Origin of the sequence: Sphingobacterium allocomposti (assembly GCF_008124885.1) — a bacterium.
Lineage (GTDB): Bacteria > Bacteroidota > Bacteroidia > Sphingobacteriales > Sphingobacteriaceae > Sphingobacterium > Sphingobacterium allocomposti.
Window position 1 is genome coordinate 1 of sequence record NZ_VNHX01000003.1, and the last position, 57,671, is coordinate 57,671.

Sequence of the window (57,671 nt, forward strand, 5' to 3'; positions counted from 1 at the left end):
TCCTCTTTGAAGCGTTCAAAATCAAATTCCTCTTTTTCCATTTGCTGTGTCTAATATAAAAATTCTTTATTTGACACAGTTTACTTTACACCCTCTCTTTCTGCAGTCTTCTTTTAATCGCACCATACAGGAATTGAAATAATCTTTACAAATTTGACACAACCACATCCCCAATTCTTTTAATCGCACCATACAGGAATTGAAATTTCTGTAGTAGCTCTGTACGTGTAGTTGTTGATCCCCTTTTAATCGCACCATACAGGAATTGAAATTCTACTACCTGTCTAATTACATTAGATACCAATTCTTTTAATCGCACCATACAGGAATTGAAATCTACTTATAAGGGATATTTATAGCTAATTTCTATACACTTTTAATCGCACCATACAGGAATTGAAATTTGGATAACATCCAAATACTAGGCGTTGAGCAGATCCTTTTAATCGCACCATACAGGAATTGAAATATAAGATAACCACGGGTAAAAATCTTAATAAACTACTTTTAATCGCACCATACAGGAATTGAAATTCGGAGGAAACTCACGGTTGTTAAAAGTGTGATCCGCTTTTAATCGCACCATACAGGAATTGAAATTCTCGTCTGATGTGGCTAGGTCGTCTATATTAAACTTTTAATCGCACCATACAGGAATTGAAATAGTTTTGCAGATACGTCAAAGAACGTGTTAAGCGCTTTTAATCGCACCATACAGGAATTGAAATGTTTAGTCTGTTTCCTTTGCTCGGCTAATGCTTCCTCTTTTAATCGCACCATACAGGAATTGAAATTTGATAGTGACCTCGGCAAGAAAGGTTATTACATCCTTTTAATCGCACCATACAGGAATTGAAATGCAGCTCTAGAAGCAGCCCCCAAAGCCCTATTGCTCTTTTAATCGCACCATACAGGAATTGAAATCAGGAAACCTCTTTTACTCCTTCAGGCAACTCCACTCTTTTAATCGCACCATACAGGAATTGAAATTGGCATAAGCAAGAACATTTTCACGCCCTAATCTATCTTTTAATCGCACCATACAGGAATTGAAATATTTTTATCGTCGATAATTTTTTGAGAACCATTTTCTTTTAATCGCACCATACAGGAATTGAAATACGTTCAGGATGAGATGGCGAAGATTAAGGCTGAGCTTTTAATCGCACCATACAGGAATTGAAATTGTTTCGGTTAAAATACACCGATCGATACCGGCGTGCTTTTAATCGCACCATACAGGAATTGAAATATTTATAATAGTTGATCTTTTTTGTGGCGCCGGTGCTTTTAATCGCACCATACAGGAATTGAAATCCGTAAAGTATTTCCGATGTTACGTTGTCACGGAGACTTTTAATCGCACCATACAGGAATTGAAATAGCATCTCGGCAACCTTTGTCCTGTTAAAATCTTTGCTTTTAATCGCACCATACAGGCATTGAAATATAAGTGGCGGGCACCGACAGTCGCGCGGACGAAGACTTTTAATCGCACCATACAGGAGCCAATGAACAGCTCTAGCCAGCTGAGCTATTCCTTTCACATCCAAATAGATCAAATGCGTTTAAAAAACACCTAATTTTCACCCGTGCCCTATTTACCCCGCTGAAGCCACTAATTCCCTTTCTGTTCATCAAGTAAGCTTTCGAACGCATAGCTTCCTGAGCCTATCTGTTCCTGCTTTCCATCCGGCAGTATAACAGTTGCTGTCGTATTAACCGGAATCTGTACGCGCAGCCGGAAACGGTTGCCCTCGATCTCCCAGGATGACCCCAGTAATCCATAGCTCGTCATCAGCTCTGCTTTTGCGTGGTTCAGCTTCCCTCCCGGCTGAGGCCTGATGATGATTTTCTTATAGCCGGGAGTTGCTCCGTCGGGCGAGATTCCGGCGACACTCCGGTACATCCAGTCACCGATTGCTCCATAAGCATAGTGGTTAAATGAATTCATAGTTGCTGTTTGGAAGCTGCCATCCGGCTTGATGCCATCCCATCGTTCCCATATGGTCGTCGCCCCCATTTTCACCGGATACAACCAAGAGGGGTAGCTCTCCTGCAGGAGAAGATCATAGGCGACGTCCGTATAGCCAAACCGACTTAATACATGGCACAGATAGGGCGTGCCCAAAAAGCCTGTGGTCAGGTGGTTGCCATAGCTCCTGATGTTCTCGACGAGACGGCCGGCAGCCTGTTCCCGCAGGTGCTCCGGCAACATGTCAAAATTTAAAGCCAATACATAGGCCGTTTGCGTGCCCGACACGAGCCTTCCATTGGCGCTTAAATACTCTTTTACAAAAGCATCTTTAATGTCCTGCAACAAACGGGAATAGGCTTCGACGTCTTCCGTTTTGCCCAGTATTTTAGCGGTATTGATCAGTAGCTGGGTCGAATGGGCGTAAAAGGTCTGGGCAATCAGATATTTGTCTGTCACAGCTGCCCTGCCATCTGTGTCATCATCGGGACGATAAAACAGCCAGTCGCCGAAATGCCGCCCGCTATTCCATAGGTTGTTTTTGGATATCCCGTTGATATAGTCGACCCATTTTTTCATACTTCCGTACTGCTCTTCGAGTATCCGTTTATCACCGTAGGCCATATACATCTCCCACGGGACGATGGTCGATGCATCGGACCAACCGCTGGAACCGGCTTCCCAGTCGCCAATGACATTCGGGATCACATGAGGAATCTTACCATCGGCCTGCTGCTCAGCCTTTAGGTCTTTTAGCCATTTGGTAAAAAATCGGGACACATCCATATTGTAAGCAGCAGTCCGGTAAAAAACCTGCGCATCACCCGTCCACCCTAACCTTTCGTCTCTTTGCGGGCAATCTGTTGGCACATCCAGGAAATTACCTTTCTGCCCCCAGAAAATATTATGCTGCAGCTGGTTTAGCATCGGGTTGGACGTACTGAATGTTCCTGTTTGTCCCATTTCCGAATGGAGTACTATCGCCGTCAGGCCTGCCGTGTCCACGGGCCCTGGATACCCCTCGAGTTTTAGGTAACGGAACCCCTGAAAACTAAAATGTGGCTCAAAAACCTGCTCCGTTCCGTTTAGAATATACTTGTTTTGTGCCTTTGCGGTTCGTAGGTTTTCCGTATAGAAATTACCCGCTTTGTCCAAAACCTCGGCATGACTTAGCGTCACCGCCCTACCCGATGGCCCTTTCACCTTCATCCGTACCCAGCCTGTCAGGTTCTGACCGAAGTCGACAACCGTATCTCCGGCAGGGGTAATCATCAATTTCAGCGGTTTCAACCTTTCCTGCATGCGTACAGGAGGGCCTTCCATAGCCACCAGCTCCGACTTACCGTCAGGTAGGACAGCCACCGGCAGCCATGAAGCATCCTCTTGGTACCCGGTATTATCCCAACCCGTTTTTTCCAGTCTGGAATCATAAGTCTCCCCATGATAAATATCGGAACATAAGATAGGGCCGTAGCTGCTTTTCCAGCTATCGTCTGTTTGGATGACGTCTTTGCTACCGTCGGCATACGTCACCAGTAGCTGCATCAGCAGGGCACGGTTTTTCCCATAATAGCTCCGTTGATTTCCGAAGCCGATATGTCCCTTATACCAGCCATCGCCTAACGTCACGCCGATGACATTCTCGCCCATTTTCACCTGCTTACTGACGTCGTATACCTGGTATTGCAACCGTCCCTTATTGTAGCTGGTCCATCCCGGCGCAAAATAATCGTCGCCGATGCGGCCGCCATTCAGCGCTGCTTCGTACAAACCTTTTGCCGTGATATACACAAAGGCTTGCTTCACTTTCTTGTTGATTTTAAACTGTTTCCTTAATAGCGGGCTTCGCAGAGATGTGTCCTGCCCATGCACGGAAATCCATTGCGCCGTCCAATCTTCAGGCTTCAGTCCTATCTGAAACAGCTTCACAGTGCTCCACGGCGAGGTATTTCCGTGGTTGTCGGTTACCCGTACCTGCCAGTAGTAGCGCGTCGCAGACTTCAGCTCCGGACCGTCATACGGAATATGCACCGACTGATCGCTGTTCTGTTTATCTTTCCAGATCAGATCTTTTCCGGAGGCCAGCCTTTTCCCGTCTAAAGCGACGCGGATTTCGTAGGATGCCTGCACCGTGTTTTTGATGTTACTGTTCAGCTTCCAGCTAAATCGGGGCCGCGCAGTCTCCAGACTCAGCGGATCATCCTGATATTCCGTCCGGAGATCGTATAGGCTTATTTTTTGTGCAAAACCCGGCGTGTAAAAGATAGCGAGCAATGCGATCAACGCGCATATGCTCCACGGTTTAACTGGTTGGTTAGATGATCTTTGTGTCATATTCCAAATATATTTAGAATTTAACAAAAAACTCAAAATATGTTTGGCGCACAGGCTCGTGCACTGCACGACATAATTATTTATTTTTACTTTTAGCTGCCTTTACATAACTTAGAATCTAAAAGCGGCCAATTAACTCATACTTACGATGGAACCTGATGACAATTATATAGAAGTAAACCGGAACTCCTGGAACAGTCGTGTCGATACGCATTTGAAGTCTGACTTCTATAACCTTAATGGATTTCTTAAGGGAGAAACGTCTTTAAATCCAATCGAATTGGCTTTCTTAGGAGACATCAAAGGAAAGAGTATCTTACACCTGCAATGTCATTTCGGACAGGATTCCATTTCGCTGAGCCGGCTTGGAGCTGCCGTGACTGGCGTGGACTTCTCCGACAAAGCCATTGAACAGGCCAAAGCACTGGCTGAGGAAACCAACTCAGACGCAGAATTTATTTGCTGCGATGTCTACAGCCTTGATCAGCATCTTGACAGAAAGTTTGACATCGTCTTTACGAGTTACGGCACTATTGGCTGGCTGCCTGATTTAGAGAGGTGGGGAAAGTTGATCGCCTCTTTTCTTAAGCCAGGCGGCAGGTTTGTTTTCGCAGAATTCCACCCCGTCGTGTGGATGTTCGATGAAGACTTCGCCGGCATCGGATACAATTATTTTAAGGACGAACCGATCTTTGAAACGGAGCAGGGAACTTATGCAGATAAGAATGCAGACGTTTCGCTATCGCATATAAGCTGGAACCACAGCATGAGCGAGGTTATAAACAGCCTACTCAACAACTCCATGCAACTCCTCCATTTTCAGGAGTACGATTATTCGCCATACAACTGTTTTAATCATATGGTCGAGTTTGAACCGAAAAAATATCGGATAAAACATTTAGACAACAATATTCCGATGGTATATGCTATAGTGGCGGAAAAGGTTACAAGATAACATCCGTTACACACATGAGGATGTTTTCCAGCGTTTTCAAAGGTCATGGCAAGGTGTAATTTTTCAGAGGGATGAGGAAAAGATTGCTTCGTGGCCATACCACCTCCTCGCAATGAACGGAGTTCGCTGAGTTCAACCAATACCGGAACGAAAAAAAGTATGACAGACCGCTACTTATGCACCTGTTATTTACTAAATTAGCAGATAAAGCTCCAGATACTGCTTATAAACTTAATCAACATACGCATGAACGAAAAAATTCGCAGGGTCTTCGTTGTCTTCATCGCATTCCATTGTGGACTGATACATCTGCATGCACAGGATCGCGAGACAGCACGCCTGGACTCCTTACTTCAGTCTTTTATTGACAACAACAAAACCAGCGTTCTTACGGCCTATATCGCCAAAGGCGGCGATGTACTATATCACAAAGCGTTCGGGTATAAGGATCCCGAAAACAAGATACCGGCCCATGTTGACGACTACTATGTGCTGTTTTCACAAACAAAGGCTGTAACCACCGTGGCTTTCATGACCTTGGTCGACAAAGGATTGGTAGCAATAGACGATCCGGTCGCCAAATATTTTCCCGGCATACCGGATCAGGTAATCACAAAAGTGAACGACGATGGCACGTACGAAACGAGGCCTGTAAAGCAGCCGATGACCTTCGTGCACCTCATGGCGCATTCTTCGGGCCTCGGCGCGGGCCAGGTCGGTGCACTGCGCCGCAAGGAACGGTCCCCGCAGGGCACACCACCACAAACGGCCAATACGGGCTCCGGTGGCAAAGTTGCCGGTCAGCGGACAATGGGGGTCGAGGGAAGTACGCGCTACCTGAAAGATGAAATGGAAGCTCTGGCGAAATACCCATTGGGGTTTGATCCCGGCACCGACTACAATTACCACATCAGCACGAATATGCTGGCTTACCTGATCGAACGTATATCGGGCAAACCACTACGCGAATATGTTAAGGAGACAATTTTGACACCCCTGGGCATGGATGATACCGATTGGTATTATACAGCGGACAAACTCGAAAGGTTCGTGAAGCCTTACAATTATGTAAATGGCAAACTGGAGAAGGCAACCACGATGTACGCCGAGGGAACCATAAGCGCCGAACAGACATATTGTGAAGGCGCCATCGGCCTCAACGGACCTATAGCAGACTACGCAAAATTCTGTCAGATGTTGCTCAATAAGGGGGAATACAATGGTGTTCGGATATTAAAGCCGGAGACAGTCGAGGCCATGACAGCCATAAACCGCTTGCCTGAAGTAAATGCGGGTGGCAAAGGCTTCCAATTCGGACTCGGGTTTGAGCTCCATAATGAAGAGCGAAAGCCCGTACCTGCCGTTTCCAACAGCGCATTTTCATGGGGCGGCATGATGGGCACGGCTTATATTATTGATCCGGAAAATGATCTTATAGCATTGTTTTACCTCAACATGCTTAAAAAAGAAGAGCTCTATCCCCTGTTTCTGAAGGCAGCCTATGAGCTGATCGATGAGTAAGGCTATCACCGGCCGCGGATTTAAAACAATAATCGGCATTTTTGCAGACATGGAAAACAACATAGACACACGTAGATATCCCATCGGAAAATTCCAGAAACCGGAAATCATAACCACCCAGACGATTGCGCGGTGGATAGATAGCATCGAGAGCTTTCCGGCGAGGCTGAATAAAGAGGTAAATGGGCTAACGGACAGGGAACTCGCAAAACGGTACAGACCGGAGGGGTGGACAATAAGGCAGCTGGTGCATCATTGTGCGGACAGCCATATGAATAGTTTCATCCGGTTCAAACTGACGTTAACAGAAGAAACGCCGACCATAAAACCCTATCTAGAAGACCTTTGGACCGAGCTTCCCGATGCCAGCCATTTACCAATAGATAGTTCGCTCGATGTACTAAAGGGCCTGCACCGCCGATGGACAGCTTTATTGAAATCCCTCACGGAAGAAGACCTTAAACGGCAATTCATACATCCTGAAACCAACGAAAGAATTTCGCTGGAAACAAACATCGGTATATATGCGTGGCATGGCGACCACCATCTGGCCCATATCGTACATGCGAAAAGATCAGAAGAATTGGGCAGTGATATCGCCACCTGATGGTGGAGCGGTTTTTAGCTCCTGGACGGTTTGCGGAAGCACCCGTACTACGGGGCTGGCTGGAGCGACAAGCGCAAGCGGCACACCCCGTGGGCTCCTTTATAAATGCATCAGGATGTTGATCAGCTTCCCAAACGGATCCCTGACATAAAAGCGGCGTACACCCCACGGCTCATCCGCCGGCCCGTATTCGATGCTGTATCCGTATTCCTTCATTCGGGCATGCGCGGTGTCGAGATCGTCGACCTCAATGGACAAGTCGGGAACATCGGTTCCAGACCCTCCTTCCGTAGCAAACGCGATCTGTACGCGCATGTGCCCGGAACTGCCGTAGCTCGCTATCCAACCATGATCCATCAGGACGTCCAGACCTAGTACCTCGCCGTAAAACCGCTTGGCGGCATCGATCTGCGGGGTACTTACATTGGCGACTATCCGTTTGACTTTCATAAGGCTTCGTCCATTGATTATCACGTTACATTTACCCTAGATCAAAGGCCTGACGTCGGCTTTACTTCAGCCATCAGTACTTTGCATCCAATTTATCAAACTTACATAAATTGCCTTTGAGGTGCAATATTATTTCCGAAAGCAGCGACGCTTTCTGCTTTCGGAAATGGAGCGCGGTGCCCACTTCGGCGGTTACATAGCCAAGATGGCGGTTGCCGATGTGCTATTTAGGCGTAATGATGCCTTCTAAGGATTCCGTCATAGGATCAACATCGGGATTAGCATCGTTGATCGTCACTTCAGTGACAAATCTTTCTTTCGGCGTCCGGTATTTAGGCATCTTTACCAACCAATCGTTGGCTTCGTCTCTATAGCCCAACGGGAGAATTACTGCACTCGTATACCCAGTTCCCTCAAGGTTTAGAAGCTTGTCGAGCTTATCTTCTAAAAAGCCCTCCATTGGTGTTGCATCAACCTTCTGTTCTGCCGCGGCGGCCATAGCAATCCCCAACGAGATGTATGCCTGTTTAGCCGCATGGTGCGCCTGATACTCCCTGCCGTAATTTTCAAACCTATCCATAATCGTTTGCTTATACGTATCCATGGTGCTGTGCGGAAGATTTCTTTCGTCCATCATTTCATTAAATACAGCCGTTACCCTGTCGTTCGTATATCCATCCCACGATGCCCATATCAACAGGTGCGAGCAATCAACAATCTGGCTTTGGTTGTAAGCCACCCCTTTAATCTTTTCCAATAAGACCTTGTCTGTCACTACAATTATTTTATAAGGTTGCAGACCTGATGAAGACGGTGCCAGCCGTGCTGCCTCCAGTATATAGTCCACCTTTTCTTGGGGAACACTATTCCCATTCATCTTTTTTGTCGCATAACGCCACTGCAAATCTTTTAATATTGTCATAACTACTTTTTTATTTGTAAAGTTAAAAGCGATCGGTATACTTTTGTCACAAAGTGTCGAAAAATATAGTAACATTAGGGTAACCAACTTTCATATGGATAAAAAGGTAAACGTATTGTCTGGCGACTGCGCTAAAAAATTAAGGGCGATTGATGACACCATGTATATATTAAGCGGCAAATGGAAAATGCCTATTATCGCCCGTTTGTGCTATGGCTCCATGAGATATTCTGAACTGCTTAAAAGTATCGCGGGGATATCAGGCAAAATGCTTAGCCGGGAGCTCAAAGAACTGGAAACCAACAACCTTATCGAAAAGGAAGTCTGGAGGTCGGAATCCATGTCTGTAAGATACAGACTCTCCGAACATGGGCAGACTTTAAAAATATTAACGGACAGCATCGCCGACTGGGGCATTAATCACAGGATGCAGATCATGGAAAAGTGGTAGATAGAAAATTTCCCGATTTATTATTCCTATACGGACACTTGCCCCTCGCAGCAACGTCCACACCGGGCACCGCTGCGCAGGGCTGCTGCCACGTTCAGATCAATTAGCGTCGCAAGAGGCACTATTTTTTGGTCGCTTCTCTCCCCTCCTAGGGTTAACACAGGTAATGCCGGCATTACATTCCCATACTTCCTTTTATCCCTGACGAAGAAACAAGGTGTTCGTACTCTTTATTGTTGAAATAATTTGCTAATTTGTCTACATTATAAACCTTGTGGCGCCGTGCGCTTCGTAAATAGGAGAACCATGTGGGCTTTTGCGATTAAACAGAAAATGAAGGCATCGATACTGCTGTTCACGGTGCTTGGACTCGTGATGCTGATCAATATGCGTGAACAGCGGACGGTTAAACGTATCAATAAGGCGGTCACTTCCATTTACGAAGACCGCCTGGTCGTCGCACAATATATCCTTCGGCTGTCCAAGAAGATGGAAGGCATCATCACGGCCCTTGAAAAGAAGGACAGCAGGGTTACGGCATTGGTAAACACCCACCTTACCGAGGTGACCGCGCTGAATGCACTATACGAGGAAACAACGCTCACCGAAAAGGAAAAAACCAATTTCGAAACTTTCAAACGACTATGTCACACCATAGCCGCAAACAACGAAAGCGGCAACCATGCGGCCGCACTATCAGCCGCACAGCACGCCGGCGAGACCCTCCAGGACCTCTCGCTCATACAGGTGGAGGAAGGAAAGAAACAGCTGGACGAGGTGCTCAATATGACAAGCTTCTCGAACATACTGTCCTACCTGGAACTTGCCGTACTCATCGTCATCGCCGTTATCATTCAGATACTCGTCTTTGCTTCGAAAACGACGATAGGCATAAAAAAGCCCGGAAATGAACGGTTGAATTAACGTGAACGCCTCAAGGTTTGCAAACGGCATTTATCCGTTTTCAGCGCTTAGCTTAGAGCACATGATGTACTTTGCTCCGCGCTTAACGTGGAAAAAGCCTCCTATCGCCCTCCTGTCACGTCAATAAATATACCGGTGGAATAAGAAGATTGCTCCGACGCCAGCCAGAGAATAGCTTCTGCCACCTCACTTGCCAGTCCGCCTCTTTTTAGTGGAATCGAATCTTTTATCCGGTCGATCCTATCCGGTTCTCCTCCCGACGCGTGAATATCGGTATGGATAAATGCGGGGCGTACGGCGTTTACGCGGATACCCTCGCCTGCCAGCTCTTTGGCCAGCCCGATGGTCATCGCATCCACAGCTCCCTTCGATGCCGCATAATCAATATACTCGAAGGGCGCTCCGGTTCGCGACGCAATCGAAGAAACGTTAACGATGGTCCCGCCGGTTCCACCATATCTTGTCGCCATCCGCATGATAGCCTCCCTGCAGCAAAGAAAAGCGCTGAACGTATTGGCCTCAAATATCCGTTGTAGCCGTTGGCGGCTCATACCCTCCATACGGCATTGTTGCTCTAAGATTCCGGCGTTATTGATAAGGGACGTCAGGTGTCCAAACACGGCATCCACTTCCGCAAACAAACGCTTGACATCTCCTTCCTTGGAAACGTCTGCCTGAAAAGCTTCCGCCCGGCCGCCGTCGGCACGGATCCGCGCGACGACTCCTTCGGCAGCTGCTTTGTCGCTGCGATAATTAACAGCTACCGAAAATCCTCTTGCAGCCGCCAGCGAGGCCGTGGCGGCACCTATCCCGCGGCTTGCCCCAGTGATCAGCATGGTTTTCATCTTTATTACGTTTAGAAGTTATACGTCGTCCGTAAAATGTCGCCTGTCTTTGTCCTGCGAAAATTTGCGGCTATTGTAATCGACCGATCTGTTGCGGGCAATCGACAACGTCTGCCAATCTTCATTTTTCAGCATCTTCGCAATGAAGACGATTTGCCCGATGTGGTAAGGATAATGGGCCAGCTGCCTGTTTATCGCCTCCGTCACGGTATGCCCATCATTTCGGATATACACGATTCTTTCCAGATCCTCCGCGGTTAAGCTCTCCAAAGCATCCATCAGACAGCTCCAGCCCTTGGTCCATTGGTTCATTAACTGCTCTCTGTTTTCAAACCGGTCCATAAACTCTGCATCGCGGTTTCTCCAGGGCTTCTCTCCGTCGGTCGTGAGGAAATCCGTAAACCTCGATAACATGTTTCCGCTGATATGGCTTACCAGCATGGCGATACTGTTGCTTTCGCCGTTGTACTGCCAGAATAACTGTTCGTCCTGCAGCTGGGCCATTGCTTTTTCGCCAAGTGCCCTGTAGTACTTGAATTGCTTTACGACGCTGTTTAAATAGCTTTCCATATGGTTTGATTTTAACGATTGCTACGCTGCCCTTAGCGGTCAGCCTTTTCTCCTTCCGGGGATGTTTTCCGTTAGCTTGTCCATCACGTCCCTTATCGCATGCAGATGGTGGTCATCGTGTTCTGCAACGAAATACATCAAATCAGCCACGGTCATCGGATGGTTTAATCTCGGGTGATATAACCGGTATAAAAAATCATCGCCGTCGAAACCGCTCAACGTCCGGATCGTATGTTGCCGTTCCTGCTCGAAACCGGATAGGATATGCTCCAGTCGGCGTTGATTAAAAAGAGCTTTGTCGGTTGCCGCGTTGCTCAGATCCGCTGGCGACATTTCCGCTTTATTTTCCTTTATTTCCAGAAATCGCGTTTGCCAAAGGCGCTCTAAGATCCATAAGTGGCCGATATGCTCTTTGATCGACCATTTACCATCCGGCTTAAAATGCAGATGGTCTTCGGATAGTCCCTGCGTTATTTCCTTTACCTTCAAGGCAGCGTTTTCCATCCTGCTTAACAAGGCCGGAAAATCCTTCCTTCCTAGTCCGAAGTTAAATTGCCGGTCAAACCACTTCCGCACAGCCGGCTTTAATAACAGTTCCATTTTTGTATCGGCACGGCTGTATTCTTGCCCGTCCAGTACGACGTCCGTGAAGCCGAATCTGCGGTATATGGCTATGGCGGTCGTCAGTTTGGTATTTGTAAATAATACCAGTTTGTGCGCACCGCGCTTTTTTGCTTCGTCAATCGCGGTCCTGCAGAGCAGCTTCCCTGCCCCTAACCCTTGAAACCTTTCGTCCACCGCCATTTTGGCCATTTCGTAAACGCCCGTTCCCATGCATACCAATGCGACGGTACCGATGATCTGATTTTCATGCAAAACAAAAAATATCTGTCCTCCTTTGTTCAGAATAGCTTCTTCCGGGTCGGAAAGCAACGCTTCATCCATAGGCTCCACTTCGAAGTACTTCTCCACCCAGGCCCTGTTAAGTTGCTCGAATTGCTGTTGATATTGCGGAGCGTATTTTATTATCTTCATTTCTTATATAATTTAATAACCATACATCTTCTCTAAATTGATTCAGCGAAACTCTTTTCTGAATCAGAAAAAAACCAATCGGTCTTTTTTTAATCAAAAAAAAATTATGCCTTTAAACCGATGATCATTCTTTCCAAAAATGCCATTGCTATTTTCAATTCTTTTGTCCTACCCGTAACTTTCGCCTGCATAAAAGCACCTTCAATCATGGAAATCATGACGACGGCTATTTCTGTCGGATCGGTGTCTTCCTTTATTTCTTTCCTCACCATACCACGCTTTATCTGGTTTTCAATCGATGTCTTCCAGAACGCCAAGGCTTTTTCTGCGCGTTCTTTCAATTTCGGATGTGTGTCATCGGCTTCTGTCGACGTGTTGAGAATCGGACAGCCGGCTTGCAGGTACGGATACCTGAAATAGTTTTTATAGGTATGTGGATAAACCAGCAGTCGCTCAATAGAATTTTCGGTTGCCCGTATCCGCGCCTTCATATGTTCGTTTACTTTGCTGTGGTTGTAGTCGAAGGCCGCCAAAGCAACCTCATCCTTGTTCTCGAAGTTTCCATAGATGCAACCTTTTGAAAGACCCGTTGCACCCATAATATCGTTCATCGAAGTACCCGCATATCCCCTCGTATTGAATAAAGGAGCCGTTTTCTCAACAATAAACTGTCTGGTATTTTCTGACTTGGACATTTTCATAAACCCGATCCATGTTACGGTATAAAGATAAACAAAAATAAACCGATCGGTCTATTTAAAATAAAAAAAGATCGTGTAAAGTTCTACACGATCGTTAGTTAACATCTTACGTATTACAGTTGGATAAAATCCGCTGATTATTTTACGTTTTTTAGCGGAACCGTCTTCTCCAGCTTCACCGACTCCATCGTCGTCGAGTCGGTCAGCACACGGTTGAACCATTCGTCGGACCGGTTGGTGCCGGTACGCTCCATCAGGAAGCGCCCGAGCTCGATCACCTCGGCGTTCGCCATGCGCACCGAGCCGTGCGACTCGGCTTCTCCGAGCGACTCAAGATCGGTGGTGCCGTGTATGGTATACGGCATCTTGTAAATGATGCGGGCCCTACCCATCGGGTTTCCCGGTTCGCCGGGCCGCTTGTACGTTTCGTCCTTTGACCAGTCGCTCTCCGGTGGCGTCCAATCGGGGTTCCAGTCGATCTGGTGAATTTCAAAGTCGCCCTCCGGTGTTGGATATCCCTGTTTACCCACCGCGACGGCATACCGTTTTAGCGTGTCCTCTCCTTCGAGGACATAGAGCTGCCGCTGGGATATGCTGATCTGCAGCCGGACTTCAGGGCGTTCCGGCGGGGTTTCTGTTTTCTTGGCAGGAGTCCTTTCCCTGCATGAGCTGTAGATAAGTACGGTTAAAAACAAAAAAATAAAGCGTTTCATAGGCATCGTTGTGCTATCCATTGTTCTGTCCTAAGAGAGAACCAAATAATGCGACGATAGTTTTTTGATAGGCATTCTTTAAATTGCTTCGCGGCGTGCCGTCGCCTCGCAAGGACGAGGTTTTGACGCCCCATTACCTTCTTAGGATCGGCCTTTTAAAACCGACAGACAAACATCTACGATGTCGTCGAACATACGCTCACTGGCGTCAAACTTCATGGTTACCCGGAACCCGTTGAGGGAATTAAGAACAAAACGGCCCAACGCGCGCGCCGGAAACGCTGTCGTGAAAATGCCTTCGTCTTGCCCCTTCTGTATCGCGTTATACAGTGCCTCCTCCGTATCGCGCATAATCGCATTTGCGATTGTCCGCACATCGGAGTCTACCGTAGCCAGCTCTACCGCAGAATTTACCATGAAACACCCCGTCGGTTCGGCCGGTTCCACAGCCTCGGCTTTTACAGTTTTGAAGATAGATCTGACATACGCCTCGATATCATCTGCTGTCGTCAATCCCTTTATTACCGGATCTATCCGCTCCCGACGGTACAGTTCCAACGCCTTTAGAAAAAGTGAATGTTTATCGCCATACGTGTCGTACATACTCGACCGGCTGATACCCAGATTATCCACCAGATCCTGTGCGGACGTGGCGTTGTAACCCTTCTGCCAAAACAGCTCCATTGCCTTTTCTAAAATCAGATGCTCGTCGAATACTTTTGTCCTTGCCATATGCGTTGCAGGGGCACTATAATGCCCCTACAAAGATACACATAACGGAACAATCGTTCCAAATATAACCAAAAAAATTTAGAGGCGGACAGCGTTTACAGATGCCCCGCCATCGATCGTGAATTCGCCGCCGGAAATAAACGCTGCATCGTCAGAAGCCAAAAACGCCACCAGTTTTGCTACCTCCTCGGGCTGCCCATACCGTTTGAACGGGAATTTACTCTTAAGAAACGTGTGAATCTCTTCGTTTGCAAACTGCCCTTTGTAAATTGCAGGCGTTTCTGTCATGGCCGGTGCGACGGTGTTTACCCTGATCTTCCGGTCGGCAAGTTCTACCGCTGCTGTCTTGCTATACGCCGTAAGCGCAGCTTTCGTGGCGGAATAAACGGACGTTCCTGTCGCAAACGTAAATGCGCTGACCGAAGTCATGTGAATAATTGAACCCCCGTCGTTCATGATCGGAATAAACTTCTCCGTGGTAAAAACAGCACCTTTAAAGTTGATGGCAACCAACTCATCGAAACTGGCCTCGGTAAGCTGTCCTACCGGTTCCTGTAGCGCCACACCCGCATTTACGAACAAAACGTCAACCCTGCCGAAGGTGGATCGTACCTGCTCGACAAGCTTTTCTGTATCACTTATGCTTGCTGCATCAGCACGGATACCGAACACCTGGCCTCCCAACTCATGCACCGCCTGGTCAATAGCGGTCTGATTACGGCCAGTAATAATCACCTTTGCCCCTAGTGCCGCAAATTCTTTTGCGGCCGCATAGCCAATTCCTGAACTGCCGCCTGTTACGACGGCGACTTTGTCTTTAAGTTTACTCATTTTGTCTCTTTTGTTTTAACACTTCATCATTCTTCATAACGGAACGATCATTCCATAAAGTTATATAAAACGGAACGATCATTCCAAATTAAATATTAAATAATTGAAGTGGAGATTCGCGGCTTGACCAAACCAGCCGTAGCCCCTGTTGGGGTCGTGTGATTAATACACGGTTTTCTATTGAGATATAACCCCTATGGAGTCAATTGTCACCCTGGGCTTCGACGAGCCTGTACTGGCCTTGCCGAAGGGCCTGTACTGAGCTTGTCGAAGTACTCATCCACCCATGGTCACCCTGGGCTTCGACGAGCTCAGCCTGACATTGTCGAAGGGCCTGTACTGAGCCTGTCGAAGGGCCCTGTACTGAGCTTGCCGAAGTACTCAACCTGCCGAAGTACTCACCCATCCATGGTCACCCTGGGCTTCGACGAGCTCAGCCTGACATTGTCGAAGGATAAACAACGGAAGAGAAATTAGAAAATATTCCTGTTGATTCCTGATCAGCGAGGACGCAACCATTATAGCGCTCCTATGTCTTTAAGTACCCTTTTGGTAATATCGATTCTGCACTTCGGAAACTGGGGATTTTTATCCGCTCTGTCCTTAGCGAGTCTGGTTGCAAAAAAATAGACGTTATCGTCTTTCTCTACGTAACCGACCCACCATCCCACATCTATACCGTTTTGCCAGCCCCATCCCGTTTTCGCACGAAGGATATAGTCGTCGTTTTGCTCAACAACCATAACCCTTTTTAATATATCGATACTCCTCGCGGAGAACGGCGCCTTACCACTGTATACCTTAACGAGGAATTCTATCTGGTTACGCGATGAAATGGCCAAAGGGCCGAAATTCCAGAAGTCGGCCGCATCCGACACCTGCCGATTTCCGTAACCACAAGCCTTTAGGTATCTTTGGTATCTTTTCCGGCCTATTTTCTTTGACAGCTCCATGAATACCCAGCCCGCCGACACCTCGAAAGCCTCCTTAACCGTCATGTTTTTATAGGTAGAAGGACGGTAACCGTAAACAGCGGTATCTATCTTACCCCGCCACTTTACGATGTCAAGTTCATCTGCAATGACACCGGTTTCTAATGCAATCAGCAAATTGGCGATCTTAAATGTCGACGCAGGAACTTTCTGTACCGAAGATTCAACGCTGTCACTCATGATCCACTTTTGATTTTTATAGTCAAAAATAGTAATGCTGCCTTCAAAACCGCAATCGGTAAAATATTGCTTAAGATTGGCTTGACTGAAAGCACCTCCTACGAAAAGAAAGGTAAGGAAAAGAATGTACAGTGTTCTTGATAGCATCCGGCTGTCCTCCGTTTTTATTGGGCGGAGAAAATTACGCAATTTCCGACAAAAAAAACGGAAAAACGTTTAGCGACGTCGACGCCTGCTGTCCAACGGTGATAGGGGCCAGTTTTACCTGTCCGGTGGCACTGTTTACCGGAAAACTGCGGCGTTTGGCCGTTATGTCTTTTAAAATAGCCAACATTATTCGAAATTTACCGATATGCTTGAAATACGAAACCTAAAAGTATACTATTCTTCGCATCTCGCGCTGGAGGTCCCCTCCTGGGAGCCACCAGCCGGTATCTACTGGATCCATGGTAAAAACGGTTCCGGAAAGAGCACGTTCCTCAAATCGCTCGCGGGATTAATACCTTATCGCGGGGATATCTTGATGCGGGGATTTTCGTTGAGAAAAAATCCTGAAAAGTATCTCCGCCTGGTAAATTATTCCGCGACAGAGCCGGTATATCCTAACTTTCTGCTAGGCAGGGACCTCATTCATTTTTTCCTCTCGGCAAAAGAGGGAACCCAAGAACAGGTAGAGATGATGATCGACGGATTTCAGATGCGCGACTTCATCAACCACCAGCCTATATCCCAGTATTCAAGTGGTATGCTAAAGAAGCTGTCGTTGACGTTGGCGCTCATAGGACAATCGCAGCTGATACTGTTGGATGAACCCTTTGTAACCCTCGATCTTGATACCACGGCTTTTTTACAAGATCAGATATGGGTGCGGCGTCAGCAGGGAGCGACGATAGTGGTGGCGGCCCATACTGATCGCTTCCCCCTTGAAGCGACCATTGTCAATGTCGAATCGGGCAAGCTCAAATTTTGATGTTTTATGCGGAGCATTTTCATAAAGGTTTTCGCTAAGGGCTTTTTTAAAAAATATATCAAGGTGCTTCTTTTCGGCTTCGGTATAATCATCAGCTACTGCTTCTTTACACAGACCGCCGGCGCATTAAAGACAGGGACGTCCGATTATTGGAGCATGCTGCTACCTATAAAAGTACTGACGGACCCTATTTTAGCTGGCTTGTTTTGCTTTGTTGCCCTTCTTTATAGCGGCTTAGCTGCCCGCTATATCGTTAGAGAAATGGCGGCAGAACGAAACCTTTTTTTGCGCTACTCTTTTATAGGCATCCGGAAGACACTTCGCTGGAAAACATGGGTGGCCACCGTATTCATCATTCAACTGCCGCTCTATCTATACGCCCTGTATTCGCTGGCGGTCGGATATCACCATGCCGGACTCCGTTACGGCCTTTTTATCTTGACGTACCTCATCGCACTCCATGTTGGAATCGTGACATACGTAGACCGCACTCTAGCATACGGTACATCTTTTCGAAATACGAAAAGCACAACGCGGCTTGGCCCCCTCCCGCTGGGTCTTATCCCGCTCGTGAACCATGTCCATCATAACAAGATCAGTCTTATCCTCACGAAAGCCGTCGTATTGGTGGCCTTGCATCTCTTTGCCGATCCACTCCAGAAGCAAGACTTCCAGCTGCTGGTATTGCTAGCCCTCATACTCTCCTGCCTAAACATCATCCTTCTGTATCGGGATTTTGTGCTGCAAAGCCAGCAAATGGCCTTTGCCCTAAATCTTCCGTACAAGACATTTGCAAGATTTATCGAGCCTGTTCCGTACTACCTTATATTGATTTCTCCTGAAATAATTTACGCAACAGCCGCCGCAGGTATTCTCCCGGGATTAGGTGTATTCACGATATCGTATGTGGTTTTTCTTTTGCTTCTTAGAAGTGTGATTTTAAGCACCGGGAATCTGCCTTTACGGATAAGCAAAGTCTTGCTGTTCTGTTTTTTTACCGGTCTGCTGTTTATTCTTTATGCGGCGCATCTTATGCTCGTGGGACTTTCCCTTGCAGTAGCCATCCTGCTTTTCTACAGATTTTTTCAATACAGCAAACTAAGAGATAACCATGATTCTTGACAACGACGGGCAGGAGCTTGGCTTGATCGCAACAGTATGACACACAAATATTCCTTCGCCGGTTACCGCCCCTCCGTTTTCCAGAAAATTAATTTACCTTTGAAAGGCAGCTCAGGCGGTAGCCAACACATGACGTGCCCTGGTCGCAGCCATAATACGGAAATCGCCTCTTGACAGAATAAAAAACATAATTGCTGTCCCCATAACGGAAATCCGATCGTCATACGTTCAAACAATAAATAAAACGATGAAAGAATTTGCATTAATTTTCAGACTGACAGACATTTCTGATTTTCAACCTTCGCCTGAGCAGATGCAGGAAAGGATGAACTGGCTAGGAAGCATCGCCGCGCGAAATCAACTGGTAGACAAAGGCAACACGTTGCTGCCTGTCCCCGGAAGCGCCAAAACCGTAAAACCGGACAACGTGGTTACCGACGGACCTTATACCGAAATTAAGGAGTTTATCAGCGGTTATATCGTGATCAAAGCAGCCACCATTGAAGAGGCGGTCGTCATAGCGAAAGAAAACCCCATCTTCAAAATAGGCGGCAGTATTGAGGTAAGAGAGGTATTGAAACGTGACTAGCTTTGAAGAAAACGGAGACACATAACAAACTGTTACCGCATCTATTCCGACAGGAATATGCTAAAATGACGGCCGTGCTCTGCCGTCATTTTGGTTTACATCATATGGACATCGCCGAAGATATTGCAAGTGATACGTTCTTGAAAGCATCGGAGCATTGGGCGCTCAATGGGGTACCGGACAACCCGACAGCGTGGCTGTATACTGTCGCCCGCAATAAAGCAAAAGACTATTTCAAACGTACCGCCATCTTCGAGACGAAGGTCAGAAACGAAATAATACCCGAGAGTATTGAGAACGAAGGGGAATTCGACTATAACGGCCGGATAATAGCCGACAGTCAGCTGGCCATGATTTTCGCTGTCTGCAATCCCGCAAACCCCAGCGAAAGCCAGATTTGTCTAGCGCTTCAGATTCTTTGCGGCTTCAGCGTAGAAGAGATCGCCGACGCTTTCCTTACAAAAATAGAAACCATCAGAAAGCGCCTGCAACGTGGGCGCAAAAACCTGAGGAACAACAGCTTTCAGATTACTACGCTGAACGAAACCGACATCCGGTCGAGGCTGCCAATTGTTCTTCGAACCCTGTACCTTTTGTTTAACGAGGGATATTTCTCGAAAACCAGCAGCAAGCAGGTGCGGATCGAGCTTTGTTCGGAAGCCATGAGACTGACGTTGCTGCTCACCGAAAACACACTGACGAACACCCCTCAGGTGAATGCGCTATTGGCGTTGATGTGTTTTCAAAGCTCGAGACTGGACGCAAGAACGGACATACGTGGCGAAGCAATACTCTTTGATGAACAGGACAAAAGCCGTTGGGATCAATCGCTTATTCAGCGGGGAAACTACTATTTGGTAAACGCAACCGACAGGCAGGAAGTGTCCAAGTACCATCTGGAAGCAGGAATTGCCTATTGGCATACAGCTCCGGCAGACGACAGCAAGTGGACGCATATTCTGCAGCTGTACAATCAGCTTATCGTCGTTGAGTACTCCCCGATCACGGCGTTAAACCGCGTTTTCGCCTTTGCGAAGGTGCACGGAAAAGACAAAGCGATTGTGGAAGCGGAGAAGCTGGGTCTGGAACAAAACAGCTACTATCATGCACTCTTAGGTTATCTGTATGCCCAGACAGCTGCTGCCAAATCCATCGCCCACTACGAGCAGGCCATTCAGCTGACGAAGTCACCCACCGAAAAACGAACATGGCAAAAAGAGATCACACTGCTGCGACAGGATAAACGTTAACCGCTGCCGACCCAGCTCCGGAAGATCCCATAGTCTGGATCGCCATGCCGACCGCCCCGTACATCCGGCGAAAATATCTTATAATCAACAACTTTCCGTTTCAAAATATTTATTAATTTTATTTTTTATGTGCTAACTTAGCTCATCAAATAACTATTAAAACACTAACCAATGAAAACGTTAAAGAGAGTATTGGCCGTCATCGGAATCATAATAGCTATTCTGCTCATCGTCGCGCTTATTGTAAAAAAAGAGTATGCCGTCGAGAAAGAAATTGTTATTGACGCACCTAGACAGGAAGTGTTCAACTATGTCAAATACCTGAAAAATCAAGAAAACTACAGCAAATGGGCCAACACAGACCCGAACATGAAAAAGACCTATCGGGGCACGGACGGAACAGTAGGTTTTGTTTCTGCCTGGGAAAGTAAAAACAAAGAGGTAGGCGTAGGCGAGCAGGAAATTACGAAAATAACGGAGGGCGAAAGAATTGATTTCGAACTCCGCTTTTTTGAACCTTTTGAGGCTACCGAGCCCGCTTACATGATTACGGAGACATCGGGCGACAACCAGACTAAGGTAAAATGGGGCTTTAGCGGCCGTATGAACTATCCGATGAATATCATGCTCCTCTTTATGGATATGGAGAAGATGATCGGCGACGATCTGGAGAATGGTCTCACTAAATTGAAATCCATACTGGAGAGCGGCCCCGCTGCAGCCGACGGAAGCGTCGCCTTCCTCGAGCGCTATTTCAACAGCACGGCCGACGAATTACGCCAGGCGGTGGCAGGACTCAGCGAAGCACAGCTCGCCTTTAAACCGGCAGCCGACAAATGGTCGGTGGCTCAGTGTCTGGAGCACATCATCACATCGGAACAAATGCTGTTCGAAATGGGCCGGAAAGAAATGGAAAAGCCGGCACAGCCGAACCGCCGGTCTGAAATAAAAACCACTGATGCGCAGCTCGTCCAGATGATTACAGACCGTACCGAAAAACATCAGGCACCGAAGGAGCTGCAGCCTGCCGGAAAATACACAGATGCACAGCAGGCATTGGCCGACTTCAACAACGGAAGAAAGCCAATCCTTAGCTATCTGAAAGACGCCGATGCAGACGACATGCGCAACCACATCAGTGAATACCCGACGGGAAAGTCGGACGGCTATCAAAACTTTCTGTTTGTGGCAGCGCACACCGCCCGGCATATCGGACAGATAAAGGAAATCACGGCCGATCCTGCTTTTCCTAAAAACTAGAAGCTGAAAACCAGTGATAAAACTTCATCATGCAAAGGCCCATTTAACAGTAATGGGCCCTTGCGGATGGGGCACATGCAGGAATAAATCGTAAACAATAGCTGAAATGAAAACACCGGGACAAACCGTGGAGGAAATCCTATCCAACGTGCCTCCCGACCGGGCGCCGGCCTTTCAAAAGCTGCATGAGACCATCGTCGAAAACCTACCTTCAGGCTTTGAGGCGGCCATCAGTTACGGCATGCTGGGATACGTCGTACCACATAGCATCTACCCGCCGGGCTATCACTGCAAGCCGGCAGAGCCGCTACCTTTCGCATCCATCGCATCAGAGAAAAATTCGATTAACTTCTACCATATGGGTATATATGCTGATCCAGCGCTGTCGGACTGGTTTGTTGCTTCGTATCCCCAACACAGCAAACAAAAATTGGATATGGGCAAAAGCTGTATCCGGTTTAAGAAGACAGATGACATCCCATTTCAGCTTATTGGCGAACTGATGGGAAAACTATCGGTGGAACAATGGATAAACCTCTATGAGAGCAGGTTGAAAAAGTAACAGTGCGCCGCCCCATTCGCTTGCAAGAAGCTTCTCCTTCGCTGACAGTTCGCCCAAGGTTTCGTTTGGAAAGATGACGGAAAATGATGGTGTAAAAACCATGCCCGTGTCCATTCACGTGCACCACGGGCTTGTGGACGGCTATCACGTCGGACTTTTTATAGACAGGTATCAGGAGCTGATGGATGGCGAAAGGTGACTTTTTTTTTGGAGTCGCCGGCCCTACCGGCTGACTCCAAAAAATGAGGTCTAACACTGGACGCTACGTATGTTTGTCCGATTTAACGTTATCGGCCTTGTCACTGTTAGCCGGCTATTTTCAATGATGTTATCAACCCGTCGGCGATCTGGAGGTAAAACTTCAGTACGACCGGACTCCCTGGAAAGGTGCCCGACACTTCGGCGGTCAAAAGGCTTCCCCCTTCCGTCTCTTCGAAGCTGAGGGGCTTCATCACGGTGTTGTACTCGCTATTCGCTTTGCTGATCCATCGTTTGATCTCCTCGCGGCCGACATACGCATGCCCTTCATCGTGCACCAGCGCTGTCTCTGAAAAACAGGCTGCATAAGCGTCGGGATTAAAATGATACTGTGCGTCGATGAGGTCGGCTACTACTTTAGGTAATTTCATTGTTTTTTATATTTTAAATGTTCATCATATCTATCCTGTCAGCATTTCTACCGGCAACGATAGCTTTTCTAATCCGGCTTAGCCATGCTTCCGCCGGAATTCCGGCGGATGTCGGGATGTGGTACGCCAAGTCCTCCTGATTATACGGTTGGAATGGTTCCCCCATCAATTACAAACTCGGTTCCCGTCAGATAGCCGGCCCTCGGCGAGACAAGAAATCCCACCAATTCAGCCACCTCTTCAGGCTTTGCAAATCGCCCGAACGGCACCCCGCCCAATGCGTTCAATACGCTCTGCGTCGCTTCTTCGACGGAAATGCCCGAGCTTTCTGAGATTCGTTGCATCATCCGTTGCGCGGCGTCGGTCATGATACCGCCCGGCGATACCGTCAGTACCCGGACACCTTTGGATGAGACTTCTTTTGAAAGGCCTTTGCTGTAGTTGATGAGCCCCGCCTTGGCAGCAGCGTACGGAAGCGTCGAATCGTGCAGCGGCAGTTTCCCCTGGATAGAGGCGATGTGAATGATAACACCGCTTCCGTTCTTTATCATCTGCGGTAAAAACGCTCTATCCAACCGCACTGGAGCGAGCAGGTTGATCTGCAGCGTCTGCTCCCAGTCTACATCCGTTAATACGGCAAACCCTCCCGCTGGCGTTTCCGAACCGCCAAGGTTGTTTACCAGAATATCGACGCCACCAAACTTTCCAAACACCTCTTTGGCGACGCCGGCCGCACCTTCCGGTGCGCTTAGATCCGCCGCGACAAAGTATAGACCGTGGCCGGTGTCGTCAGGCGCATTCCGGGCAGTGACAATCACCTGTGCTCCAGCACGCTTTAAGCGCTCCGCGATGGCCTTCCCTGCTCCCTTTGTTCCGCCGGTTACCAGCGCGACCTTACCCGATAGCTCGTTTTGATAAACTGTATTTTCTATCATATGAATCGTTTTGGACAAATTTCCGAAGTATGTTATTTGCCCACAAGAACGGAAAAACGATTCCGATAGGGCTAAATTTCTCCCTATCCCGGCATAAAGCACATAAAATTATTGAATACCATCATGTACTATTGAATTACAATGGCAGTAACGTCACGTTGAGCTTTACTGTCGCTGAACATTGTTGAATGATAAACCTTTATGTCACGCTGAGCCTGTCGAAGAGCGACATCCCTGTCCTACGAGAATGTCAGGCTGAGCCCGTCGAAGCCTCCGGCTTTACGGACATGACAAACCTTTAATATCACGCTGAGCGCTATCGAAGAGCGACATCCCTGTCCTACGAGAATGTCAGGCTGAGCCCGTCGAAGCCTCCGGCTTTACGGACATGACAAACCTTTAATATCACGCTGAGCGCTATCGAAGAGCGAAATCCCTATCCTTCTATAATGTCAGGCTGACCTGTCGAAGAGCGACATCCCTACCCTTCTATAATGTCAGGCTGAGCCCGTCGAAGCCTCCGGCTTTACGGACAATAATAAGCTATAATGCACAGCGGGCTATCGACTAACGCACGGACTCTCCTAGCCCCTAAAATACAGATGGAAAAGCTCTTTCCAGTCGATTTCAGGACACTGAAAACATTTATCCCCTGAACATTGTCCTATGGAAGCAGTATGAACATAATTGATATTATACTTTTGCTCGTCGTCATCGTCTCGGTGTGGAACGGGGTGACGGGGGGATTCTTTGGATGCACGATCAGACTGATCTCCTGGCTTGGAGGTCTGCTAGCCACTTTTTTATTATATAGACATGTGGCCCATCTATTTGAAACCTATATCGCGGATAGCATATGGACCATGCCGCTGTCCTTCCTGTTTACACTACTTGTCGTAGGCTCGGTGCTATCTTTTTTGGCCAACAAGGTTCTGAACGCAATTCCGCCGGAGGCACATCGGCATCGCTTAAACCACTTTTTCGGATTTATACCGGGAGCGATATCGGGATTGTTATATGCGGCCATCCTGTCTACCCTGTTGCTTTTATTACCCTTTTCGGAGACGTTGACGGTAAAGACCAGGGAGAGTAAAATCGCGGAGCAGCTGACAAATGGGCTGGCAAGGGTCGAAAGGCCGTTTGCGCCGGCACTCGACGCCGTAAATCGCTCGATCAATAAAATGACTATAGCGCCGGAATCGTCAAAGAGCATAACCCTCCCCTTTTCGGTCGATAACGCTAAACCCCGTCCAGACCTGGAGCGGCAGATGCTCGATATGATAAACGAAGAACGTGCAAAAGAAAGTCTGCCACCGCTCACCTTAGACGAGGAGCTGACTCCCGTTGCGCGAGCACACTCCCAAGATATGTTTGCAAGGAGCTACTTTTCGCACATCTCCCCGGAGGGAAAGACGCCCTTCGACCGCATCCGCGCCGCTAACATTACGTTCGTTGCCGCGGGCGAGAACCTGGCACTTGCCCAGAGCCTCCCCTTAGCGCACGAAGGACTGATGAACTCGCCTGGCCACCGCGCAAATATCCTTCGGAAAGCGTTCGGCCGCGTGGGAATCGGCATCCTTGATGGAGGGTTATATGGTCTGATGGTCACGCAAAAGTTCCGTAACTAATGTCTTTAAATCTCATTGTTGCGAAAGCCAAAAAACAGAAGCGAGATTTGAGTAGTGAGATTTGAGTAGTTAGAAACTAGGGATGAAGTAACTTTCGGTTCATCCTAGGAGTTCGGGCCTTTACATCTTTACGAATCAACAACTCTACGGCTTATAGCCATCTGCCATTTGCTATCTGCCATAAGCCATAAGCCACCTGCCATTTGCCATCTGCCATAAGCCATCTGCCATAAGCCATTTGCCATAAGCCATCTGCCATAAGCCATCTGCCATAAGCCATCTGCCATAAGCCATTTGCCATTTGCCATAAGCCATCTGCCATGAAACACAGTGTACGGATGAGTTCGCGCCCCCACAAGCCGCAAACTCATCCGTGGCCCCTCGGCGATAGGACTATTTCCCCATTCTGGTTAAAATGGCCTCCATCTCCGCCATGACTTTGTTGATCTTGGCGATAGTGAGGTCAAACGGCTCAGACGTATTCATGTCTACTCCCGCATCCACCAACAGTTCGACCGGATATTTTGTGCTTCCTGCAGAGAGAAAATCCAAGTACCTCCGGCGATCCTCATCCGTCCCCCGAAGCACCTTTTCTGATAGTGCCGTCGAAGCGGTAAAAGAGGTAGCGTATTGGTAGACATAAAAGTTGTAATAAAAATGCGGAATATACGACCATTCCGATTTAATGTAGTCGTCGACTATACAGACATTTTTATCATGTCCGTAGTATCGTCTGGTCAGTTCAAGATACATCTGGTCAAAATCTTCGCCGGTCAGCGCTTCTCCCTTGGCAACCCTATCGTGGATCATCGATTCGAATTCAGCAAACTGGGTTTGCCGGAATAACGTCCCTTTGGCCCCCTCAAGGTAGTTGCCCAGGATGGCTAACCGCGTCTTATCATCCTTGATCTGCTGCAGCATGTAGTCGTTCAGCAGCTCTTCGTTTAACGTCGACGCCACCTCTGCAACGAAGATAGAATAGTCTGCATTGGCAAAATGCTGCTTTTTGTTGGTCAGGTAACTGTGCATGGTATGTCCGAGCTCGTGCGTCAGCGTGGACATGTCATTGTACTTTCCATTGTAGTTCATCAGTATATACGGATGGACATCGTACGCCGATCCGTTAGAATAGGCGCCCGACCTTTTACCTTCGTTTGGATACATGTCGATCCATCTTTCGTTAAACGCTTTCTTTGAAACGTTGATGTAATCTGTACCCAGAGGTTTCAAGGACTTCAGAATATTTTCGACCGCTTCTTCTACGGTATACGCCAGATCGACCTTTTCGACAAGCGGCGCGTACAGGTCGTAGTAATGCAACGTGTCTAGCCCCATCATGCGCTTCCGAAGGTTCAAATAGCGGTGGAATGTTTCGAGATTACCGTTTACGTTTTTGATGAGGTTATGGAAAACCGCTGTCGGGATATTGCCATCGTCGAGCGCCCGCTGTAACGTGCTTTCATATTTCCTGGCTTTTGTGGCAAACAAAGCGGCATTGATATTCCCATAAAGCTGGGCGCCAAATGTGCGTTGAAACTCGTTCAGCTTGCGGAAATACGTTTCGAAGACCTTACTTCGCACATTCCTGTCCTCGCTTGCCCTATACAACGCAAAATTAGCAGGGTTAAGCTTTATGCGCTCTCCGTTTAGGTCGATCTCTGCGTGCGGGAACTCCGCATTAGAAAACGTACTGAAGATATTCGCGGCATTGCCCGACATTAACGAGGAATAAGCCAATACCTTTTCAACCTCTTCGGAACCTCTATGTGCACGCTTGCGAAGCAGGTCCGTCAGATAGAATTTGTAAGTCGTCAGTTCTTTTTCCTGCGTAAAAAAGCGGTTGAGCTGCTCCTCCTGCAGCGTCAATAGCTCGGGTTCCATAAACGATGTTAAAGCTCCGTACTCCGCAAAAAGTTGTTGCATCTCCTGCTTCATACCGGCATATTTGGTGACCCGTGTATCCTGATCAGATTTCATCGACGCGTACGAGGACAGCCGTACCATATCCTTAATGAGCGTGCTGTTGAACGACAACGCCTCCAAAAGGGTGGCGGCCGACTGTGTCAGCTTGCCCTGATACCGGGTTACCTCTTGCATCTTCTGCTGAATTTTCTCTTTCTCTGCCCTCCAGGCCTCGTCAGTGGCATACAGGTCAGATAAGTTCCACTTGTATTTTTCGGGCAGTTCATCCCGTACTTTCATCTGGCTCACAGCAACGGTCGTCGAAAACAACATCGTCGCGATCATCAATTGTGTTTTTTTGCGCATATTTTTAAACAAAAACTTTAAAAAAAGACAAGTAGGTTTATCATGAGTAGTTTACGATGGATTGAATTGCAATCGGTAACGATTTGGTAATGGTGCTTAATGCATTCATCCTCACTAACTTTCCTTGTAAATCTAAAGACAAATATACATGAAGTTTTTTGGAGCTACACACAGACACATAAAAATAGTGTCAAGACCGCCCCGAATTTCCGTACTCGAAGTACAATCTTTATATTTCAGGAAAAAACTCTATGAAAGTATGCGGTCTCGACGTACACAAAGATACGATCTTTTGTGCCGTCCGCAATGGGAAGAAATGCGAAGAGGTTAAGGATTATTCCACACTTACCTGTTCGATCCGGCAAATGGGGGAACATCTGCAAGAGCAGGGAGTCCTTCGGGTGGCCATGGAGAGTACGGGCGTGTATTGGATTCCTGTATGGAACATCCTTGAAGACATGGGGTTCGAACTTCTGCTGGTCAATCCCTTTCTGATCAAGCAGATGCCGGGTCGTAAGAGCGATGTCAAGGATGCCCAATGGATAGCTCTTTTACTGCAAAAAGGAATGCTCAGGGGCAGTCTGGTGCCGAAAGCGGACATCAGGGAGTTACGTGTCTACGCACGCAAGTACCGTAAACTTCAGGGTCGCATGACTTCCGTTGTCCAGGAAATGGACAGGCTTCTTGTTATGTGCAATATCCGTTTGGGCAGTTATGTCAGTGATCTTAACGGAAAGAGTTTCCGGCGTGTCGTGCAAGCCATAGCTGATGGGCGTGATAGTCCGGAGGAACTCCTCTGCCATGTGCACCCACGTATCCGTAACCGGCATGCCGACACGATACGGAATGCGCTTGAAGGTCACATCTGCCCGCATCACAGATTCGCTCTCTCGCTGCTGGATGAAGAATACAGCTTGCTTGAATCGCAGGAAGAACGATGCCTGGCCATGATGGAACAGCTCTGTGCCGATCGCTATGCGGAGCAACTGGAGCTGCTCAAGAGTCACCCGGGCATAAACGACATTGCAGCAATGTCATTCATCGCAGAATCCGGCGGGGAGATGTCTGCCTTTGAGAACAGCGGGAAATTTTCCGGATGGACGGGGCTGCGCCCACGAAATGATGAAAGTGCCGGAAAATACAAGAGTACCGCTACAACCAAGGGCAACAAGTTCCTCAGAACTATACTTGTACAGATAGCATGGGCCGCCATCAGAACAAAAGGCAGCCATTATCAGGGAAAATATGCCCGGTTAGCGATGAGGAAATCCAAAAAGAAAGCACTGATTGCAATAGCCAGGAAGATCGGAACGGTTCTCTGGAACATGCTCGACAAAAAGCAGGAATATGACGCCGGCCTGATGCCTGTATACGACCCGGATAAAATAGCCGCTAAAATTGCTTACCATGACAGAGAACTGCTGAGGCTACAGAACTTGATATGACCCGACATAACGAAAAGTCCGTTTAACTTTGTGGTGGTTCAGAACCCCGCTAACAAATTGGACAAAGCTACGCCCTGAAAAGGGCTTAAGAACACAGACATGGGAATACCAAAAACCCGCAGGAGAAAATCGCACCAACCATGCGGATAGGTTGTTTTGATTTATTATTTATAGGAGAAAGATAAAAAAATGGGCAGATAATTTTAGTTTATCTGCCCATTTTTTACGTGGATAAATTTGAAAAGCACCATCAATTTTTATCGTCTAAGGATATTACCTCAATATCATTTAATTCAGGTGACCCGCCACGATGTGCACATCCAGCTGCTACATAGTATGTGTTATTTATTCGTACAACCTGCGTTCCGTGCCTACCTTTTGTTAAACGGTTTAATAGTTTCCACCCCTTTTCGGGATCGAAGTATTCTACTTCATTATGTGCTTTAATCTGTTTACTGCTCTCACCTCCAACCACAATAAAGCCATTCCCATAATTGATTGTTGCATTACCTGCACGCTGTGTAGGTAAGTCAAATTCTTTTGGTAAGGTCGTCCATTTCCCAGAATTAAAATCAAAAACATCGACTTCGCCATATGTAAGCTCGAAGCCTTTATTCTCTTTTATAAGCGATTTTCTCCCAGCCGTAGCGTAAAATTTATTATTCACAACAACTGCTTGAAAATGGTCACGAACTCTCGGCATATCGGGCAATACTGTCCATTTTCCTGTTTCAGGGTCATACTCATCAAAGTTATTTGAGTTATCACCCCAATGACCATCTTTGGCACCTCCGGCTAAATAAAATTTGCCATTATGAACTACTACTCCTGCCGCACCACGTCTTCTGCTTTCCGGTATTTCCGCCCCCTCCGTCCAAGTATCGTTTGCAGGATCATAGATATAAATGTTTGGAACTGGAATTTCATGGGGAAATTCTCCTGTAAATGCTCCTATCACGTATATCTTGTCCTGATAAGTCACCGCTTGAAAATGGTGTAATTCAATTGGAGTTGAACTTTTCTTTTCCCTGCTACCAGTAGTTGGGTCATAAACATTTACAGGTTTGAACTATATTCAGAATCTTTTTCATAAGGATTACATGATTTGGTGATTATAACAGAAATCGTCTACTCAATTCTTGAGCAGACGATACAACCAATAACCTTGTGTTATTTCACTCCATTTTTAAATGCCGTATAATTCTGTTCATTTTCAAAATAGGCTACCTCACCGCCGTCAGCAATCAGAACGATATAAGCTGTCGCTTTGTCTACTTTCTTCATCGTTTGAGGGTCTAGGGCATAGCGGACACTCTCATCCTGTGGAATACGCTTCTTGCACATTTCACAACATCCATAATAGGTTTTCCCATCAAAAGGAACTTCCAATTGTTGCTTGCCCATGTAGGCATCATTTACCATACAGACAAGGTTGCTTGGTACATGGTCGCCTTTTTTAGGTTCGTTACTTTTTACGTTGCTTGCAGGTGTAGCTGTAGTAACTTCATTAGTTGAAGTTCCTTCATTACTTTTGTTCTGGCTACATCCGATGAGAAGTACCGTGGCAAATGCCACGATACTTAAGAATTTGAACTGTACTTTCATTTTGTTTATTTTTTATTAGGATTATTTGGTTTGTTCGGAACTTCAGTAGCTTCCTGAATTTCTTCCGATCCCATTTTTAATATTTTGTCTCCCTGATTAAGTTCTCCAAAAACTTCTACCTGTTCCGGCATTACACGTCCCTTGCTCACCGGAACATTTTTGGTCTTTCCATTCTCTACACGTATCACATACACGCCCATTCCGCTTTCAACAACTGCGGTTTTGGGAACAAAAAATGTAGGTTCCGTATTTTGTAAAGGAATGGTCGTCTCAGCAACCATATACGGTTTCAGGATATTATTCTTATTGATAAAATCGGCTTCGATCTTTTCAGAACGGAGTTTCAAGTCAAGGCTTCCCGATTTTCTGCTGACCAGAGCAATATGCTTTTGCTGGGGCTGTGATCTCACGTGGAAACGGATCGTGTCACCTAATTTAAGGTAAGGCGTATTGGCTTCCGGAACGGAAAGATTTAGACGTAGTTTCTGATTGTTCTCCACCACCAACAAAGGCTCTTTGTTCATTGGTCCCACATAGGCACCCAGATCCACGTTTCTATCCGTGATTGTTCCGCTGAACGGAGCTTTGATCACCAGGTAATTATTGATATCCTTGATCTCATTATAGGCAGACCTTGCGGCATTCAACTGAGCCTCATCGGAAAGTTTACGGGCCTTGATCTGGTCAAGCGCATCTTTTGCAATAGCTCCCTGTGTTTCGTTGGCTTTCATTGTCCTGTCGTAAGTAGCTTTGGTCGAGAAATAGATGGCTTCCTGAGCTTCCAATTTCGCCTTAGCACTTGCTACCTGCGACTGGATTTCAGGTGCTTCCAATACTGCCAGAATCTGACCTGCCGATACTTTATCACCGATATCTACACGGATACTTTTTACATAACTGTTAACTTTTGCAAACAGGGCTGTCTGTTGGTCAGGCTTTAGCTCACCAGCTAATTTCAGCATTACCTTCGGGTTGGACTTAGATATTTCGACAGTTTCCCAAGGGTTCATCATCATTCCCATTCCCATCCCCATACCAGGCATGCCGCCTTTTTTGGGTTCTTCCTTTGCTGCTTCTTTTGTTTCATTATTGCAGGCGGTCAGCAGCATTATAAATGAAGCTGCCAATATTGTTATATATTTCATTTCTTTATTTTTTTAGGTTTACAAAGTGAATACTTTCCTCATCTTCTGGATGCAGCGAGTTGGATACAATGGATGCTTTTTTCTGAACCCAACCGAATACAAGCGGGAGAACGATCAATACCGAGAAAGTAGAGAAAATCAACCCACCGATTACGGCACGTCCCAATGGAGATACCTGATCACCGCCCTCTCCAAATCCGATAGCCATCGGTAACATACCGGCAACCATGGCCAACGTGGTCATGACAATAGGACGGATACGTAATTTGGCTGCTTCTATTGCGGCTCCAAGTGCATCATTTGAAGATTTACGTATCGTTTCGGCATTTGAAATCAATAACACCGCATTTGCAATCGATACCCCGACCGACATAATCATTCCCATATAGGATTGAAGGTTCAGTGTAGAACCTGTCAGGTTCAGGGCAACCAACGCACCCACAATTACAAAAGGAACAGTTGATAGAATTACCCACGAAACCCTGAAGGATTGGAATGTGGCAGAAAGCATCAGAAATATGACTACGACAGCGATCAATAGTCCTGAAGCTAAGCTTCCTAATGTCTCGTCCAGAACAGGAGCAAGTCCTGCAACCTCAATATTGATACCCTTTGGCAATTCACCAAGAGAAGCTATTGCTGCTTTTACATCTTTGGACGCCTGTTCAAGGTCTTTTTTATGCAGGTTGGCTGTTACCGTTGTATAGCCCATTGTTCCAAGGTTATAACTTTCTCCCATTTCCTTTGTAGGCAGCACCGTAGCAACATCGCTTAATACAGGCCTGTCCTGGTTTTTGGTCAGGGGAAGATTTTCCAGTTCCTCTTTGCTGTTCAGTATATTCTGAGGGGTCTGAACCTGTACATCGTATGCAATACCCATCATACCTCCAACCCAAAAGTTTTTATTGGTATAACGTGTCGAAGCTGTTGCGGCAACCAGTGATTTAGCGATATCCTGTGGGTCCAGTCCCAACTGGGCAGCCCTTGTACGGTCAATATTGATCTGCATCGCCGGATAGTTCATGGATTGTGGGATCTGTTGATCACGCATATAGTCAAGCTCCTTCAGTTTTGCAAGAAGCTTATTTGCCGTCATCATGTTCATTTTCTTCATCATCCCCGACACACGGATCTCAACAGGGTTATTAGCTCCCTGGCTCAAGATTTTTTCTGTTAGTTCAATCGGTTCAAATGAGAGTTGCAGATCGGGCATTTTTTCCTTGTAATATTGACGGAGTTCATCTTTCAGCTCATCTGAATTACCGTTAAATTCTTTAAGGGCTACCTGCATCAGGGCTTCATGCGGTCCCGCATTGTATAGATAGATCGGGCTCACGGCAAATGTTGAAGGATGCTGTCCGATAAAAACCGATGATATGGCAACATTATCCTTACCTACCTTGGCTTTTAGAAGCTCAAGAAAATTTTTCACCTTTTTCTCGGTTACTTCTATGCGGGTTCCGTCGGCAGCTTTAAGCCTTACCTGAAATTGTTTGGAATTGGAAGCAGGAAGTACGTCTTTTCCGGTAATCAGATAAAGGCCGGCTCCGGCAAGGATAACGGCAATCAGGCTAATTCCCACGATAGGTTTCCTGAATTTCATCAGACCCGAAAGGAAGTTTGAAAATTTCTCCCTGAACTTTGTAAACCTGTCTTCTTTATGTGCAGGGTTTTCGCAGTTTACAACATTGTGTTTCATCATCCAGTTTGCCATCACAGGAACGAAAGTCTGTGATAAAAGGAAGGAGATAATCATCGAAAAACCAATGGCCATTGCCAATGGCATAAACAGCGATCCCGGAATACCTGTCATCATAAATGCCGGTGCGAATACGGCAAGGATACATAGCATGATGAGCAGTTTTGGAAATGCAATTTCCTTACACGCATCCCATATCGCCTGTGCTTTTGTCTTGCCCATAGCAAAGTGCTGGTGGATATTTTCGATGGTCACTGTACTCTCGTCCACCAATATACCGATTGCCAGTGCAAGACCTGAAAGCGACATGATATTGATGGTCTGTCCGAAGAGCTTAAGGAAAAGCACAGCAGAGATAATAGAGATCGGAATGGTCATGATCACAATCAGTGCCGCCCTGCGGTCATTCAGGAACAGCAGTACCATCAATCCGGTCAGCAAAGCTCCCAGTACGCCCTCTACAACAAGGCTTTTCAAGGCGTTGGAAATATACACCGATTGATCGAATTCATAGGATATCTTCACGTCATCTGGCATATTACGCTGAATGTCCGGCAGCTGTTTCTTTAGCGTATTGACAACATCGAGTGTAGAGGCATTACCGGCCTTGGCAATGTTGATATATACGGAACGTTTTCCGTCAATAAGGGCATAGCCTGTGGCAATATCCGCACCGTCCTTAACGGTTGCTACGTCACGGATATACACATTGTCCACTGTGCCCTTGAAAATCGGCACATCGCCCAGTTCTTCTATATTCTTCACCGTATTATTGGTCGGTGTCAGATAATTTTTATCCCCGATATAGATATTTCCGGAAGGGGATGTAATGTTGTTTCTGCTGATGGCTTCAACAACCTGTTCCGGAGATAAATTATGTGAACGTAACTTGTAGGGATCGACATTGATCTCAATGGTACGCGGGCTACCTCCGAAAGGTGGGGCTGTTGTCAAGCCGGGTATCTTAATCAGGAACGGACGGGCGTTAAAGTTTGCAATATCCTGTAACTGGTTATTTGTCTTTGTATTGCTACGGAACACCAATTGCCCAACCGGTTGTGATGAGGCATCAAAACGGATAATGAACGGTGGCGGAGCACCCGGTGGCAGGAATACCTGCGAACGGTTGGACAGGGCATTGATACTGGCTATGGCTTCACCCATTTCGGTACCTTCATAGAAAGTAATCTTCATTAAGGTAAGTCCCTGCGTATTTTTACTTTCGATGGATTTGATACCGTTGGCAAACAGCATCATGTTCACATACATTTTCGTAAAATACCCTTCCATCTGTTGCGGCGTGTATCCGTTAAAGGAATGGGCTATATAAACTACCGGCAGGTTCATCTCCGGCAAGATGTCCACTTTCACATCTCTGGTCGCTTTGATCCCAAAGAACAGTAAGCCAAGTACAATGACTAATATGGAAAGTGGCTTTTTTAAAGCAAAACTTATCAAATTCATTGATTCAATTATTTAGTTAATGTTTTTGGGTCAATATTTCAAGATCGCCATGTGATGATGCCAATAGCAGGAGTGCCTGCCATACATTGTTCTGGGCTATCTCGTAGTCAATCTCGGCACGGTTCAGTGCGTATAAAGCCTGCGTATAATCCACTAAAGTGGTCAGCCCGTTTTCGTACAATGCCGTGTGCTGTTTGTAGGCCAATTGTGCAGCGGATAACTGCACTTTGGTTTCCTCAAAGTTTTCGTAGGCATTGGTCAGCTGTGACTGGGCAAGCTTGGACTGGGCGTTGAGCTCTTTGTGCAGGAGATCATAATCCTGCTTCAATGATTGGGTAAAATACTGCTGTTCCTTTACCTTGCTGTTGAAACGGTACAGGTTGGTAATGTTCCAGCTCAACGTAAAACCGAGCAGGTAATTTCCCCTGTCAATACCGACTCCTTTCAGGTACGAGCCTGAATAGGCACTGTTATCCTGCATATAATTGGATTCAAAACCCGAACCACGTCCCTGAAGTACGCCAAAGGCAGACAAATTGGGAAGCCTTTGGGTCTTTACCAAAGATTCGGATTGAAGGCTCTGGTCAACCTTACTTTGCTGTAACTGGAGCAGAGGATGTTTGCTGACATCATTATTTTCAGGACTAAGTATACTTTTGGGTATGCTTGTGCTGTAGAGGCTATCCAGCTGGTAGGTCTTAAAGTCCTCACCCAGAAATACGGCAAGCTGCTTTGAGTATTCTAATACTTTATCATAAGATTTAATCTGCAAAGATTTTGCGTTGGAAACCTCCGCTTTCGCCAATGAAGCATCTACTTCCGGGATCAGGCCACTTTTTGCACGGGAGTCGGTCATTTCAAAAAACACCTGTGCCCGTTCCAGGTTTTTTTCCTGTACATACTGTATGCGCTGGCTGGCCAATAAGTTCAGATAGGCAGCACTCGTTTTCACCTGAAGCTGGAAAATTTCCTGTTCAAGATCTGCAATGGCAGTCTTTTCTTTGGACTGTCCCAGTTTTACCTCATTCTTTATCCTGCCGAAAGTGAACAGGTTCCAGTTGACATTGGCAAAGTAAAGTGAACCAAAAGCGGCATTCCAGTTCTGTTCCGCCAGTGGCAACGAAGTGGATGCAGAAGCCAGACCTCCGTAGGCGTACATAGAACCGTGTACCATATTGATGGTTCCGAAACTCTGCTGCGCTGCAAGGGTTACATCCGGCAGGTATTGTTGTTTTTGAAAAACGGTATTTTGTTCGAATGCAGAAACTATCGATTTTTTGGATTTTATCCTGTCATAGTTTTCAGCGGAACGTTGGAGTGCATTGTCCAGATGCAGTACCTGTGCATAGCTATGAAGACTGCACAGGAGCACTACACCAACAGATGCAATGATCTTTATATTCATTGTTATAAAAATTAGAAATTAGACATAACGAATTAAGGCATAACCCTATGTATGGGCATGCAATTCTTAGTTTCGGAACATCAGATCCTAAATTCTATAAACGCAGTGAAGTATGTAGAGTGGATTACCCCTTATAGGGATCTTGGTAGAACGGTAGGTTGGTTTGGAAGGTTCAGGGTATATTCCTGAAAATTCAAACAATGCCCCCAATGTTTCATTAGGAATCGCTTCGCCCCAGAATTTAACCGACAGGTCAAATCCTGAATATTTATGTGCTGCATTATCTACCTTAACGATCTTGGTTTCGTGCTTACAGCAGCCTTTCTTTTTTTCTTTTAGTTCTTTATTCTTGTTTGAACATATCGGACAGGGTTTGTCCGAATCGACATGGGTATTACTATTCGTCAGACTGTAAAGTTTTACAGCCATTCCCTTGCACATATGGGAGTACTGGATAAAGCCCGTGGACAATACCAGATACAACATGGAAAGGAATATGACGAATAGTTTTTTCATGAATTATTATGCAAATTTAATAAAAATTACAGTTAATTATACATTTTTAGCAGTTGCCTGAGCAATCTATTGTCCAGTCATCCGAATCATTTTCATGTACCGCAATTTTACTGATGATCTCGTCGGCTTCGGTGTCCGTGTAGGTCCCGTAACCATTCACAAATACACCTTTTGCCCCGTCGCTCTTATTGTGCATGGCGTAAAGGATGGCTTCGTCATCCAGGTCGTTCTGCCCGGTAAAACGGTATATCTTATCAATGACCAGATCATTGATGTTGATGCAATGTTTGTCCGGCGTATAGGATGCGGAAACTTCCAATAGGTTGAAGTCTTCGGTATAACCCCGCTGTCTGAGGATCTCCATAACTTCCGATAAAGTTTTCTCTGTTGTGATCATATCTGTTCGTTTAAATTATTTGCTTTTTTTTAGCTGTTCTTTTGACCGTTTTTAACGGCAGCAATTCTTTTTGAAGAATGTATTATATATCCATTTTAGAAATTTCATTGTTTATTTTTTTTTAAATTATCAGTATGTCAATGCAATCCCAGCTCCAAATCCCATATCGCTGTCATAATGTGCCCGCAGTCCGATATTCTTGGTAAAAATATATCTCAGTTCCCCCATATATTCCATATCGGTATTGACCATAAATCCTGCGCGTAAGCGTTTGGATATCGGAATATCCTCCCGCATCAATGACAGTCGGACAATCCCGTCATGGTACACCTCAGCCTGAAAGTTCACCAGCATGGGCAATGTGTACATTACCCCAAGGCTAACGGCACTCCTGTTGTCCTTTTTGTTGGTCTGCCCAAAAATATTTTTTTCATGCTCATCAATACCCATTTTACGGTAACGCCAGTCAAATCCGATGAAAGGCATTAGCCATTGCATCTTACCGATGTATCTTCCCAGATGGGTTTCCACTTCGTATCCGTGCATATCGTTATACCCTAAACGCCATTCTGTCCCCAGACTCCATCTGGCATTCTGAAGCATGGCTTCACCGTCATTACCATTGGTCGCAAAATCATTCTGTGCCATGAAATGCGGCATATTGGCCTCCTTCTGCAATGCCCTGTATGCTTTTGCCTTATCAGGTAGGTACGGGTTTTCATAATCGCCAACGGCAAAAACACGGTTCATACCCGCCATCATGTGGTAAAGGATATGACAGTGGAAGAACCAGTCTCCTTCCTCATTTGCCGCAAACTCTATCGTATCGGTTTCCATCGGCATAATATCTATGATGTTCTTCATGGGCGAATTTTCTCCGTGACCGTTCAATAACCTGAAATCGAACCCATGCAGGTGCATCGGATGGCGCATCATGGAATTATTATGGAGCGTGATACGCAATACCTCGCCTTTCTTTACCGGTATTTTGTCAACTTCTGAAAGTACTTTGTTGTCCATGCTCCACACGTAGCGGTTCATATTTCCGCTAAGTGTAAATTTCAGTTCCTTGACAGGGGCATCTTTGGGAAGTGTCGTGTTACGGGGAGATTTTAGCATCGCATAGTTCAGGGTAACGATATCGCCAAGTGCATTGGCATTATAGCGGTTGGGATCATTGTCCATATCCATACCGCCATGTTTGCTATGATCTGCTTTTTTGCCCGCCTCTCCTGTAATTTCGGGATACATTACCACATTCATATCCATCTGGTTCAGGCTCATGTTCATTCCCATATCATCCAGGTCGCCGTTCATCTTCATCATGTCGTTCATCATCTTCATCCCTTCAAAATATTTCAATTTTGGTAAAGGGGCAATCAGTTGTTTTACGCCATTTCCAATGTAAAAGCTTGCCGATTGTGTTCTGTCTTCCGTAGTTGCCAATAATTCGTATGCAGTTCCTTCACTGGGAATCGTAACAACAATATCATAGGTTTCTGATACGGCTATGATCAACCTGTCCACCTCAACAGGTTCCACATCATTTCCGTCACTGGCTACCACCGTTATCTTACCGCCAGCATAGCGTAACCAGAAATAAGAGGAAGCTCCACCATTTGAAATACGTAGGCGGACTTTATCGCCTGCTTTGAGCGGCTTGCCATCCACGGACTTCAGCTGGGGTGAATTGCTTCCGTTGATAAGGATCTTGTCATAATAGACATCGCTTACATCCATTGCGAGCATACGTTTCCATTCATTTTTCACCTTTGTGCCAAACTGACCTTCCCTGATAGCCTCACCGTAGGATTGCGTAGCCCCTTTTTTGATAGCGGCCCAATCGTTGGCGTTATGCAGCATCCGGTTGATGTTGTTGGGATTTAAGTTTGTCCATTCACTCAGGATAATGGGTACCGTTGGCAGATCATCAATGCCTTTCCTGAAGGTCTTGTCATCTTCACGTTTCTTCATGACAAAATTCCCGTACATCCCGATCTGTTCCTGCAATCCTGAATGCGAATGGTACCAATGGGTACCGTTCTGGATAATGGGAAAACGATACGTATAGGTAGAACCGGCAGGAATGGGCTGTTGGGTAAGATGGGGTACACCATCTTCTTTATTGGGCAGAAAAACGCCATGCCAATGGAGTGAGGTGTTTTCCTTCAGCAGGTTGTGCACGACTATTTCGGCAGTATCGCCCTCGGTAAAGGTTAAGGTTGGCATCGGGATCTGCCCGTTTACCGCGATAGCCCTTTTTTCCTTACCTGCATAATTTACAAGGGTATCCTTTATATAAAGATCGTAGTGCACTACTTTCTGGGCGAATAGTGTATGTGTAAAGAGCAGTATAAATACTGTCTGTAATGTTTTTATAATTATATTCTGATGTTTGTACATTGTTCCTAATTTTATTTATTGCTGTCTTCCATAGCTTCGAACCACTGCGTTAAAACCTGCCTGTCGTTCTCTGAAATGATGGCATCACGGTGGATCAGGGTGTAAGACGACAGTGGCATTTCTCCATCTTTTATCTGTCCGGCTATAGATCTCAGTTTGCTGCGTTTCCTACGTTGAGAATAATCGCCAAACTCGCTGAAATTCAGTTCCTGTTTCCCTTTACGGATATGGTCTGCCATATACCATGCTCCCGGCTGGATGCGACCATACCATGGATACCGGGTATTATTGCTATGGCAGTCATAACAGGATCGAACAAGGATTGCCTTTATATTTTGGGGTACGGCATATACTTTTTCAAAATGAGCTTCAGTTACTTCCTCCGACTGGTTTCGCAACGGCTGGAAGAACTGTATACCGATCAGGATAACAGCCAACCCCAAAATAATTTTCTTTTTTATACCCATTATTACATTGCTTACCCATTACCAGTCAACAGTATAAAATTGAGAATTTTAACAAACCCGGCTATTGTGATTTTTCTTGTTAGATTTGTGAGATTTACTGATTTCTCAATAAATCTCACACAATTAAGCCCATCTGCAAATTCAAGTTATACTACCGGCAATGTGATCCATATTGGGTTTACTTGGCAGCAATGGTCTTCTGCACATTACCGCAGGTCAACATTTCTGCCCCATAATACGGATTCTTGATGTCCTTGCTTTCACTCAGCCATATCGCTCCCTTATTATCATTGAACATCGGGCAATGGTCCTGATATAAGGTCTGGGACGTACTGAACAATGCGATCAGGTCCTTCAGGTCTTCACTAAGGGATGAAAGATGTTCACGCTGGTGGTGAATGTTGCCTGCATTCTCACCGATATGTTCTGCATGTTCCTTGGCGTCATCAGCTATATCCATATATTTCTGATATTTATCGGCAGGTACGGACTGTATGTCTACTTTGTTTAAAGTCGCCAACAGTTTTTTGCCCGCACTTGCGGCAGCTTTGTCGTTATCCGATACCAGAGCATTCTTCAATGACAGGTAATCTGTTACGATAGGTGCAATGGAAAAGCTATTGTTATCGCCCTGTGCTGTTGATGTCCCGTCTTCAATAGTAGCTGAATCGGTTGCTTTCTTTTCTGACTGTTGTGTAGATTGATCTTCTGCTACAGCCGTTGAACCGTTTTCAGGTTGTTCCGAATTTTTATTGGACGACTGGTTACAAGATACTGCTATTGTCATCAGTACAGCAGCGGATATGGATAGTGTTATATTTTTCATTTTCTGTTACTTTTTGATTTTTAATAAACTTGCATTGATAGCCACTACAATTGTGCTCACACTCATCAGTACGGCACCCATAGCAGGGCTTAAAACAAATTTCGGGTAGAGCAGACCTGCTGCAAGGGGGATGGCTACCACGTTGTAGCCAACGGCCCATATCAGGTTCTGAACCATTTTCTTGTAGGTAAGTTTTCCAAAGTCTATCAGCTTCACGATGTCTTTCGGATCGCTATCGACCAGTATAATGTCGGCCGTTTCTGCCGCTACATCGGTTCCTGAACCAACTGCGATCCCCACATCGGCCTGGGCAAGTGCGGGAGCATCGTTCACACCGTCGCCGGTCATCGCTACGATTTCGCCTTTTGCCTGAAACTCCTTGATCTTTTCCTGTTTGTTGTGCGGAAGCACATTTGCCAGATAGCCATCCATACCCAATTTTCCGGCTACAGCGGCAGCAATTTTCTCATTATCTCCTGTAAGAAGAAACGATTTGATGTCCATTTTTTTTAGCTTATCAATGGCAGCCTGTGAACCCTCACGGATACTGTCAGCCAGTGTAATGATCCCGATGACCTTGTTTTCGATCAATACGAAGTTTACGGTTTCTGCCTCCTGATTGATCTCAGTTGGGATTTCGGGCAATGAAAGCTTGTTTTCGCTAAAATAGTTCGGACCGGCTGCCACTACATTTTTACCGTTGACAGTTCCCCGTACACCAATGCCTTGCATATAGCTGAAGTTCTCAGATTTCCATAGAGCAAGTCCCTTTTCTTTCAGTTGGGTGATTATACCTTTTGCGATATGGTGTTCAGAGTTTTGCTGTACAGCGGCAGCGTATTGGATAACGTCATCCGCACTATACTCGTCTGTCAAGGGAATAACCTTTTCTACCGCATGGGAACCTTTGGTAAGTGTTCCTGTTTTATCAAAAATAATGGTGGAAAGCTTTCTTGTGGTTTCAAATGCAGTACGGTTTCTTATCAACAGTCCGTTTGTGGCCGATAGGGTCGTGGAAATAGCGACAACCAAAGGTATGGCTACCCCCAATGCGTGCGGACAGGCAGTTACCATTACCGTAACCATTCTTTCCAGTGCAAAGGCCATATCGCCCGTGCTGGAGAACCAGTAAACGAATGTGATGATCCCGACGGCTATGGCAATAAAAGTCAGCCATTTTGCTACTTTATCTGCAAGGTTCTGGGTGTTTGATTTGGTTGCCTGGGCTTCCTGTACCAGGTTGATGACCTTGTTCAGGTAACTGTCTTTACCAACTCCCGTCACCTTGATCTTAACGGCACCGTCACCATTGATGGAACCTGCGATTACTTTATCATTTACCTCTTTCTTAACGGGAACACTTTCTCCGGTAAGCATACTTTCGTTGATATAGGAAAGCCCTTCGGTAACCAGCCCATCGGCAGGAATTTTTTCACCCGGTTTGATAATAACCGTTTCTCCGTTTTGCAGTTCTTCCAGTTTTATCTTTACAGCTTCACCGTTACGTTCTACCGTAACACTATTAGGAAGCAATGCGACCAATGATTGCAATGCTTTGGATGCCGCCATTTGGGAACGCATTTCCAGCCAATGCCCCAAGAGCATAATGTCGATAAGGGTGGCCAGCTCCCAGAAGAAGTCCATACCTTTCAATCCCAGTGCCACGGCTACCGAATAAACGTAAGCGACGGTAATAGCAATGGCTACCAGGGTCATCATGCCGATAGCTTTGGCCTTGATTTCTCCGACCATGCCTTTTAGGAAAGGCATACCGCCATACACATAGATTATTGTTCCCAGGACAAGCAGCACATAGTTGTCGCCCGTAAATTTGAGATCAAAACCAAGCCAGTGCTGTATCATGTGCGATAGCAGCAGGATAGGAACCGTAATGATCAAGCTGACCCAGAACCTTTTCAGGAAATCACCTGTGCGATGGCCAGCATGTTTGTTATAGTCGTTATGCTGCCCGTGGTCGTGATGGTGGTGGTCATGTTCATGATGATGCCCGTGGTGATCGGTATCATTGGGGTGATTGCCTGCATCCATTGGCACCAGATCCATTCCGCAGAGCGGACATTTGCCAGGTTCATCTTTTATCACCTGTGGGTGCATAGGGCACGTATATTTTTTCATGATCGATTAAAAAATTAAAGATTGTTAAGAATAAACTGAACCCTTTCTTCCGGGGGAAGTACGGGAACGTGGACTACTGGCAGGGACAGGGATTCATAGACCTCTATGATGAGGGAATGGATGTGAAGCTGTTCACTTTCATTTTCCGTACGTGCATAATCCTTGATGAACGGCAGCCTTTCAAGTATGAATACTTTTTTGTAATCAACTTTTGTCAAGGCATCATTTATCAGATCATCGGGTTGTAGCCCCAAAAAACGATAATAGGCAAGTGCATCTGGGATTGCCCTGTCCAGAAACACGGTTTCTTTTGGATCAAGGTCTGCTTCCTGTTCAATCTGCATTTTAAGTACACCCTGCTGAAATTCCAGCTTATTTTCCCTTATCTCCTCTACGGTTTTTCCACCGACAGCCATCGTATCGATGTAATGTCTTGCGTGTTCAATTGCCGTATGGTATCCCTTTCGGATAAGAGGTTTACTACCGTGGTTTTTCCTGTCGAAGGTCCTCCGGTAATAACATACCAATTCGTATTGTTCTTCATGTGGCAGGCGTATTATTTTATGGTTTCTACAACGCTGCCACAGGTAAGCATCTGGGAACCATAGTAAGGGTTCTTGACCGTATTTTCTTTACTGAGCCAGTTTGCCCCACCATTGAACATCGGACAGTGCTGATAGTAAACCGGACTGTCCTGCTTGGAAACCTTTGCAAGCTCATAAACGGGTTTTGAAAGTTCAGAGAAGGATTTTCTTTGTCCCGAAATATCTTTTGCAGCAATAATTTTATCCACACTTGCACCAAAATCCTTTACATAATTTTCCCATATTGCACGTTCTTCGGCATTTAGCTTCGCTACATCCACAGCTTTGATCGCTTTGGAAAGATCGGTAGCTTTTGCCTTTGCCATATTTCCATCTGTTTTTACCAGGGCATCTTTTAGAGCAAAATAATGATCGAATACCTGTTTTAACTGCGGGATTTCCTGTGCAGATTCCATAGAATTTGATTGAGCTGTGTGGTGACCTAAATGCTCATCCGGCACGGAACTTTTCTGCTGCTCCTGACTGACATAGTCTTTTAGTGTCCGCTGGTATTGGCAGCAGCCATGCAGCTTGGCATAGGCATCGTCCGGAGCCAGGAATTTTTCGTTATCATGACCTGCCAGGGCAATGCGTTTAAGGATCTCGTCGGTATTGGTCTTTTCACTATCGTAAGTGATCTCGGCTTTCTTGGTATTTTCATCCCAGTTTACCAGTGCAACCTTTTTGATATTGCCTGCTTTTGCTATTCTCGCCCTGCACATCCCGCATTCGCCATAGATGTGTACGGTTTCTGTTTTGGCATTTTTGATCTGTGCAAAACTGACAACTGAATATAGCGATAGTGCCATCGCCATAAATATTTTATTTACGGATTTCATTAGAATAAAAATTACTGAATTAGATAAAATGTAATAGTCTATTCCTTCAAAACGGATTTGAAAGGACGTACTTTTGGCTATACAGCCACCATTTTAGCTTATTTTAGGGGGGAGCCAAATAAAGGAATAGCCTGAAGAGTAGTAGGTTTCCTTGAATCCGAATTTTTGTTTTTTTGCTTCTGCAAAATAGCTTTTGGTTTTAATCTCAAGAAATATAGGAAGTCCCATTGAAGAATAGGACGTACTGTTGCAGGATTTGTCGCTGCAGTTACCGCTGCAATGCCCTTTGTCTTCCCTGCTTTTTTTGCAGGACTTTGTTTTACAGCAGTCTTTTTCCTTGGAATCTTTAGATTTTGTTTTTGAGCAGGATGTTTTTTCGGTCTTTGCTGAATGCTTGGCACAGGCATAAGACTGGTTAGGTATCAAAAAGAAACCTAAGCAGAAAAAAATAATTATGCCGATATGTATGCTCAAATTTTTCAACATGACAAAGTTATAAATAAAATTATTTCGTTACAGCAGTTTGTATCTTTTTTTTGCTGTTTTACAGGTGTATATGATAAAATATTAGCAATATCATATTCATTCTTAGTAATTGTTTTAAAAATTGAATGCCCCCGTCAAAAAGATTTTCATCTTCCAACAAAGGGCATTCTACATTCGTAGGATCGTTAACGCTTACAAAGCCTCTATTTTAAATCCTGCTTTTTTCACGGTCTCGATCACTTCATTTTCCGTTACGGCTTCAGATGTAACAGTAAGTATCTTATCTTTATTGGCGGTATCTACCTGCCATTGACCCGAACCTACGGCTTTATCCAAATGAGGTTTTACCGATGCCACACAACCACCGCAGTTGATGTTGGTTTTGAATTGAATTGCTTTATTTTCCATTGTCTTAATTTTTATAGTGATTAATTCTTATTTACTGCAACAGCCTCCTTTGGGCTTTTCCGAAGTGCCGCAATTTTCTTTATCGGAAACGGAATAGCCTGCTTTTTCGATGGCCTTTACGACTTCCTCCTTTGTGCTTTCAGAAGCAACTGAAACTGTTATCTCACCTGCCTGCAAATTGTCTATCTGTACACCGTTGATATCTTTAATTGCGTTATTTACCCTTGTCTGGCAATGTGTACTTTGCATATCGGGAACGCTTATTTTTACTTGTTTCATTGTATTGTTATTTTATAGTGAAAAGTTCGCCAATAATCATACAGAAATGCTTGCGATATTCTTTGTTTGATTTGTGATATTTACTGTTTTACTTTCTCCATTTAAGTAACAGGCTATTGCTCACCACACTCACACTGCTCAGTGCCATTGCAGCACCTGCAATCATCAGGTTCAACAGGAAGCCATTTACCGGATAAAGGATACCGGCAGCGATGGGAATACCGATTAGGTTGTATATAAATGCCCAGAACAGGTTCTGCTTGATGGTAGCCACGGTCTGTTTTGATAATCTCATGGCCATCGGTATCTTGGTCAGGTCAGAAGAGATGATGGTCATTTTGGCTACGTCCATGGCGATGTCCGAACCTTTGCCCATTGCTATACTTACATCGGCTGTTGCCAATGCGGTACTGTCGTTGATACCATCCCCAACCATTGCGACTACTTTTCCGTGCTGTTGCAGTTCTTTTACAAAGTCTGCCTTATGTTGTGGCAAAACCTCTGCCTTGTAATGTTTGATACCTGTCTGCTGTGCAATAGCTTTTGCTGTAGCTTCATTGTCTCCGGTAAGCATATACAGGTCAATGCCCATTTCCTGCATTTCACGGATTGCCTGAACGGAAGTTTCCTTGATCTTATCGGCAATGGCGATAACCGCAAGGGCTTGTTTACTATTGGCAAACCATACGACTGTTTTGGACTGATTACCCCACTCGGTAGCCTGCTGTAGTAATTCCTCAGCTGTGTAGATATTGTTTTCTACCAATAGTTTTTTATTACCTACAAAATACGTTTCATTATTATGATCTGCTTTTGCTCCTTTACCGGTTATACTGTCGAACAATGACAGCGTTGTGGGCTGCACCGCTTCGAGGTGTTTTACTACGGCTTCAGCCAATGGATGCTCGGATTGTTTTTCGATACTTAACAGGATGTCTTTTGTTCTGTCGTCATCATTGAGCCACTGGATACCCGTTACTTCAGGTCTGCCCTCGGTAATGGTTCCCGTTTTGTCCAGGATTATTGCATTTACTTTTTTTGCCAGTTCAAGGCTTTCAGCATCTTTGATAAGGATACCTTTTTCCGCTCCTTTACCAACGCCCACCATGATTGCCGTAGGCGTGGCAAGCCCCAGGGCACACGGACAGGCAATAACCAATACGGTAACGGCTGCCAGTAGCCCCTGAACGATACCGTTATCTCCACCCAATATCAACCAGATAATGAAAGTTAGCACGGCAATTCCCATTACTACCGGAACAAAAATTCCTGCAATCTTATCCACCAGTTTCTGTACGGGAGCCTTACTTCCCTGTGCATCCTGCACCATTTTGATGATCTGGGACAGCATAGTTTCTTTGCCGACCTTAACGGCTTTGAACTGGAAACTTCCTTTTTGGTTGATCGTTCCGGCAAAAACTTTTTCGTTTTCCTTTTTCATCACTGGTACGGGTTCTCCGCTCAGCATACTTTCGTCCACATAAGAAGTACCGGAAGTGACGATACCGTCAACGGCAATCTTTTCACCGGGCTTAACAAGGATTATATCGCCTGCATTCACATCCTCTGTTTACGGGGTCTTGCCGGAATGACCACCAGCCCATAGTGTTCGGCAAAGTCCTCCATCACTTTGTTCAGTACCGGTTCGTATTTGTCGGCCCGGATAACGGCCGCTTTCAGATTGTCCGGGACGAGTACCTGAGGTACGCCTCCAAGATGTTCCAGACATTTTCCCAGCGCATATAGAAAGTCGTCGGTGTGCTGGGTGGGAACGGCCATGGCGAAGGTATAATTGGAGTATGGGAGGACGGCAACCAGCACCTGTACCTTGATGATCTCCCCACTGTCGCGGTCAATATAACCCGGCGTATCGCCCACAAAGTCAACCTGTAATCGGTGTGCCGGGTCGTGCTGGAAGACCGCGCTGCCCCTGCGGGCTACCGATAATTGGTTCAGATGGTGACAGAACTGCGAATAACCGTAGCCATCAGGGTGCTCCGCACGGTACTCTTCCCAGAGCAGTTTGCGGGTAACGTGTTTGCGGCCGAGTTCTTTTTCCAGATATGGTATAAGAGGCTTGAAGTCTTCGAAACGGTCCTGTAGGTAGGCGGGGGATCCTGCCGTAAAAAGCCTCTCCAGAACAGGTTCTTCCATATCCAGCAGTTCTCCGACAGGGCGGCTGATGACCTGTAACTTCTGGACATAACGGTTCACCGTACCCTTATAAAGACCGATCTGCTCGGCAATCTTACGGTTGGACAGCCCCTGGAGATGTAAACGGAGTAATTGTTTTATCGTGCTCATTCTTTTTGTTTTTCCTGCCATATGCCTTTTCTTGATGGAATTGGCAATTAAACAAAAAGCGCAGAAAATAATAGGGTCCAACTGGGTGCATATCCTCCGGAATCGCTGTTTATGTAGATCAAAACAACGGTTATCGTACCTTTTCTGGGTGCACATGCTCCGGAATCGTCCCGGATCTATACCCCGATCCACCTGCTGGGTGCATATCCTCCGGAATCACGACGGAGCAGCTCCGAATTTCTCCCTAAACAGCTCCCTTTACGCTGTTTTTGGGTGCATAAATGCCGGAATGGCAGAGATATCAGCTCCTTTTCAGCCTGGATTAACAGCCGGATATTGGGTGCATATCCTCCGGATTATGCATACTGAAAAGCACAGTGGCTATCAGGGTAAGCATAGAGATAATGAATGCTTTTGTAGAAATGCGGAAAATGCTTGCCAGTAATTCCGTCTTGTTTCACCGATTGGATAAAATTGAGCTTAAGCAGATAGAAACCGATCAAAAATTTGAAGAAATATTTAAGGCTTTGGAAAGCAACAAGCTTCAAAGTGAAAAAGGCATCTTCTATAACGGGCAGATTTTTGATGCCTATACATTTGTTTCGGATATTATCCGAAAAGCCGAGAGTTCCATAATCCTACTTGATAATTATGTGGATGATACAGTACTTACCTTATTAGGCAAACGGAATGATAATGTAACGGCCTTTATCTACACCAAAAATATCAGTAACCAGTTACGGCTCGATTTACAACGTTACAACAGCCAATATCCTCCGATTGAAGTTGAGTTATTTTCCGATGCTCAAGATAGGATTTGCGGTATCTTTTGATAGGCTTTGCTTTCGGCGGCAACCTTTTCATTATCTACGACTATTTCAACGTGAAATATTTTTTGTTCGATACGTTCATCAAAGTTATCTGATATAGCACCAACAAACATTCCTTGGGTAAGCGTTGAAATTTTAGATGCCGGTATAAGGCTGTCTAATTGGGTAGAAATTGAAGTAGATTTATCATTGCGGTTGATGGTCATACTCTGACGTTTCTGCAATACTTTTCCGAAACGTTCTGATAGGCTTTTGGCCGTTTCACCAACGACCTGACCACTAAAAATATTACCTACGGTATTTTGGATAACCTTTGCTTCTTTATCGCCGTAATCTCTAATTAATTGAGAGTAATCCTGGAAGCCCAAGCATACCGCAACTTTGTTACTACGGTCAGTAGCGATGAGGTTATCCAATCCTCTGAAGTAGATTGTGGGCAGCTCATCAATGATTACAGAGCTCTTTAATTGACCTTTTTTGTTGATGAGCTTTACAATCCTCGAATTGTACAAACCCAAAGCTGCTGAGTAGATATTTTGACGGTCGGGATTGTTACCTACACACAATATTTTTGGTTCTTTAGGATTATTGATGTCCAATGAAAAATCATCACCTGTCATTACCCAATACAGGCTTGGAGAAATCATTCTTGACAATGGAATTTTTGCAGATGCAATCTGTCCCTGCAACTGGTCCTGGGCTCCGCCTTGCCAGGCATCCATAAAAGGTGATAAATAGTTTTCCAAATCCGGATATGACGTTAAAATAGTGAATACATCCGAATATTTTTTGTTCAGCAATTCAATAGCGTGAGGGAATGTGCAATACCTTCCGTTATCATAAATTTTCAGATACCAGATAATAGCTGCGAGCAAGATGATTGGTGATTCTACAAAGAAATCCCCTTGTTTCTGAATCCAGCTTCTGTTAAGATTAAGCATGATGGTATAAGCCGCTTCGTAAGCATCGGATATGTCCGTCATAAAATCGGGATTGAGCGGGTTGCAACGGTGGCTCTTGCGTGGATCATCAAAGTTGATGACGTAAAATTTGGGCTGAATTTTGTACTTATCCCGATGCTTCAGTAAATGGTTGTAGGCAATGGTAGAAAGGTCATCGAACTTGAAATCGTAGATGTACATTGAGAAGCCTTTCTCTATCTGCTGCTTGATGTAATTGTTTACAATGGCATACGATTTACCGGAACCCGGCGTACCCAATACGATTGATGCCCTAAACGGATTGACGATGTTGATCCATCCGTTGTTCCATTTTCCCTTGTAATAAAACTTGGTGGGCAAATTGACGGAATATTCGTTTTCCATCAATTGGGTTTCCTGTTGAAAGCTCTCGTTCTCGTTATTGAAAACATCGTCCATCAGGTTGGTGCGAAGCAAACGGCTCATCCAAACCCCGGCTACCATCAATGCGATGTACCCCAAGCTTGTGGTAAGGATATAAAGAAATGTAGCGGTTAACAGTGGTAGTTTTAGTAATGGAAAATTTAGAAAAAACAGTATAGTACCAATCGCTAAAGCCACGTAGATTTTAGGCCAGGTTATTTTTTCATTTTTTACGCCCTTCGTACCCAAACAACTCAAAGCCAGCAATACCAGAGCGAAGACTTTGGTATATAATGTATGCGAGAATAAGCCCGCCGTTCGATCGAAATTTCCTAATATTTTGTTGATTACTTCTAATGTCCAGCCACGTTCGATAAAGAAACCGTAACAGAACCAATAAAGATGCATTAGTACCAAAAGGATACTCACTGCCCTCATAAAAGCCATAATCTTGGCTAAACCTCTTAAATCGTCTTCTCCCTGCATTATTTTAAGTATTAATGTTCGGGCGTGAATTTAAAGGTTGTATTAAGTGACTACAAGAATGTGGTAGTCATTGGCTGTGAAAGGCAGCATTTGGCGTTAATCGACATTAATTCAATACAGCTTCCGATATTTTTATTAAATTTATAGCTATGAAAACCTTTTGGTTATTAAACTCTGGTGATAATCAAAATTAAATCTGAATATTATGGTTTGGAATAATCCTGATGCCTATCCCGGAGAAACTGAAGAGGAATATGAAGTTCGGAAAACCGGAGAAAGCCAAGCTGCCACCGGATTAATGTCGGGGATAATAAAATTTTTGCTTTTCGTCCTAAAAGTAGGGGCTATTTTCCACGCCATTTCGTTATTTAAGCCACCTGACAGCTACGCCGACCTCCATTTAGCCCGTTCCCGTATATCGTCTTTCAATGGATTTCATTACGGCTGCTGATCTCGCTTTTTAACTTTCATATACATCTTTGTCATAGTCCAGGATATATTTACCCTGCTCTGCAGCAATGAACATACTGCTATCCTTCACGCTTATTATTTTAACGGAGCCACGGCCCTCGATTTCAAATATACCCTTTCTCGCCCGCCCCAGCTGAAAACCCTTAATCTTCCGTGCACTTTCCACTGGCCCCTTTTTCTCCACCTCAATTATACCCCGGTAAAAGATGGTCTCCCCGAAAGGCTCCCCGACCCGGATAAACTCCTTTTCCACAACAACTTCTGCTGGCCTGACCCCCGCCCAGATGCTGATCACAATACCGATGATCACGGCCCCTCCCGCGCCGGCGAAAATGACACTTTTTCTATTGCCCGGATAATACCTTGACGAGAAAATGACCAACCCGTAAAGGCCGATCAACGGATATAGAGCACTGTGAATGATCAACAATTCCGGTGTTGCCGCCCGTTGGAGCATGAAGGCAATAACGAGGTAAGACAAGGCTAAGCTAAACAGATAAAATCGGAAAAATCTGAGAAAGCCGCTCAGATCAAACTGCTTTCTCTCTTGCTCGGGGAGGGAATTATAGCCGCTCAACACATATTTAGCGTTTCTTTCCGTCACGAGAAAACAGGGCAGGATAATGATGAATGATAACAGGTAAACCGTATTCATGGTCAGTTTTTAATCAATGTTCTCGCCATATTTTATTTCTTCTTAAGTTAAGAAAACGCACTTGTACATGCAAAAAGACGCCTACGCCCAAGATAACATTATTCATCCCTGTGTATTTTACGCATTCGTAAGCGCGTTTCCCGGCTTATTGCCCTCCGGCTAGGTGATCTACAGCATTCCATTGAAGGTACGCGCGCTTGAAAATTGTAGGTATCCCTCGCCGGAGCGGCCTTCTTCCTCCCATTGGTTTTTAAGTAAAATTACTATCTTTAATATCGTAGGAGACGTCTCCGAAGCTAACATATCGCTTACACATCTCTGGGAGAACCCTATGCTTGCAACGTATAACTAAAATTGTAAATCGGATAATGAAAACTTTCATCATGTACTTTATCTTTCTTTTTGCCTTCGCACCGCTTACTGCACAGCAGAAAAGAGAGATTTTTTTTGCAGACCCAACCATCTACGTAAGCGGGGGAAAATATTACCTTACCGGTACTAGCGGAGACCGTGGGGTACGGGGGTTCTCTATACTGACATCTACGGATCTCAAAACATGGTCTGTCCCCCCAGAGGCGGGGGATACAATCCACGCAATTTTAAGCAGGGGCGAGCATGCGTACGGCGACTCCGGCTTTTGGGCGCCCCAGCTATTCCGCACCGAAAAGCAGCACTATCTTGCCTACACCGCCAACGAACAAACAGCGCTAGCGCAGTCTACGTCGCTATTGGGGCCGTACACGCAGGAGCTGGTGCGTCCGATCGATCCGACGGCGAAAAACATCGACCCATTTATTTTTAGGGACGACGACGGTAAGTACTATATGTATCATGTGCGGTTTGATCACGGGAACTACCTATGGGTAGCCGAGTTTGATCTCGGAAACGGCAAAATTAAGCCTGGGACATTGACGAAATGTTTCGGGGCGTCAGAACCGTGGGAGACAACGCCAGACTACCCGTCAGATCCAATTATGGAGGGGCCGACGGTATTAAAATTAGACGGAAAATACTACCTATTTTATTCCGCCAATCACTATCAAAGCAAAGACTACGCCGTGGGCTACGCAGTTTCACATTCTCCGTACGGCCCTTGGGAAAAGCAGAAAAACAGCCCTATTATTCACCGTTCTGTTGTCAGCGAAAACGGATCGGGACACGGAGATCTTTTTACTGGGCTGGACGGGCAGCTATACTACGTATATCATGTGCATTTTAGTTCGGAAAGGGCAAATCCGAGAAGAACGCGGATCGTGCCTGTCAAAAAACAATGGGACGAAAAGGCTCAGGTTTACCGGTTCAATGCCGACGGTGACCATGTTATTGTTCCGCTGCAAGTACCTTAACCATGCACGCACGATTAAGGTACTGCGGCGAATAGTGTGTTCCTTCGCGGGGTCATTGCACTCCCGTCTGACGACGGGCAGAACCCGGACTTATATGTTATCCCGTAGGTATCCCCGGAAATTATCATGAAACTGCATCCCGTCGTCAAGCCTATATTTGCTCAGCTTGTTGTGCAGGGTCAGCCCCCATAGCACAAACTCGCAGAGGAAGTATACATCTTCCGGCTTTGTTTCCGGTTGGTAGCGTTGTATTATTGCATGAAGAGGCCCCACCTGATCCAATGTCTGTTTATAGTCCGTATCCCGTAGCTCATCGGACAGCTCGATACCATCCGACTCTAAGAACCACCCCACGATCTCATCGTAAGGATATTGCTCGTTCTCTTTCTCGAGCTTTTCTATCTTCGGAAATAAGGTAGGGAACAGATTCTTTATGGCGCTTTCGATCAACTGTAGGGCGACCGCAGCAGCACCTTCCTGTTCGCCTTCGTACACCAGCTCTACCTTACCCGTTATCGCCGGTATAATGCCCATGAAGTCGCCCAACCGTACGGTGGTTGTCGTATCTCCGGTTTTCAGCATACGAAGCTCAGCAGTACTTAGCAGGTTTTGGAACGCTGTGATACTCATTCTCGCGCTGACACCGCTTTTTGCGTCGATATATTCGCTCTCCCTGGCTTCAAAGCTGATTTGCTCTATTATGTCGCGAGCGAGCTCTGGAACATAGATATGCTCTTTTTGCGCGGCTTCGAGGCCCGCTTCCTGCTCGGTGATCGTCTTCGCAACGGCCATAGACGTCGGGTAATGTGTCAGAATCTGCGATCCAATACGATCTTTCAACGGCGTCACAATGCTTCCTCTGTTGGTGTAGTCTTCCGGATTCGCAGTAAACACAAACTGCACATCCAACGGCAACCGGAGCTTGAATCCTCTGATCTGAATATCGCCTTCCTGCAATATATTAAACAGGGCCACCTGAATGCGGGCCTGCAGGTCGGGCAGCTCGTTGATTACAAAAATCGATCGGTTGGCCCGCGGAATCATCCCGAAATGGATCACCCTGTCGTCAGCATAACTTAACTTCAGGCTTGCAGCCTTGATAGGGTCAACGTCACCGATCAGATCAGCCACCGTTACATCGGGGGTCGCCAGTTTTTCGGCGAAGCGCTCACTCCTATGCAGCCAGCTTATCGGTGTGTCATCTCCTTTTTCACGTAAAAGCTCATCGGCATAGCGCGATAGCGGGTTAAACGGGTCGTCATTTATTTCAGACCCCTCGACCACCGGGATGTATTCATCCAGCAATTGTACCATCAATCGAGCCAGACGCGTCTTGGCCTGCCCCCGAAGTCCCAGTAAATTGATATTGTGCTTGGAAAGAATCGCACGTTGCAATTCCGGTATCACGGTATGTTCATAGCCATGTACACCCTCGAACACCGTCTCCTGTGCACGTATTTTTCTTATCAGATTTTGACGCAGCTCTTCCTTTATGGTCTTTGGAGAGTAGCCGGCATCTTTTAATGCTCCAAACGTTTTGATCTTCGTATAATCCATATGTTTCTATTAAGGCGCAGACAACGTACCGTGCGGCTTCTCCTTACCCGTCCCGGTGCTGAACCGGCCGTAAGGGCTACGTCCCGTTGCCATTTGCGCAGTATTTTATGCTGTTCGTTAAAAAATCGCCTATCGGATTCTTTTTTTCCGATTTTGTTCATAATCCTCAAAAATCATTTCACCGAGGTCTCCCAACCCCGTGTAGTAGGCCTTGCCCCTATTGGAGGCCGTAAATTCATCAACAAATTCCTGCAGGTAGGGATCGGCAGTAATCATAAACGTGGTGATCGGTATCCCCAATTTACGTGCCTGTGCAGCCATGCTGTAGCATTTACTCGTGATAAAAGGATCTAAGCCCATCGGGTTTTTATAATAGCTACCATCAGGCATGTTCAGACAGCTCGGTTTACCGTCGGTAATCATAAAAATTTGCTTATTGGCATGCCGCTTCCGGCGCAATATATCCATCGCCAACTGCAGACCCGCGACCGTATTGGTATGAAATGGGCCTACCTGCAGATACGGCAGGTCTTTGATGGCTATGGGCCATGCATCGTTACCAAATACAATGACGTCGAGGGAATCTTTAGGGTACCGCGTGAGAATAAGCTCCGACAGCGCCATAGCCACCTTTTTTGCCGGTGTGATACGGTCTTCGCCATAGAGGATCATGCTATGGCTGATATCGATCATCAGCACCGTACTCATTTGCGACTTGAACTGCGTGTCCTCCACGACAAGATCATTTTCCGATAGGCTGAAGTCGCCGATTCCGTGATTGATCTGCGCATTTTTCAGGCTTTCCGTAACCGATATTTTCTCCAAGCTGTCCCCGTACTGGTAATCTCTAAAATCGCCCGTATTCTCGTCGCTGCGCCCCTGATGGCTGGTCTTATGGTTGCCCGATTTACCCTTGCGCATCTTCCCGAAGATCTGTTCCAACGCATTCTTACGCAGCGCTTTTTCCATCTTCGAGGTAATACCCATGCCGCCTTCGCCATCGAAACGGAGACGTTCTACGATGTATCCTTTATTTTTCAGGTCCGCTACGAAATCGTCAATCGTATATTCGGGCGTCGTCAGCTTAAATTCCTTATCCAGCTGCCGCAACCAGTCGATGGCTTCATCGAAATCGCCGGACGTGTACGTAATCAGCTCCTTAAAAATATCGAATAGCTTGTCAAAAGGTGTCTGAAACGGCTCTTCATAGCTCTTAAAGACGAATCCCTTATTCCTTTTCGCATTTTTCATTCAAATAATTGTCTATGAGTGTTCGAACTCCATTGTATAAATAAGCTCGTTACACCCGGTTTTTCCTTCAACGGGGATCAAACTATCAAGTTTATTCATTCCCCGGTGTTGTTTGAATAAACCATGATGGTTTCATTACAATAGCGGTAGCGGCAATGAAGTTTCCTCCTCTTCTGCACGTTCGTTACCGATCCCTATGCTATCCCACCTGTTAATTTGTTTTTTCTCTTTGTTGTTCTTAAAGATCGCCGGCCATTATCGTCCGATTTGCCCGACAGCAATCAGCGGTGGCGCCCTTTTATCCTCCCGTAGACCGGCGTCGGCATGTGCCCGCTCTTGGCGGCCAGCATATGACGTGATTCCACATGTTAAATTTACGATATAATACTGTTTATAAAGTCTTCAAAAAGCAAGATTATGAGAATGGTTGATTGCCTTCCGCTACATTCGGCTGTTGTACGGATAGAGATCCACTTTAAGAAGTCCTCTTATACCACCTCCATACAGAACCATCAGGCCTCTCGGGCATGTTTACCTCCTTTGCCGTTTTTTCGAAAAAAATATCTACCTTTGAGAAACAACCTCTATTAATACTCCTATTTTCTTTTCGATCCATTCTCCAAAGTCAGTAGAAGTCCGCCGAAGTGCGTTCAAGTCCGTCGAAGTCCGTATCAACTAGTAGGCAACTTCACCTCTGTTCCGTATCAAGTTCGGGACAGCTTCGCTTCTTCTTCGGCTTTCATCCGGCTACGCTTCGGGTCAGGTACGGCGTCTTGGCGAAGGCGTGTCGCAGATCGCCCGATGACACGCCCTTGCGGTTCCGACGTAGCCTCGCCCCGGCAGTGACCAATAGCCGAACGATCCTGTAACCAACCCGTTGGGAGGTTGACACATTTGCTATTAAAAAAGCTAAAATCAACTAATTTTTGTTATTTCGTATCCGTATGGCGCTATGCCATACCGATAAGGAGAAATATAGGGACGACCACCAATATGGATACAGACAGAGATGAAACACTTTTTTAACGAGCTTTTTGATTATAGCCATCAGTGCAACCAGAACTTGATCGAGTTGATCATGAAAAATACCGGAACCTTGCCAGACAAGGTAATACAGCTATACAGCCACATATTGAATGCTCATCAGATCTGGAACAACCGGATCGATCCAGAGCAACCGCTTTTTGACGTCTGGCAGGTACATCCCGTCACAGGCTTCGTGTCTATTGAAAGCATGAACTACGACCATTCCCTGCGGTTATTGGAGCGTTGTAATTTGGACGAAGTTGTCCACTATAAAACCAGCAAAGGACAAGCGCTTCGGTCGAGCACCCGGGATATCCTCTTCCACATCATCAACCATTCCACCTACC

At 45.9% G+C, this 57,671-nt stretch carries 52 protein-coding genes, 3 pseudogenes and 1 CRISPR repeat array (1 of these 56 running past the window's edge); of the genes and pseudogenes, 18 read left to right on the forward strand and 37 right to left on the reverse strand.

Annotated features, from left to right (window positions below; genetic code table 11):
* Positions 1 to 110: 110 nt before the first annotated feature.
* Positions 111 to 1,449: direct repeats of the CRISPR family, unit length 30 nt; unit sequence CTTTTAATCGCACCATACAGGAATTGAAAT.
* A gap of 169 nt (positions 1,450 to 1,618) precedes the next feature.
* Positions 1,619 to 4,309, reverse strand: a complete 2,691-nt coding sequence (locus BC792_RS02870; RefSeq protein ID WP_148907489.1) for a glycoside hydrolase family 78 protein — start codon at positions 4,307 to 4,309, stop codon at positions 1,619 to 1,621.
* A 148-nt stretch (positions 4,310 to 4,457) separates the two neighbouring features.
* Between BC792_RS02870 and BC792_RS02875 the strand changes: the two genes are divergently transcribed.
* The 3 genes from BC792_RS02875 (at position 4,458) to BC792_RS02885 (ending at position 7,392) form a co-directional block, all read left to right on the forward strand.
* Complete coding sequence (locus BC792_RS02875) at positions 4,458 to 5,264, forward strand: class I SAM-dependent methyltransferase (protein WP_148907490.1); 807 nt, start codon at positions 4,458 to 4,460, stop codon at positions 5,262 to 5,264.
* 246 nt (positions 5,265 to 5,510) lie between these two features.
* Positions 5,511 to 6,785, forward strand: coding sequence for a serine hydrolase domain-containing protein (locus tag BC792_RS02880; protein WP_148907491.1), 1,275 nt, complete (start codon positions 5,511 to 5,513; stop codon positions 6,783 to 6,785).
* On the forward strand, positions 6,778 to 7,392 hold the full coding sequence (locus BC792_RS02885; RefSeq protein ID WP_246154805.1) for a YfiT family bacillithiol transferase: 615 nt from the start codon (positions 6,778 to 6,780) through the stop codon (positions 7,390 to 7,392). Before BC792_RS02880 ends, BC792_RS02885 begins: the two co-directional genes overlap by 8 nt.
* A gap of 99 nt (positions 7,393 to 7,491) precedes the next feature.
* Here the strand turns inward: BC792_RS02885 and BC792_RS02890 are convergent, their stop codons facing one another.
* Together BC792_RS02890 and BC792_RS02895 are read right to left on the reverse strand one after the other, a co-directional pair.
* On the reverse strand, positions 7,492 to 7,842 hold the full coding sequence (locus BC792_RS02890; protein ID WP_148907492.1) for a VOC family protein: 351 nt from the start codon (positions 7,840 to 7,842) through the stop codon (positions 7,492 to 7,494).
* Positions 7,843 to 8,065: 223 nt separating this feature from the next.
* On the reverse strand, positions 8,066 to 8,764 hold the full coding sequence (locus BC792_RS02895; RefSeq protein ID WP_148907493.1) for an NAD(P)H-dependent oxidoreductase: 699 nt from the start codon (positions 8,762 to 8,764) through the stop codon (positions 8,066 to 8,068).
* Between the two features lie 94 nt (positions 8,765 to 8,858).
* Between BC792_RS02895 and BC792_RS02900 the strand changes: the two genes are divergently transcribed.
* Positions 8,859 to 9,215, forward strand: a complete 357-nt coding sequence (locus tag BC792_RS02900; protein ID WP_148907494.1) for a winged helix-turn-helix transcriptional regulator — start codon at positions 8,859 to 8,861, stop codon at positions 9,213 to 9,215.
* 306 nt (positions 9,216 to 9,521) lie between these two features.
* The gene (locus tag BC792_RS02905) at positions 9,522 to 10,139 is read left to right on the forward strand and encodes an MCP four helix bundle domain-containing protein (protein WP_148907495.1); all 618 of its coding nucleotides are present in this window, start codon (positions 9,522 to 9,524) and stop codon (positions 10,137 to 10,139) included.
* A gap of 101 nt (positions 10,140 to 10,240) precedes the next feature.
* On the opposite strand, the gene BC792_RS02910 is transcribed toward BC792_RS02905, so the two are convergent.
* The 8 genes from BC792_RS02910 to BC792_RS02945 form a co-directional block, all read right to left on the reverse strand.
* On the reverse strand, positions 10,241 to 10,984 hold the full coding sequence (locus BC792_RS02910) for an SDR family oxidoreductase (RefSeq protein WP_246154806.1): 744 nt from the start codon (positions 10,982 to 10,984) through the stop codon (positions 10,241 to 10,243).
* 18 nt (positions 10,985 to 11,002) lie between these two features.
* Positions 11,003 to 11,554, reverse strand: a complete 552-nt coding sequence (locus BC792_RS02915; RefSeq protein WP_148907497.1) for a DUF1572 family protein — start codon at positions 11,552 to 11,554, stop codon at positions 11,003 to 11,005.
* Positions 11,555 to 11,593: 39 nt separating this feature from the next.
* Positions 11,594 to 12,589 (reverse strand): GNAT family N-acetyltransferase, encoded by a 996-nt coding sequence (locus tag BC792_RS02920; protein ID WP_148907498.1) that lies wholly within the window; start codon positions 12,587 to 12,589, stop codon positions 11,594 to 11,596.
* Positions 12,590 to 12,693: 104 nt separating this feature from the next.
* Complete coding sequence (locus BC792_RS02925; protein ID WP_211357458.1) at positions 12,694 to 13,290, reverse strand: TetR/AcrR family transcriptional regulator; 597 nt, start codon at positions 13,288 to 13,290, stop codon at positions 12,694 to 12,696.
* A gap of 137 nt (positions 13,291 to 13,427) precedes the next feature.
* Entirely contained in the window at positions 13,428 to 14,003 is a 576-nt protein-coding gene (locus tag BC792_RS02930; RefSeq protein ID WP_170249937.1) for a L,D-transpeptidase, read from the reverse strand.
* A 141-nt stretch (positions 14,004 to 14,144) separates the two neighbouring features.
* A complete protein-coding gene (locus BC792_RS02935; protein ID WP_148907500.1) occupies positions 14,145 to 14,735 on the reverse strand; it encodes a TetR/AcrR family transcriptional regulator in 591 nt (196 codons plus the stop codon).
* 78 nt (positions 14,736 to 14,813) lie between these two features.
* Positions 14,814 to 15,566, reverse strand: coding sequence for an SDR family NAD(P)-dependent oxidoreductase (locus BC792_RS02940; RefSeq protein ID WP_148907501.1), 753 nt, complete (start codon positions 15,564 to 15,566; stop codon positions 14,814 to 14,816).
* Positions 15,567 to 16,084: 518 nt separating this feature from the next.
* A complete protein-coding gene (locus BC792_RS02945) occupies positions 16,085 to 16,885 on the reverse strand; it encodes a class D beta-lactamase (RefSeq protein ID WP_148907502.1) in 801 nt (266 codons plus the stop codon).
* Positions 16,886 to 17,090: 205 nt separating this feature from the next.
* Here BC792_RS02945 and BC792_RS02950 point away from each other — a divergent pair, with 205 nt between their 5' ends.
* The 7 genes and pseudogenes from BC792_RS02950 to BC792_RS02980 form a co-directional block, all read left to right on the forward strand.
* The gene (locus BC792_RS02950) at positions 17,091 to 17,708 is read left to right on the forward strand and encodes an ABC transporter ATP-binding protein (RefSeq protein WP_148907503.1); all 618 of its coding nucleotides are present in this window, start codon (positions 17,091 to 17,093) and stop codon (positions 17,706 to 17,708) included.
* Positions 17,709 to 17,714: 6 nt separating this feature from the next.
* Positions 17,715 to 18,830 carry a hypothetical protein gene (locus BC792_RS02955; RefSeq protein WP_148907504.1) on the forward strand — a complete coding sequence of 372 codons (1,116 nt, stop codon included), beginning with the start codon at positions 17,715 to 17,717 and terminating at the stop codon, positions 18,828 to 18,830.
* A 247-nt stretch (positions 18,831 to 19,077) separates the two neighbouring features.
* A complete protein-coding gene (locus tag BC792_RS02960) occupies positions 19,078 to 19,419 on the forward strand; it encodes a YciI family protein (protein ID WP_148907505.1) in 342 nt (113 codons plus the stop codon).
* A 2-nt stretch (positions 19,420 to 19,421) separates the two neighbouring features.
* Complete coding sequence (locus BC792_RS02965; protein WP_246154807.1) at positions 19,422 to 20,669, forward strand: RNA polymerase sigma factor; 1,248 nt, start codon at positions 19,422 to 19,424, stop codon at positions 20,667 to 20,669.
* A 171-nt stretch (positions 20,670 to 20,840) separates the two neighbouring features.
* Positions 20,841 to 21,929 carry a DinB family protein gene (locus tag BC792_RS18260; RefSeq protein WP_170249938.1) on the forward strand — a complete coding sequence of 363 codons (1,089 nt, stop codon included), beginning with the start codon at positions 20,841 to 20,843 and terminating at the stop codon, positions 21,927 to 21,929.
* Positions 21,930 to 22,035: 106 nt separating this feature from the next.
* On the forward strand, positions 22,036 to 22,491 hold the full coding sequence (locus tag BC792_RS02975) for a DUF1801 domain-containing protein (RefSeq protein WP_148907506.1): 456 nt from the start codon (positions 22,036 to 22,038) through the stop codon (positions 22,489 to 22,491).
* Between the two features lie 70 nt (positions 22,492 to 22,561).
* Positions 22,562 to 22,690, forward strand: a pseudogene (locus tag BC792_RS02980) (CatA-like O-acetyltransferase); the annotation flags it as partial.
* A gap of 106 nt (positions 22,691 to 22,796) precedes the next feature.
* Here the strand turns inward: BC792_RS02980 and BC792_RS02985 are convergent.
* Both BC792_RS02985 and BC792_RS02990 read right to left on the reverse strand, forming a co-directional pair.
* Entirely contained in the window at positions 22,797 to 23,120 is a 324-nt protein-coding gene (locus BC792_RS02985) for a nuclear transport factor 2 family protein (RefSeq protein ID WP_148907508.1), read from the reverse strand.
* Positions 23,121 to 23,260: 140 nt separating this feature from the next.
* Positions 23,261 to 24,055 carry an SDR family oxidoreductase gene (locus BC792_RS02990; RefSeq protein WP_148907509.1) on the reverse strand — a complete coding sequence of 265 codons (795 nt, stop codon included), beginning with the start codon at positions 24,053 to 24,055 and terminating at the stop codon, positions 23,261 to 23,263.
* 677 nt (positions 24,056 to 24,732) lie between these two features.
* Here BC792_RS02990 and BC792_RS02995 point away from each other — a divergent pair.
* Complete coding sequence (locus BC792_RS02995) at positions 24,733 to 25,683, forward strand: CvpA family protein (protein ID WP_148907510.1); 951 nt, start codon at positions 24,733 to 24,735, stop codon at positions 25,681 to 25,683.
* Between the two features lie 151 nt (positions 25,684 to 25,834).
* Here BC792_RS02995 and BC792_RS18265 read toward each other — a convergent pair whose 3' ends face one another.
* Positions 25,835 to 26,005: a hypothetical protein gene (locus tag BC792_RS18265; protein ID WP_170249939.1), complete on the reverse strand. Its 171-nt coding sequence runs from the start codon at positions 26,003 to 26,005 to the stop codon at positions 25,835 to 25,837.
* A 71-nt stretch (positions 26,006 to 26,076) separates the two neighbouring features.
* Positions 26,077 to 27,951 carry an oligoendopeptidase F gene (pepF, locus tag BC792_RS03000; protein ID WP_148907511.1) on the reverse strand — a complete coding sequence of 625 codons (1,875 nt, stop codon included), beginning with the start codon at positions 27,949 to 27,951 and terminating at the stop codon, positions 26,077 to 26,079.
* A gap of 251 nt (positions 27,952 to 28,202) precedes the next feature.
* Between pepF and BC792_RS03005 the strand changes: the two genes are divergently transcribed.
* Positions 28,203 to 29,396 carry an IS110 family RNA-guided transposase gene (locus BC792_RS03005; RefSeq protein ID WP_148907512.1) on the forward strand — a complete coding sequence of 398 codons (1,194 nt, stop codon included), beginning with the start codon at positions 28,203 to 28,205 and terminating at the stop codon, positions 29,394 to 29,396.
* A gap of 250 nt (positions 29,397 to 29,646) precedes the next feature.
* Here the strand turns inward: BC792_RS03005 and BC792_RS03010 are convergent, their stop codons facing one another.
* The 18 genes and pseudogenes from BC792_RS03010 to istA all read right to left on the reverse strand — a co-directional run bounded on the left by BC792_RS03010 (position 29,647) and on the right by istA (position 48,515).
* Positions 29,647 to 30,402 (reverse strand): Kelch repeat-containing protein, encoded by a 756-nt coding sequence (locus BC792_RS03010; protein WP_148907513.1) that lies wholly within the window; start codon positions 30,400 to 30,402, stop codon positions 29,647 to 29,649.
* Between the two features lie 164 nt (positions 30,403 to 30,566).
* Positions 30,567 to 31,001 carry a hypothetical protein gene (locus BC792_RS03015; protein WP_148907514.1) on the reverse strand — a complete coding sequence of 145 codons (435 nt, stop codon included), beginning with the start codon at positions 30,999 to 31,001 and terminating at the stop codon, positions 30,567 to 30,569.
* A 5-nt stretch (positions 31,002 to 31,006) separates the two neighbouring features.
* Positions 31,007 to 32,146 (reverse strand): efflux RND transporter periplasmic adaptor subunit, encoded by a 1,140-nt coding sequence (locus BC792_RS03020; protein WP_148907515.1) that lies wholly within the window; start codon positions 32,144 to 32,146, stop codon positions 31,007 to 31,009.
* Positions 32,147 to 32,150: 4 nt separating this feature from the next.
* On the reverse strand, positions 32,151 to 35,309 hold the full coding sequence (locus BC792_RS03025) for an efflux RND transporter permease subunit (protein WP_148907516.1): 3,159 nt from the start codon (positions 35,307 to 35,309) through the stop codon (positions 32,151 to 32,153).
* A gap of 16 nt (positions 35,310 to 35,325) precedes the next feature.
* A complete protein-coding gene (locus BC792_RS03030; protein WP_148907517.1) occupies positions 35,326 to 36,714 on the reverse strand; it encodes a TolC family protein in 1,389 nt (462 codons plus the stop codon).
* A gap of 87 nt (positions 36,715 to 36,801) precedes the next feature.
* Complete coding sequence (locus BC792_RS03035; protein ID WP_148907518.1) at positions 36,802 to 37,230, reverse strand: HYC_CC_PP family protein; 429 nt, start codon at positions 37,228 to 37,230, stop codon at positions 36,802 to 36,804.
* A 46-nt stretch (positions 37,231 to 37,276) separates the two neighbouring features.
* A complete protein-coding gene (locus BC792_RS03040) occupies positions 37,277 to 37,627 on the reverse strand; it encodes a hypothetical protein (RefSeq protein ID WP_148907519.1) in 351 nt (116 codons plus the stop codon).
* Positions 37,628 to 37,756: 129 nt separating this feature from the next.
* On the reverse strand, positions 37,757 to 40,030 hold the full coding sequence (locus tag BC792_RS03045; RefSeq protein WP_148907520.1) for a multicopper oxidase family protein: 2,274 nt from the start codon (positions 40,028 to 40,030) through the stop codon (positions 37,757 to 37,759).
* Between the two features lie 11 nt (positions 40,031 to 40,041).
* On the reverse strand, positions 40,042 to 40,497 hold the full coding sequence (locus BC792_RS03050) for a heme-binding domain-containing protein (protein ID WP_148907521.1): 456 nt from the start codon (positions 40,495 to 40,497) through the stop codon (positions 40,042 to 40,044).
* 178 nt (positions 40,498 to 40,675) lie between these two features.
* Positions 40,676 to 41,323 carry a DUF3347 domain-containing protein gene (locus tag BC792_RS03055; RefSeq protein WP_148907522.1) on the reverse strand — a complete coding sequence of 216 codons (648 nt, stop codon included), beginning with the start codon at positions 41,321 to 41,323 and terminating at the stop codon, positions 40,676 to 40,678.
* A 6-nt stretch (positions 41,324 to 41,329) separates the two neighbouring features.
* A complete protein-coding gene (locus BC792_RS03060; protein ID WP_148907523.1) occupies positions 41,330 to 43,459 on the reverse strand; it encodes a copper-translocating P-type ATPase in 2,130 nt (709 codons plus the stop codon).
* A gap of 14 nt (positions 43,460 to 43,473) precedes the next feature.
* Positions 43,474 to 44,003 (reverse strand): annotated as a pseudogene (locus BC792_RS03065) (AAA family ATPase).
* Between the two features lie 12 nt (positions 44,004 to 44,015).
* The gene (locus BC792_RS03070; RefSeq protein ID WP_246154813.1) at positions 44,016 to 44,852 is read right to left on the reverse strand and encodes a DUF3347 domain-containing protein; all 837 of its coding nucleotides are present in this window, start codon (positions 44,850 to 44,852) and stop codon (positions 44,016 to 44,018) included.
* A gap of 128 nt (positions 44,853 to 44,980) precedes the next feature.
* On the reverse strand, positions 44,981 to 45,283 hold the full coding sequence (locus tag BC792_RS03075) for a hypothetical protein (protein WP_148907525.1): 303 nt from the start codon (positions 45,281 to 45,283) through the stop codon (positions 44,981 to 44,983).
* A gap of 277 nt (positions 45,284 to 45,560) precedes the next feature.
* Positions 45,561 to 45,776 (reverse strand): heavy-metal-associated domain-containing protein, encoded by a 216-nt coding sequence (locus BC792_RS03080; protein ID WP_148907526.1) that lies wholly within the window; start codon positions 45,774 to 45,776, stop codon positions 45,561 to 45,563.
* 27 nt (positions 45,777 to 45,803) lie between these two features.
* Positions 45,804 to 46,055, reverse strand: a complete 252-nt coding sequence (locus tag BC792_RS03085; protein WP_148907527.1) for a heavy-metal-associated domain-containing protein — start codon at positions 46,053 to 46,055, stop codon at positions 45,804 to 45,806.
* 88 nt (positions 46,056 to 46,143) lie between these two features.
* Positions 46,144 to 47,622 (reverse strand): annotated as a pseudogene (locus BC792_RS03090) (copper-translocating P-type ATPase); the annotation flags it as partial.
* Positions 47,613 to 48,515, reverse strand: coding sequence for an IS21 family transposase (gene istA, locus BC792_RS03095; protein ID WP_317131703.1), 903 nt, complete (start codon positions 48,513 to 48,515; stop codon positions 47,613 to 47,615). The gene istA and the pseudogene BC792_RS03090, both read right to left, overlap by 10 nt.
* 248 nt (positions 48,516 to 48,763) lie before the next feature.
* On the opposite strand from istA, the gene BC792_RS03100 reads away from it, so the two are divergent.
* Entirely contained in the window at positions 48,764 to 49,192 is a 429-nt protein-coding gene (locus tag BC792_RS03100) for a hypothetical protein (protein ID WP_246154815.1), read from the forward strand.
* Here the strand turns inward: BC792_RS03100 and mobC are convergent.
* Positions 49,165 to 51,018 carry a conjugal transfer protein MobC gene (gene mobC / locus BC792_RS03105; RefSeq protein WP_482240268.1) on the reverse strand — a complete coding sequence of 618 codons (1,854 nt, stop codon included), beginning with the start codon at positions 51,016 to 51,018 and terminating at the stop codon, positions 49,165 to 49,167. The two genes, BC792_RS03100 and mobC, sit on opposite strands and share 28 nt — an antisense overlap.
* A gap of 205 nt (positions 51,019 to 51,223) precedes the next feature.
* On the opposite strand from mobC, the gene BC792_RS03110 reads away from it, so the two are divergent.
* Entirely contained in the window at positions 51,224 to 51,469 is a 246-nt protein-coding gene (locus tag BC792_RS03110) for a hypothetical protein (RefSeq protein WP_148907529.1), read from the forward strand.
* Between the two features lie 9 nt (positions 51,470 to 51,478).
* Here the strand turns inward: BC792_RS03110 and BC792_RS03115 are convergent, their stop codons facing one another.
* The gene (locus BC792_RS03115; protein ID WP_148907530.1) at positions 51,479 to 52,144 is read right to left on the reverse strand and encodes a DUF3784 domain-containing protein; all 666 of its coding nucleotides are present in this window, start codon (positions 52,142 to 52,144) and stop codon (positions 51,479 to 51,481) included.
* Positions 52,145 to 52,512: 368 nt separating this feature from the next.
* On the opposite strand from BC792_RS03115, the gene BC792_RS03120 reads away from it, so the two are divergent.
* On the forward strand, positions 52,513 to 53,490 hold the full coding sequence (locus tag BC792_RS03120; protein WP_148907531.1) for a glycoside hydrolase family 43 protein: 978 nt from the start codon (positions 52,513 to 52,515) through the stop codon (positions 53,488 to 53,490).
* Positions 53,491 to 53,580: 90 nt separating this feature from the next.
* Here BC792_RS03120 and BC792_RS03125 read toward each other — a convergent pair whose 3' ends face one another.
* Together BC792_RS03125 and BC792_RS03130 are read right to left on the reverse strand one after the other, a co-directional pair.
* Complete coding sequence (locus BC792_RS03125; RefSeq protein WP_148907532.1) at positions 53,581 to 55,047, reverse strand: sigma 54-interacting transcriptional regulator; 1,467 nt, start codon at positions 55,045 to 55,047, stop codon at positions 53,581 to 53,583.
* A 129-nt stretch (positions 55,048 to 55,176) separates the two neighbouring features.
* Positions 55,177 to 56,298, reverse strand: a complete 1,122-nt coding sequence (locus tag BC792_RS03130; RefSeq protein WP_148907533.1) for a vWA domain-containing protein — start codon at positions 56,296 to 56,298, stop codon at positions 55,177 to 55,179.
* Positions 56,299 to 57,307: 1,009 nt separating this feature from the next.
* Here BC792_RS03130 and BC792_RS03135 point away from each other — a divergent pair.
* A protein-coding gene (locus tag BC792_RS03135; RefSeq protein WP_148907534.1) for a DinB family protein crosses the window boundary here: on the forward strand, positions 57,308 to 57,671 show its 5' portion. It continues 80 nt past the right edge of the window; only the first 364 of its 444 coding nucleotides appear in the window; it begins with the start codon at positions 57,308 to 57,310; its stop codon lies off the right edge, out of view.

Excerpts from the sequence above, each read along its gene's own strand:
- BC792_RS02870 (WP_148907489.1), bottom strand. The coding sequence starts at position 4,309 with ATGACACAAAGATCATCTAACCAACCAGTTAAACCGTGGAGCATATGC.
- BC792_RS02875 (WP_148907490.1), top strand. The coding sequence starts at position 4,458 with ATGGAACCTGATGACAATTATATAGAAGTAAACCGGAACTCCTGGAAC.
- BC792_RS02880 (WP_148907491.1), top strand. The coding sequence starts at position 5,511 with ATGAACGAAAAAATTCGCAGGGTCTTCGTTGTCTTCATCGCATTCCAT.
- BC792_RS02885 (WP_246154805.1), top strand. The coding sequence starts at position 6,778 with ATGAGTAAGGCTATCACCGGCCGCGGATTTAAAACAATAATCGGCATT.
- BC792_RS02890 (WP_148907492.1), bottom strand. The coding sequence starts at position 7,842 with ATGAAAGTCAAACGGATAGTCGCCAATGTAAGTACCCCGCAGATCGAT.
- BC792_RS02895 (WP_148907493.1), bottom strand. The coding sequence starts at position 8,764 with ATGACAATATTAAAAGATTTGCAGTGGCGTTATGCGACAAAAAAGATG.
- BC792_RS02900 (WP_148907494.1), top strand. The coding sequence starts at position 8,859 with ATGGATAAAAAGGTAAACGTATTGTCTGGCGACTGCGCTAAAAAATTA.
- BC792_RS02905 (WP_148907495.1), top strand. The coding sequence starts at position 9,522 with ATGTGGGCTTTTGCGATTAAACAGAAAATGAAGGCATCGATACTGCTG.
- BC792_RS02910 (WP_246154806.1), bottom strand. The coding sequence starts at position 10,984 with ATGAAAACCATGCTGATCACTGGGGCAAGCCGCGGGATAGGTGCCGCC.
- BC792_RS02915 (WP_148907497.1), bottom strand. The coding sequence starts at position 11,554 with ATGGAAAGCTATTTAAACAGCGTCGTAAAGCAATTCAAGTACTACAGG.
- BC792_RS02920 (WP_148907498.1), bottom strand. The coding sequence starts at position 12,589 with ATGAAGATAATAAAATACGCTCCGCAATATCAACAGCAATTCGAGCAA.
- BC792_RS02925 (WP_211357458.1), bottom strand. The coding sequence starts at position 13,290 with ATGAAAATGTCCAAGTCAGAAAATACCAGACAGTTTATTGTTGAGAAA.
- BC792_RS02930 (WP_170249937.1), bottom strand. The coding sequence starts at position 14,003 with ATGAAACGCTTTATTTTTTTGTTTTTAACCGTACTTATCTACAGCTCA.
- BC792_RS02935 (WP_148907500.1), bottom strand. The coding sequence starts at position 14,735 with ATGGCAAGGACAAAAGTATTCGACGAGCATCTGATTTTAGAAAAGGCA.
- BC792_RS02940 (WP_148907501.1), bottom strand. The coding sequence starts at position 15,566 with ATGAGTAAACTTAAAGACAAAGTCGCCGTCGTAACAGGCGGCAGTTCA.
- BC792_RS02945 (WP_148907502.1), bottom strand. The coding sequence starts at position 16,885 with ATGCTATCAAGAACACTGTACATTCTTTTCCTTACCTTTCTTTTCGTA.
- BC792_RS02950 (WP_148907503.1), top strand. The coding sequence starts at position 17,091 with ATGCTTGAAATACGAAACCTAAAAGTATACTATTCTTCGCATCTCGCG.
- BC792_RS02955 (WP_148907504.1), top strand. The coding sequence starts at position 17,715 with ATGCGGAGCATTTTCATAAAGGTTTTCGCTAAGGGCTTTTTTAAAAAA.
- BC792_RS02960 (WP_148907505.1), top strand. The coding sequence starts at position 19,078 with ATGAAAGAATTTGCATTAATTTTCAGACTGACAGACATTTCTGATTTT.
- BC792_RS18260 (WP_170249938.1), top strand. The coding sequence starts at position 20,841 with ATGAAAACGTTAAAGAGAGTATTGGCCGTCATCGGAATCATAATAGCT.
- BC792_RS02975 (WP_148907506.1), top strand. The coding sequence starts at position 22,036 with ATGAAAACACCGGGACAAACCGTGGAGGAAATCCTATCCAACGTGCCT.
- BC792_RS02985 (WP_148907508.1), bottom strand. The coding sequence starts at position 23,120 with ATGAAATTACCTAAAGTAGTAGCCGACCTCATCGACGCACAGTATCAT.
- BC792_RS02990 (WP_148907509.1), bottom strand. The coding sequence starts at position 24,055 with ATGATAGAAAATACAGTTTATCAAAACGAGCTATCGGGTAAGGTCGCG.
- BC792_RS02995 (WP_148907510.1), top strand. The coding sequence starts at position 24,733 with ATGAACATAATTGATATTATACTTTTGCTCGTCGTCATCGTCTCGGTG.
- BC792_RS18265 (WP_170249939.1), bottom strand. The coding sequence starts at position 26,005 with ATGGCAGATGGCTTATGGCAAATGGCAAATGGCTTATGGCAGATGGCT.
- pepF (WP_148907511.1), bottom strand. The coding sequence starts at position 27,951 with ATGCGCAAAAAAACACAATTGATGATCGCGACGATGTTGTTTTCGACG.
- BC792_RS03005 (WP_148907512.1), top strand. The coding sequence starts at position 28,203 with ATGAAAGTATGCGGTCTCGACGTACACAAAGATACGATCTTTTGTGCC.
- BC792_RS03015 (WP_148907514.1), bottom strand. The coding sequence starts at position 31,001 with ATGAAAGTACAGTTCAAATTCTTAAGTATCGTGGCATTTGCCACGGTA.
- BC792_RS03020 (WP_148907515.1), bottom strand. The coding sequence starts at position 32,146 with ATGAAATATATAACAATATTGGCAGCTTCATTTATAATGCTGCTGACC.
- BC792_RS03025 (WP_148907516.1), bottom strand. The coding sequence starts at position 35,309 with ATGAATTTGATAAGTTTTGCTTTAAAAAAGCCACTTTCCATATTAGTC.
- BC792_RS03030 (WP_148907517.1), bottom strand. The coding sequence starts at position 36,714 with ATGAATATAAAGATCATTGCATCTGTTGGTGTAGTGCTCCTGTGCAGT.
- BC792_RS03035 (WP_148907518.1), bottom strand. The coding sequence starts at position 37,230 with ATGAAAAAACTATTCGTCATATTCCTTTCCATGTTGTATCTGGTATTG.
- BC792_RS03040 (WP_148907519.1), bottom strand. The coding sequence starts at position 37,627 with ATGATCACAACAGAGAAAACTTTATCGGAAGTTATGGAGATCCTCAGA.
- BC792_RS03045 (WP_148907520.1), bottom strand. The coding sequence starts at position 40,030 with ATGTACAAACATCAGAATATAATTATAAAAACATTACAGACAGTATTT.
- BC792_RS03050 (WP_148907521.1), bottom strand. The coding sequence starts at position 40,497 with ATGGGTATAAAAAAGAAAATTATTTTGGGGTTGGCTGTTATCCTGATC.
- BC792_RS03055 (WP_148907522.1), bottom strand. The coding sequence starts at position 41,323 with ATGAAAAATATAACACTATCCATATCCGCTGCTGTACTGATGACAATA.
- BC792_RS03060 (WP_148907523.1), bottom strand. The coding sequence starts at position 43,459 with ATGAAAAAATATACGTGCCCTATGCACCCACAGGTGATAAAAGATGAA.
- BC792_RS03070 (WP_246154813.1), bottom strand. The coding sequence starts at position 44,852 with ATGGCACTATCGCTATATTCAGTTGTCAGTTTTGCACAGATCAAAAAT.
- BC792_RS03080 (WP_148907526.1), bottom strand. The coding sequence starts at position 45,776 with ATGGAAAATAAAGCAATTCAATTCAAAACCAACATCAACTGCGGTGGT.
- BC792_RS03085 (WP_148907527.1), bottom strand. The coding sequence starts at position 46,055 with ATGAAACAAGTAAAAATAAGCGTTCCCGATATGCAAAGTACACATTGC.
- istA (WP_317131703.1), bottom strand. The coding sequence starts at position 48,515 with ATGTGCACCCAGAAAAGGTACGATAACCGTTGTTTTGATCTACATAAA.
- BC792_RS03100 (WP_246154815.1), top strand. The coding sequence starts at position 48,764 with ATGAATGCTTTTGTAGAAATGCGGAAAATGCTTGCCAGTAATTCCGTC.
- mobC (WP_482240268.1), bottom strand. The coding sequence starts at position 51,018 with ATGCAGGGAGAAGACGATTTAAGAGGTTTAGCCAAGATTATGGCTTTT.
- BC792_RS03110 (WP_148907529.1), top strand. The coding sequence starts at position 51,224 with ATGGTTTGGAATAATCCTGATGCCTATCCCGGAGAAACTGAAGAGGAA.
- BC792_RS03115 (WP_148907530.1), bottom strand. The coding sequence starts at position 52,144 with ATGAATACGGTTTACCTGTTATCATTCATCATTATCCTGCCCTGTTTT.
- BC792_RS03120 (WP_148907531.1), top strand. The coding sequence starts at position 52,513 with ATGAAAACTTTCATCATGTACTTTATCTTTCTTTTTGCCTTCGCACCG.
- BC792_RS03125 (WP_148907532.1), bottom strand. The coding sequence starts at position 55,047 with ATGGATTATACGAAGATCAAAACGTTTGGAGCATTAAAAGATGCCGGC.
- BC792_RS03130 (WP_148907533.1), bottom strand. The coding sequence starts at position 56,298 with ATGAAAAATGCGAAAAGGAATAAGGGATTCGTCTTTAAGAGCTATGAA.